Genomic DNA, 57671 nt, shown 5'->3' with positions numbered 1-57671 from the left:
GAATTACAATGCACCTTTAGGAGTGATTTGTATTGAAAAAGCCAGATCTTGTTATGCAATTTATTGAAAATACCCTTTCTAGCGAAATGATCCGTCAGTCGATTGAACAGCATGAAACTCCGGGCATCCATGCAGCACACATTCAAAAGGATTTAGGCATCGTACGAAATAACGCCAGTACAATTTTAAACCAGCTTTGGAAAGAAAAGCGTTTGATCAAGATTAACAGCCGTCCTGTTACTTTTCTTACACCGGCATGTATAAAAAAGATCATGCAACAACCTTCGTTAGATGAATTAAAATCCACGTTTACGCTTTCCGAGCTAAAAGAAATTTTAGACACTGCAAAACAAAAAGAAACTGCCCTAGATCCATTTCTACAACTATTAGGAAATCATAGCAGTTTGCTGAATCAAATTGCACAGGCAAAAGCCGCCATCGTCTATCCCCCAAAAGGATTACATACGCTGATTTTAGGTGAAAGCGGCGTTGGTAAAACAACCTTCGCGGCAGCCATGCATGCTTATGGTCTTGCAACACAGCATAAAACAGCAGCAGACTATCCTTTTGTCACTTTTAATTGTGCAGACTATTTCAACAATCCGCATCTCTTGTTGTCCCAATTATTCGGGCACATCAAACATGCTTTTACAGGTGCAGAGCAAGATAAAGTTGGTCTGGTAGAAAAGGCAAATGGCGGCATTTTATTTTTGGATGAAATCCATCGCCTGCCGCCCGATGGGCAGGAAATGTTGTTTTATCTCATGGATAAAGGTGAATACAATCGACTGGGAGAAATCGGTGCAAAACGAACCAGTCATCTGCTCATCATTGCAGCAACTACTGAAAAACCAAATGACACCTTACTGTCTACATTTATTCGCCGCATTCCTGTTACCATTACTTTGCCAACTTTTACGGAGCGGCCGATCAGTGAAAAAATTGAAATTATTGACCATTTTTTCTATTGCGAAGCAATCAATCTAAATAAGCAAATTACCCTTGCGCCGGAAGTGCTAAAAGCTTTGGCTATTTATAATTTTAAAGTAGGAAATATCGGTCAGTTGCGATCTGAGATAAAACTATTATGTGCAAAAGCTTTTTTACAGCATATCCAGAATAATCAGGCGCTCCTGATTGAATTTCCTATGCTCGCAAAAGAAATTCGTGAGGGTTTATTTGATTATGCAAAGTTAGATAATAGCATAAAAAATTATCTAACTATGTTTTCAGAGCCTGTGCTGATCTCGCCAAACAAAGAACATGCGTATTATCCATTTGAAATAAAAAATGATATTTATGAATTTATCGTCAATCAGTTGGACGTTTTAAAAACACAGGGACTTAACAGCGCAGCCATCCATGAAGCATTAAAAAATGATATTAATCATTATTTCAGCACCATCATGAAGCATTTCCATACGACCCGCGCTAATATTACGTTGCTTTACAAATTAGTACCAAAAGAAATCGTCGATCACACCACCCAACTTATCGAATTTGCACAGCATCATTTAGCAACAAAATTTCATCCTAATTTCATTTTCGGGTTATCATTTCATATCCAGGCCCTGTTGAAACGCGTTGCCGAAGAAAATTTGATACAAAATCAACATCTAGCCAAGATTAAACGCGAAAATCCTAAGGAATTTCAAGTTGCGAAAGAGCTTGTCAAAAAGATCAGCGATCATTTCAAGGTATGCATTCCAGAAGATGAAAAAGGATTCCTTGCCCTTCTACTGGCACATAACAAACTCGAATCTCCCAGTGACGTTAAAATTGGAATACTCGTCATTTGTCATGGCGATACAACTGCATCTAGTATTGCAAATGTTGCCAACGAACTCTTGAATACAAACTGGGTGAAAGCAATTGATATGCCGCTTACAGCAACCATCAATGAAACTTATCTCAAAGTGCGCAGTGCAGCTCTTGCAATTCATCGTGGCAATGGCATTCTTCTGCTCGCAGACATGGGCTCACTGCTAACCTTCGGCGAAAAGCTTATGGAAGATACAGGCATAAAAACAAAGACGCTGGAAGCAGTCTCCACACCACTTGTTCTTGAAGTGCTTCGCAATGTCTTATATAAAGCAGATGATCTGGACACGCTGTATCAAACATTAACCGTTCAAACTATCATCAGCCCACCGCCTGTAAAAAATAAGACCAGTGCTATTTTATCCGTTTGCGTCACCGGTCAGGGTTCTAGCTTGATGGCGAAAAATATTCTCGAAAATGTTTTAAAAGCCAATCAACGAGACCTCGTAGAAATTGTCACCGTAAATTATCTCGAAGCAAAGAAAAAGCTGCAGCAAATCAATCAGCAATATCATGTCATCGCTGTGGTCGGCAATATCAATCCCGATCTCGGTTTGCCTTATTTCCCAATTAGCCAATTACTTGATAAAACACTGCAAAAAAAGTTCTTACACCTAATTGATAGTAATCAAAGCTCTGTCGATTCGACTTTTCAACCAGCAAAAGACATCTATGAAACAGCTAAAACTATGCTTGAGCAATATGTAAAATATATCAACCCTAAATTTGCAGTTATGCATATAAAAAAATTTATTACGCAGATTGATTATACCCCCGCCAATGAAGATTTAGTTCTTGATCTAATCGTTCATATGGGTTGTATGCTGGATCGCTGCATTCATAAAGATGCCATTGTATTTGAAAATATGCATGCATTTAAAAAAGATCACCGGCAGGATTTCGATTGCATCCGCAGAGCAATTGATGTAATGGCACAAGAATACGATATTCATATCAATGATGATGAAGTATGCTATATCATCAAAAGTATACAACGCAAAGTCTAAAGATAATAAAAATGGGAATTAAATATCACAAATCGTCAAATATTTAATTTTTCATGTAACATCTCAATATAAATTTGCTATATTTTTAAATATATTTTCATTTTATGTAAAATAATTAGTAATTTTGTCCTTTTTTCTGTAATAAGAAGGAAAAAGAGGGAGGATTCTATCATAGAATGCAGAACTATGAAAAAATGGGCAGAATTTAAACAAAAGTCGTACTTTGCTTTTTGTGTCTTTTTCTAACAAACAGAGGGAGTTTATGAAGAGACATAGAAAGTAAATGCACAAAAATTATTTGTCAGGAGATGTTATTATGAATCAAGTAAAATCAGTTTGTCGAGTATCTATTTTAGTTGTTTGTTTATTATTTTCTACGCTTATTGTAAATGCCCAGCCTCAGAATTCTTTATACCAAGTATCCACAATAAATGCTTTACTGCAAGGTGTTTATGACGGAGAAGCTACCGTCAAAGATGTCAAAAAACATGGTGGATTTGGAATTGGTACCTTTGAAAGACTAGATGGTGAAATGGTCGCTTTAGATGGTAAATACTATCAGGTAAAATCAACAGGTGAAGTCATTGAGGTAGCAGATCAAGTAAAAATACCTTTTGCAACCGTTATGGACTTTCAACCTGAACAATTTGGTGAAATCAGTAATGTAAAAACGTTTGCTGAATTGGAACAGGCTTTAGATTCCATTATTAAAGATAAAAACTATATTTATGCAATTCGTATTGACGGAACTTTTACTGGTAAAACACGCAGTATTCCGGGAAAAACAAAACCATATCCTACATTAACGGATGCAGCAAAAACACAATCCGTTTTTGATATTCAAAATACACAAGGGACAATCGTTGGTTTCTTGTGTCCTCAGTATGTAAATGGTATTAACGTACCAGGATATCATTTACACTTTTTAGCTGCTGATCATAAATCAGGTGGTCACATTTTAAATGGCGGTGTAATCAATGGTAAAGTGCAAATTGCCCGTATTACCGACTTTAGAATGGTATTGCCTAGCAGCGATGCATTCCAGCAAGCTTCTCTAAACAATGATTATAGCGAAGAACTAGCAAAAGTAGAACAATCTAAATAATCGTAACGATCCAGGAGGTTTCGGGATGAAAAGTTTGCGCATGCAACTATTGGTACCAATCATCAGCACTATTGCAGTGATATTGCTTTGTATTATGGCAATATCATACTGGAATACATCGAAAATACTCAAAACAAATTTAGAAGAACGTTTTCAAATCCAAGCGCAAGAATTAGCAAATGCTTTCGATATTAGAATGCAGCGCGAAAAAACGATTATGGATTCTTTAGGTAAGCAAGGCACTGCACAATTTGCTAACTTATTAGCGGATCAGCAGCAACAATTCGCTTTTACCAAGCATCAGCATGATAATTATACCCAATGGAATCCGGTAAGCTTTTTGCCTGATTTAACCGGCAAGAACGTTGCTACCAATGCCGGAAAATTGGTAGATGCTTCTTCTTTAAGTTATGTAAAGCGCATACCTGAAGGAAAGACATTTTTAGACAATCCAATTACCTCCGTAACAACAGGAAAAACAATTGTAGTGGGTGCTGCGCCAATCTCCATAGATAATCGCGTAGTCGGTGCAGTTGTTGGCGGTATTCCACTAGAAAAATTCACCGAAGGTTTTAGTGATACAAAAATCGGTGAAGCTGGCTATTGCATGTTAATTGCACCTGATGGAATGATCGTAAGTCATCCTAAAGCAGATCTCATTATGAAAAGTAGTATTAAAGATTTGGGAAATCAGGAGTTATTACAGGCTTTAGAAAGCATCAAACAAGGAAATAAAGGTTATACGATTACTACAATCGATGGTGTCGAATCAATTGTAGCTTTTGTTCCGACACATGATAAATGGGGCGTTTTCACGATCGCACCAACTTCTCAAGAATTCGCACCTGTGACACAGCTTACTTGGATGTTTGTCGTCTTATTTTTGATTGGTTTAGGCATTGCGGCCTTTGTCGTCAATTTGATTTCTAAACGTATTGTACAGCCAATCAAAGAAATGTCACAATATGCCAGTGCAATTGCCGACGGCGATTTGACCAAGGCAACCTTAGAAAGAATTGACAGCTCTCGCTATCAATCGAAGGATGAAGTCGGTATTTTACGGCTGGCAATGATTCAAATGCGAGAAAAGCTTTGGTCTCTTATTGGACAAGTCAGCGAATCTGCTGATCATACGGCAACATCTTCATTACAGTTAAAAGAAAGTGCTAACCAATCCGCCCAGACAGCAACACAAGTTGCCGAAGCAGTTACCAAAGTTGCTGATGAAACGATGCGCGGACAAACAACGATTCGCAATGTCAACTCTGCAGTAAATGTTTTCATGCAGGAAATCGGCGCAATGAAGAACAATACAGAAGAAGCCAGCGAATCAGCCAATCTTGCGGTAGAAAGTACGACAAAAGGTACAGAAAAAGCGCAAGCAGCTAGAATTCAGATGGAAAATATCACAAGCAGTGCAAAAAATGTAAGTGATACTGTTACAAAGTTATCTGAACAAACAACTAAAATTAGTGAAATTGTGAATATGATAGCTGGAATTGCCGCACAAACCAATCTTTTAGCATTGAATGCTGCAATTGAAGCAGCGCGTGCGGGTGAACAAGGAAAAGGCTTTGCGGTTGTTGCCGAAGAAGTACGTAAATTGGCAGAGCAATCTCAAAATTCAACAAGTCAGATCACTACGCTAATTGAGGAAATAAACCAATCCGTATCAGGTGCTGTTTCCGCAGTTGATCAGGCTTCCAGCGAAGTCACGTTTGGGATGCAGCATGTAAATGAAGCTGAAGACCAATTCTTGAACATCGCACAGTTAATTCAAAAAGTACAACAAAAAACTGCACAAGTATTAGCAAACGTTGATACACTCTTTGCAAATGGCCATACGATAGAATCTTCCTCAAGCGAAATTCATCATGTTATGGATGAGACTGTCGCCCATACGCAAACCGTGTCTGCTGCAACAGAAGAACAATCCGCAGCGATGCAACAAATCGCCGCATCAAGTGATGATTTGGCACGTTTGGCAAATGAATTACAATCAAGCCTAGGTAAATTTCGTATTTAAAGAATCGTATCATAGTCAGACATAAAAAAAGCGCGATAGGGGAAATTCCCCTATCGCGCTTTTTAATTCATTTTTAATCCAAATGTTCTCTTTCAATTTCGTAGTATTCAATATGTTGGCACATCACGGCCTCTACCTTGCCAATGGTTCTGTCATCTTTCATAATATGTACTTCAAAATATTCATCACTGGATGCAAAAATTTCATCTTGTCCATTTTTATTACGCATCTCATTTTTGATGCTAACATGGGGCTTATGAACAAATTTCCATGTAATATGATCTTTGACTCTATCATCCGAAATAGAAAAAACCGCTTTATATTGCGTAATTAATTTTCCTTGTTTCATTCCTTTTCTCCTCAAGTTCATTTTCTTTTTTCACAGTGTTTTATAATATTTTCATACCACGCATAGGGTGCAGAGATATTGTTGTTTATTCCAGTACCAAGGGCTACATCTGAGCGGTTTTTTCCGTGAAAATCAGTTCCTCCCGTTGGCAGCATAGTATATTTACGAATTAAATATGCTGCAAACTCCTGATCTTCCAGACTGTAGTTCGGGTAACAGCCTTCCATTCCATCTAAACCGAGAGCAAGCAGCTCCTGCATCGCTGTTTCCTGTTCGTCTCTCGTCAGTCCGCTTAATCCAATTCTTTTGTGATAATGTGCAAGGGAAGTCACACCACCGGCAACTTTAATCGCGGCAATGCCTTCCTCAGCAGTGATATTTAAATCCAAGCCTGAAAAAGCTTGATTGATATAATTATCCCAAATTTTTTGTACATCTTCAAATAGATTGAGCGAAACAAAATAACGCATAATCGCATACCGATCCAGTTGATCACTGGTTGTAAAATTCTTTTTGAGCATTTCCATGTCGATATCAATGCCCTCTTTACGAATTCTTTCTACCGCTTCAGCAATGCCCGTCTCCTTCAGCATACGAATCTTCTTATAAATTCTTTGAAATTCCCAATGTGTGCAATCAAATCCCAATGCGACAATATGCAGCTTGCGTCCTTTATATTGAACGCTCATTTCCATCCCCGGCAAAAAATCAATTTCGACTTCTTTCGCTGCTTCTTCCGCCGCTTGAATACCTGCAATTGTATCATGATCCGTCAATGCGATTGCAGCAATCCCAGTCTCATGTGCCAATTGAATCAATTCTCGTGGCGTACAGCTGCCATCGGATATATTAGAATGTGTATGCAAATCAATTATTTTCATCAAACATCCACCTTGCTAAATAAATATAAACTTCATTCGTCCAGAGTTATTGCTCTCTAAATCTTTGTTCAAGATTTGCAAAAATCAAGTACGCTCGTTTTTATAAACTACACAGTTTTTCTACAGAAAATCATGGATAAAAAATTCTAATTAATTCTTATTATAAATTCTTTATAAATAAATTACAAATTTATCGGAAAATTAATTCAACTTAACTTTTGTTTGAAAGAAATTATAAACAGCTTGTGCGGATGGTACATTCATGCCTGCTATAGCGGCCAGCTCTTCGACACTGGCTGTTTTTATTTTATCTAATGTACCGAAATGATCCCAAAGTGCTTTACGGCGTTTTGGCCCAATTCCTACAACATGATCAAGTACAGAGACCATATTTCTTTTACTCCGTAGTTTGCGATGATATGTAATTGCAAAACGATGCGCCTCATCACGGATGCGTTGAATCAAATATAAGGCTTGACTATGCCGTGGTAAAATCACTGGCTCACTTTCACCTTCTGTAAAAATATACTCAAACTGTTTTGCCAGTCCGACAACTGGCACCTTGCTGTGCCCCACACCGCGAATAATTTCCAGCGCCGAGCTTAGCTGCCCCTTACCACCGTCGATAATAATCAAATCCGGTAAATCATCTGCTGTTATATCACCATAACGACGTCCAACCACTTCACGCATAGATTTAAAATCATCGGGTTTTCCTTCCGCAGATTGAATTTTATAGCGTCGATAGTCTTCTTTTTTTGGAATACCGCCCTCAAAGACAACCATAGAGGCGACGGTTTCTGATCCCTGCGTATGCGAAATATCAAAGCACTCCATCCGCGTTGGCGGTTTACCTAACTGCAGATATTTGCCTAATTCTATAACTGCGCCTTCGGTTTGTGCATTTGCAGCTTTTAACTTGGCGGCTTGTTCTTCTAAAACAATCGCAGCATTCCCAACTGCCATCTGCACGATATCGTGTTTTGTTCCGCGTTTCGGTGTTTCCACCGCAACTTTTGCGGTCTTAATTTCACTCAACCATGCACTAAGAAGGTCTTGTTCCCCCAACTCCATTGGTAATAAGATTTCTCTAGGTATGAAAGTCGTTTGGTTATAGTATTGCTTTAAAAATGCCGTTAATACAGCTTCATCACTTTCTCCCTCACTACCGGTAAGTAAGAAATGATCTCTGCCTACCATTTTCCCACTGCGAATAAAGAATACCTGCATGCATACACCAAGCCCTGAGCGCGCCATACCGATTGCATCTTGATCTCCTGAACCTGTTACGATATTTTGTTTTTCCGTAATTTTTTTTACTGCTAACAATTGATCGCGCAATTTTGCTGCACGTTCAAATTCAAAATTTTCAGCAGCAATTTCCATCCGTTTTGTTAAATCCTTTTCCACAGCTTCACTGCGTCCTTCTAAAAATAAACAAACACTTTGAATCATTGCATCATATTCTTTTTCATCGACTTTACCAGCACAGGGTGCCAAACAGCGTTTAATATGATATTCAAGGCAAGGACGTTTTGCATCTAAATGCCTGCAGCTGCGGAGCGGAAACAATTTTCTTAATAGCTTTATACTTTCATGCACCGCACTCACATTGGTATACGGACCGAAATATTTTGCACCATCTTTTTGCACACGCCGCGTTACAAATACACGCGGAAACTTTTCGTTGGTTGTAACTTTTACATAAGGATATGTTTTGTCATCGCGCAAACTGATATTATATTTCGGACGATATTTTTTTATCAAATTACATTCTAAAATAAGCGCTTCAATTTCAGACCCCGTAATAATATATTCAAAATCTTCAATTCTAGCGACCATTGCTTGTACTTTTGCTGAATGGTTGCGACTACTTTGAAAATAGGAACGTACCCGATTTTTTAAAATAATTGCTTTACCGACGTAAATTATTTTTCCCTGTGCATTTTTCATCAAATACACACCGGGCTTGTCTGGCAAAAGTTGTAATTTTTCTGTTGTTTTTTCTGTCAACTTTTTCACCTACAATAAATATTTAATATAACTAACTATTATACCTAAATTTAACCCAATAAATTTCAGAATTATTTTATATATTTAAGATTGTGTATACATTCACAAATTATATTGTTTTCTATAATATAATCTACTATAATAATCTCATAATATATTATAATGTAACATAAAATAATATATTACAAAAGGATTAAAAATCTTTCATACATTTGGGGGTAATTTACGATGTTCAAACGCCTTCTTATCGCAAACCGTGGCGAAATTGCAGTGCGTATTATCCGCGCTTGTCAAGAATTGGGGATTGAAACAGTTGCCGTTTATTCCGATGTTGACGCACATGCAATTCATGTACAACTAGCAGATCTATCTTATAACATCGGTCCTGCGGATGCAATGCAAAGTTATCTAAATATGGATGCTATCATTGAAGCAGCAAGAGCCACAAAAGCAGAGGCAATCCATCCAGGTTATGGATTTTTGTCAGAAAATGCAGACTTTGCTGCAAAAGTAACGAACGCTGGTTTAGTCTGGGTTGGTCCGCTTGCCGAGACAATCCGCCAAGTAGGTGATAAAGATGCGGCACGTGAAGCTATGCTCGCAGCTGGCATCCCCATGACGAAAGGCAGTAAACCTTTAAAAACAAATGAAGAAGCTGCAGGAATTGCAAAAGAAATCGGTTATCCGGTCATTATAAAACCCGTATCCGGCGGCGGCGGAAAATCCATGTTTGTCATTTGTAATGAAGAAGAGTTAAATAACGTTTTACAAATTGTCGATGTGACGAAAACATCTTTTTACTTTGAGCATTATGTTGAAAGCGCTCGTCATATTGAAGTGCAAATCATGGCCGACAACTACGGTACAATCATCCATCTGGGCGAACGCGAATGTTCGCTGCAACGTCGCAATCAAAAAATCTTAGAAGAAGCGCCATCTACAGCTTTAACCACCGACATGCGCAACAAAGTTGGCGCCCTTGCAATTAAAGCTGCGAAAAGTATCCACTATACCAATATTGGTACAGTAGAATTTTTGATGGATGTAAAAACTGGTCGCTTTTTCTTTATGGAAATCAATCCGCGCATTCAGGTTGAACACGGAATTACCGAAGCAATCACTGGAATTGACTTAGTACGCCGTCAAATTCGAATTGCTGCTGGTGAACCCTTAAATAAAAGCCAAGAAGACATTCAATTTATTGGTCATGCCATTGAGTGCCGCATTAACGCGGAAGATCCTGAAAATAATTTTCTGCCTTCCCCTGGATTAATTGAGTTTTATCATGAACCAGGTGGTCCAAGAATCCGCGTTGACAGTGGTGCTTCTGCTGGTCTTGCAATCGAGCCATATTACGATTCGCTTATGGCGAAAGTAATTGCGCATGGTCGTACACGCGGCGACGCCATTAAAATCATGCAAAGAGCGCTAAATGAATTCAAAGTGGAAGGCGTAAAAACGACGATCGCACTTCATCAGAGAATTTTAGAAGACCCTTGTTTCCGCACCGGTAACATTGATACGCAGTTTATCAAAAAACGCTTACCGGCGTATGAACAAACACCATTGAAACCAAAACTTAAAAATCAAAAAGCGCTCGCTGATTATATTAATAATTGTCTCTATTACGCTTGAGTCATTTACAGAATGCATAAAATCGAATATAATGGACATATACTAAATAAACCAAAAACGATCTGCGCAAACAGATCGTTCCGGTCGAGTAGGTGTTGATTACCTGCAAAGTTCAATTAGCGCGGCAATCGCTAACATGAATTTAGCAGAAACTATGAGTCTAAACCATTTAGTTTCCATCTGCATGGTATCACCTCCTATTCTGTTTTAAGGACGCAGTCAACGCTGCGTCCTTAATTATTATAGCTTAAATAATAGCCAAGAACAACGACGCAATAAATTAGGGGTAAGCAAAATCAATGCTTACCCCTATATTTATTGCGTCTCTTTATATTTTATTCTATACCAATCATAACAGAAGTCGCCTTAATAATTGCATAGGCTTCTTTACCAACTTTTAAATCCAAATCTTTTACCGCATTCATAGATACAGTTGCCGTGACTACATCGCCACTGGCAATTTTAATCCCAACAATTGCATTGACTGCACCTTCTTGAATGGAGACCACGGTGCCTTTCAACTGATTTCTTGCACTGATTTTCATTTTTTTGCCTCATTTCTTTATAAATTTTTACTTCGTATCATTCCATCATAAATTTAGCGAAGTAATGAAATCGCGTAAATCATAGTATTGTAATTTATCTTTATAACTATTCTTCACAACTGCAGCACCAAAATAAAAATATGTATGCGTAATCAAATGCTTCGGTTAAAAAGTGATTATTGCAATTTGAAACCATATTTTTCGAAAACCTTACCAACTTCAGGTTTTGACAAATATGCTAAAAACGCCTTTGCTTGTTCGATATTCTTGCTGGATTTTATTGCAGCAGCCGGATAAATTACCGGTTTGTGACTTCCTTCCGGTGCTTCAGCTACAACTGTGACGTTTTGCGAAGTAGCAGCATCTGTTGCATAAACAATCCCACAATCCACTTCTCCTGATTCTACCCAAGTCAAAACCTGACGTACATCAGAACCGTATGCCGCCTTCGCCTTTACTTGATCTAAGGTCTTTAGAGAAGTAAATACTTCTTCAGAATATTGTCCAACGGGTACACCTTTTGGCTCACCAAGCGCAATACGTTTTACCTTATCCGTAGCAACATCGTCAAAATTCGCTACGCCAGCTTTATTATCTTTCGGTGTAATTAAAACAACTTTGTTAATCAATAAATCTTTTTTCGTACCATCTGCTAGCAATCCGCCTTTTTCTAAAGCATTCATCTGCTTTTGCGCTGCTGAGAGAAATATATCGGATGGCGCGCCTTGTTCAATTGCAGTCTGCAATGCGCCACTCGCACCAAAACTAAACGTTAATTTGACATTAGGATTTTCTTTTTCATACATTTGTGCGATTTCTTTCATTACATCAGTCAAGCTAGCCGCTGCCGAAACAAAAATCTCCACCTGTTCAGGTGCTTGTGCTGTTTCTTTCTTTTCTGGCGTGTTGCCGCATCCAGCCACGAATACTGTAAACATCAACACGAGTGAACATAACCCCATCATTAATTTTTGTTTGCTCATCAAACCACTCCTTATAATGTACAATAATACATACAATGTAGAATAATACATATTTTGTATTGTTACGTATCATTCTACATTATAATATATTTTTTTGCAATTATTATATCTTTGTTCATATTATTACATATCATTCTGCACTTTCAGTTTATTTGTTACTGATTCAGCGGCGACACTCGCACTTGCTAAATCCATGGAAAGATCATACAGTTGTTGTGCCGTATAGATAAACTTTACGAAATCACAATTACCGGTTCGTTCACCAATCCCGCCAAGTGTAGTATCAATAAATTTTGCACCGGCTTTGGCCGCTGCAATTGAATTTGCAACCGCCATTCCCAAATCATTATGCGCATGAAATTCGATATTTATCCCCGTAGTTTCAATGATTGCTTTTACTTTTTCTGCAGTGCGAAACGGCGTCAATATCCCAACGGTATCCGCAAAACGAAGATAAAGAACTTCGTAGCTTTTTAAGCAGCCTGCAAGCTCTAACAAAAAATTCAGATCAGCTCTCGAAGCATCTTCAAAGCCAACTGTTACCTGATAACCATGCGCCCTGGCGAAATCAACGCATGCACGCATATTTTCTTTCAACCAAATTTTATCTTTTTGAAGTTTTTCATAAATTTGTGCATCTGATACCGGAACACTAATATGAATGATGTCAGGCTGACAATCAAAGGAATGTCTTATATCCTGCTTATTGATTCGATTCCAAGTGGAAATCAATGAATTTTTACAAAGTGCTTTTATTTCTATAATCGTTTCTTTCTCTATACCGCCCATTGCTGGAATTCCCGCTTCAATCTGATAAACCTGTGCTGCATCTAAAAGCTTTGCAATTTCTATTTTATCCTGTTTCGAAAACGCTACGCCGGGGCTTTGTTCACCATCTCGCAAGGTGGTATCCACGATATAACGAGACTCTTTCACAATTGCACCGCCTTCACCAATTCAACAAATTCTTCGTCTGTTAAACTGTTTTGCTTTTCAATACTCTTTTGTTTGATCGCCAGCAGTAACATCTCCGGGTCCATCGTTCGTTCATTCATCTGCAATTCTTTCAGTTTTGCTAAAACAGCTTTTTTCCCCGAATGTTTTCCCATGATAACTTTCCGGCGATTACCGACAAGTTCCGGCGGATAAGGTTCATAAATCTCAGGATTTTTCACAATGCCGTCAACATGAATACCGGCTTCTACGTAAAAAATTTCTTCACCAATAATCGCTTTGTTTTTCGCGACCTTTTCTCCCGTAATCCGTTCAAATAAATTTCTCAATCGTTTAAAGCAGTCAATATTGCTTTTAAGTTCTTTCTGTTGCTCCAGATGCAAGGCAATGAGAACTTCCTCCAAACTTGCTTGATTGCCAATCCCAGTAAAGCTCGCAACGAGGTGTTTACCGCCTAGCCGGCACCATTCTACCGCCAAAGCCGTTGCGCAGAAGAAATCATTTTGCGGGCAGACTTCAAAATTCGCCTTTGTTTCCAAAATCCCCTTAAACTCAGTGGCAACATCTTTCCAGAGTCGATCTGCAAAACCGATCATGCGCATGCTTCGAATACAGTCGTCATTATATCCAATCTCCTGATCATGTTTAAAATGAATTGCATAGGAGACATTTCCAATCTTCCCAAAGCAAGGTGCTGGAAAAATATACCCGGCAAACCCTTGATATTTTTTTAAGTCACATAGATGATCTACCTTTAATAAATAATTTTCAAAGTGCGGCAGTGGTGACAATGCAACAAGTTTTTCATAGACCTGTATAGACATTTCAATATAAGTTGTCGGTAAAATTAATAACAGCTCTAACAATTCGTGTAAATCCTCTGACGTTGCCTCGTATGCATCAAGACAAGCCAATGTATTATCTGTAATACAGATCATTTCCCCCACCTCGCTACATGCTTTTTATTGATTGGCTGCCTTTTTCACTGCATCTTCAATACGATCGTACGTAACAACAATTCCGATTCCCATTTCTTTTAACCGTTTAGACGGTGAATCACCAATACGCAGCGTAAGAACACTATGACAATCCTTCACAGCCGTTAAAATGCTTTCCATTTTACTTGACTTCTCCTCACAATTTTCTACACCGGTACAATATTTTTCAACGTTGCGCCGTTCGACAAACTGCGCAGTACTTCCATCACTTTCATAGATATAGAACTCATTTACCTGCCCAAAATGCTGATCTACTAGCATCCCGCTTTTCGTCGCAACGGCAAACCGTTTTAAGGCTAAATCTTTAACTCCGTTCTTACTAGAATCCGTACAACTGCGATATTCGATAGAAACATCATTACCAAGTATCCCGATTGCATCGGCACGACATTGCTTGCAATGATACATCTGCTTAAGATGTACTTCACAGCGCTTGCGCATCGCCATGATTTCTTTATTACTCACAAGCGGCATCGTTTCAAAGGCACTGCCCTGCACAGGAATTAGCTGCATAATATTACTGATTTCACAGCCAATTTCTTTTACTTTTTTTATGACATCTTCAATGTGTGCTTCATTGACCCCCTTTAACATCACTGTATTTACCTTACAAATAATGCCGCGCTTCGTTAAATACTGCAATCCGCTCAATTGATTGCCAATTAAAATCCCCGCTGCACTTTCACCTGTATAGCGAATCCCCATATATTCCACATACCGATAGATCTGTGCTCCAACTTTTGGATCAATTGCATTTAGCGTGACAGTAACATGTGTCACACCTAAATCAATCAAATCTTGTGCATAAAGCGGCAGCATCAAACCATTCGTCGATAAACAAAAAGTTACTTCCGGATCGTATGCTTTAATCAGTTTTAACGTTTCTTTCGTCTCTGTAAAATTTGCCAAAGAATCTCCGGGACCGGCAATGCCAACAACTTTTAAATTCGGCATTTTTTCTTTTACCATCACATATTTTTGGAAGGCTTCCTCCGGTGTAAGAATTTCCGTCGTTACACCGGGACGGCTTTCATTTGGGCAATCATATTTTCTTACACAATAATTACATTGCACATTGCATTTTGGTGCAATCGGTAAATGAATTCTCGCATATTGACCAGCGCCGCAATTATAACAAGGATGTGTTGCCGTCTTTTCCGCAATCGTTTGCGAAGATGGGAGGGAAACTACCGCACCAGTAGATGCTTTCTGTTTTTTATCACTGCCCATATAATATTTCTCATAAAGTTCTTCACGAAAAGAGCGCTCTTTTGCTCCCAATAGAGTATTTGCAACACGATCCAGTAAACTTAACGATCCGGCATACCCAATCATTTGTATGCGTTGCCCGCCCACGCGATCATGGATCGGAAATGCACAACGTACAAGGTCAATCGAATGTTTCTCTGAAATTCTCCGTGCATCGGAATTACCAATCATCACATTTGCTTTTAAATTTAATGTTAATTGCTCAATCGTTTCAAAATCGGCATCGTCAACCATTGCATAGTTTTCGACAAATAACCCATCGGCAACTTTCTTGATCTGTGCTTCAATTTTTTCTTGAAATTTTGTGCAAGCAGCACCAGTCGCACTCACCACTGGGACAATACCATTTTCACAGCACAGATTGATGATCGCTTTGACGAAATCAGGTTCACCAAACACCGTTGCTCTGCCAAGCGCATTGTATTTATGAGAATCTACCATCGCATCAAGATAACGACCACGTTCCTTGGCTAACTCTGTGGAAATGACCCCACCCAATTCCACAATTTGCTTAATAAAAGTATCGGTCGCCTGTAATCCTACCGGCAAATCCATTCTTTTATAAGGGACACCATAGTGATCCGCTAGATATTTTGCCGGAGAAATATCATCGCTGACAAAGGTAGATAATTCTATTGTAAATTTAGCTCCGGCCATTTGGCTAATTTCTTCTAGCGAGGTGCCTTCACTTGGCAATCTATGATATACATCAACATGGACGCCGTCTAGATTTTCTGATAAATCCGGCAGTAGAATATACGAAACACCTAAGCCGTCTAGTAGTTGTTTTAGATAGCGCGTATCCGCTGGTGAAATCAGCCCCGTAATGATGTTAATTTTATTATTTTTTTTCGTATCCATTTCTACATTTGCAACAATTGCTTGTAAGGCTTTAAAAAACCCTTCATATTGTGTACCAGCATAGCCGGCTGTTGAAACTGGAATAATCTTTACCTTACAGTCAGGATGTGCCGTATAAAAATTTTTAATAATCGCCTTGATATCTTCACCGGTGGTTTCTGCCAAACACGTGGTAGATACGCCGATCACCTCGGGATTATATAAACGGATGAGATTTTCTAACCCTTTCATCAGATTGCTTGCGCCGCCAAATACAGTACCTTCTTCCGTTAATGAGGAGGAAGCGATATCAACTGGTTCATTATAATGCGTTGCCATGTGGCGACGTATATAGGTACTACAGCCTTGTGATCCGTGTAAAATCGACATACATTTTTTTATGCCATATAACGCAGTAACCGCTCCCATCGGCGTACACATTTTGCAAGGATTTACATTCAAATTTGTAAAATTCACTCCCATTGAAACCAGCCTCCTCTTTTCCCTCTTTCTTATAATAACTGCCAAACCGGACTGTTGATGGTTAGATTAATTTCTTTGGTAAAATTGATTACCCCTTCATAACCGGCTAAAGCGTGTTTGCGTTCATGATTGTGATCGCAAAAGGCAATGCCTAGTTTATAAGCAAGCGGCCGCTCTTTGACTCCGCCAACTAAAATATTTGCACCTTTTTCTTTCATGAAAGTTTCTAGTTCAGCCGGATTGGCATCATCTAAAATTACGGTATGTTCATTCACTAAACTTTGAATAACCGCATACTCTTCTTTTTTACCGGTCTGTGTTCCAACGACGACGGTTTCAATGCCCATTTCATTAAACTGCCGAATCAGTGAAATGGCTTTAACCCCACCGCCAACATAAATCGCTGCTTTTTTACCGAGAAGATTACGGCGATATTTTGTTAAAAAGTCTTGCAGTTTTGCCGCTTCTACTTCAGTAAAGGCTTGGGCCTTACGAATGACCTCTGCATCACCAATGGCATAGGCAACCCGCATTAGGGAATTGGTCGTATCCTCTACGCCGAAAAAGCTTACCTTTAAAAAAGGTATGGCTAGTTCTTCTTCCATGCGATTGGCTAAATAGGTACTTGACCCTGCACATTGCACAATATTTAACTCCGCAGTGGAGGCTTTGATCAAGGTATCATAAGAAGCATCCCCAGTGATCGTTGAAATAACATCGACACCGATTTTTTTAAAATAATTTTTAATAATCCACATTTCTCCGGCTAGGTTAAAGTCCCCTAAAATATTAATTCCTTTTTTAGGTTGTTCTGGTTTGGCATGTGGCTTTATCACTTGCATTAAAGCATCACAAGCCATTTTATATCCAAGTGTTTTGGTGCCGGAAAAGCCGGGTGCTTTGACAGGAACCACACAAATATTGTACTTTTGCGAAGCCTGCTTACAGACAGCTTCGATATCATCACCAATAACGCCCACAATACAGGTCGCATAGACGAACATTAATTTAGGTGAATGCTTGGTTACGATTTCATCAATGGCAGCGGTTAATCTTTTTTCACCGCCAAAAATAACATCTCTTTCTCTTAAATCCGTTGAAAAACTATTGCGATACAAATCGCTGCCACTAGAAAGGCTGCCGCGAATATCCCAAGTATAACTTGCACAGCCAATTGGCCCATGAACAATATGGTAGGCATCGGTAATCGGATTCAACACTACGCGCGCACCACAATATACACAAGCACGTTGACTCACAGCCCCCGATACACTTTCTTTTTCACAGGTAATACTTTTTCCATCTCCATTACAACAAAAATCTTTTACCATAATGGATTGTTTTCTCTCCTCAAGTATCCTTGCTTCCATAGCTAGCCCTCCTTTAAAAACAAAATAAGCAAAATAGACCCTTGAACAAATGAAATACATCTTTGTATCAAGAGTCTATTTTGCTTTCTTTACTTATTGTACCTCACATTTTTTTACATTACAAGTTCCAGATCTTCATCTGCACAATCACGATCTTGGCGATCCATTAACGCATTGCTAATCAATTCAACCAAACGAATCGCTCCTTTATAACCGACAATCGGCATATAAGAATGGACATAACGGTCAAGGATTGGAAAACCAGCCCGAACAAAAGGAATATCCTCCGCTTTTGCAATCTGTTTTCCATAGGAACTGCCAATCAATAAATCTACCGGCTCATTTTTGATCCATTGATGAAGTTCAAATAAATCTCCCGCCGCTTTTGCTTTACAATCCGTCACACCAAATTTCTCAAATAAAGCATTGGCTTTTTTCGTGAAACTTTCAAATGGCGTACCTGTAAGCACATATTTAGGAATCATACCCATTTCCAATACCAAAGTTGTAATACCAAGTACAGTATCAGGATCACCATAGATTGCTACGGTTTTCTTATCATAATGTGCATGGGAATCCAACATAATATCAACCAGTTGCCCCCGTTCCTCTTCTAAGGCGTATGGTACTTCGGTCTTAGCGAAATGTGACAATGCAGTTACATAAGCATCGGTTGCTTCAATCCCAATCGGAAGTGGTAAACACGAAAAATCAACTTCGCATTTGCGTTTTAACTCCATTGCTGGTTCCATACTGGTAAGTTCACCGAGTGCCAATATTTTTTTACAATCACCTAGGCCAATGATTTCAGGAATCGTTGTACCACCTTTCGGATACATTTCATAGTTGCCTGTCATCGGTGCATCCATAACGCCACTGGTGTCAGGGAACATTATGAAATCAGCCCCCATTAATTTCGCAATTTTTTTCATTTCACGCATATCGCCAGGATTGGTGAAACCAGGGAAAATACCAATCTTACCATTGTCTTCACCTGTATTTTTTGCTAAATATTTGATGAAACCACACATCATATTGAAATAACCACTGATATGTGACCCGGCATAACTTGGTGTATTGCTATGCAGTACGATTTTTCCTTCTGGTATTTCCATCTGTTGAATATAGGTGTTAAGGTCATCACCAATCGTTTCACTCAGACAAGTGGTGTGAATCGCAATAATATCAGGATTATAAATATCGAAAACATTTTTAACCGCTGTTTTTACATTACTGCCACCGCCAAATACTGAAGTTCCTTCGGTGAAAGAACTCGAGGAAGCAATTGCCGGCTCTTTAAAATGTCTGGACAAAAACATGCGATGAAAGGATACACAACCTTGTGACCCATGGCTATGCGGCATACATTTATGCACACCAAGTGCCGCATAGACTGCACCAACCGGTTGACAAGTTTTGCAAGGATTAATTCTAAGCCCTTTACGTTCAATGATTTCTTTTGGCGTCAAGTCTAGCATTACTCCTCACCCCCGATCTTTCCTTCTAGTGTTGGAACTGTGCGCCATGGTGGAGTTACATAATTCCACACTGGTGTGGAAACGCCCATCGTCGTATCTCTAGCGAAATTAACTGCTCCTTTAAAACCGGCATAAGGGCCGCTATAATCATAAGAATGCAATTGCCTGGATACAACGCCTATTTTTTGAATCACGTATTTATCTTTAATGCCTGAATAAAAAATATCAGGTCTGAATAATTCGATTAACTGCTCAGTTTCATAATGATTAAAGTCATCGACTACCACTGTACCATTGCCCATATCTTTAATCATCCCAGCATACGCTTCTAAATCAATGGTCTTAGACAATTGCTCGAATTTTTCCTTGCTGAGTAGTAAACGGAAATGTTTTTCATCTGGTGTAACCGTCATTTCCTCGATATTTTTACTATCCGCATCTGTTTTGATGGTTGGAATCACTTCCCGCCCTTCATAATCATCGCGATGGGCAAATTCGTAACCGGCTACCACCGTCTCTACGCCTAGGTCAGCAAGTAAGTTTTGATAGTGATGAGAACGCGATCCCCCGCAGAATAAACCAGCTTTTTTCCCTTGTAATCTTGATTTATAATAGGCCATATCATCCGCAATATTTGCAAGTTCATCGGCGATCACAGCTTCTGTCCGCGCGGTCAAATCCGCATCATCAAAATACGCTGCCATTTCACGTAAGGAACGAACGGTTTCATCGACGCCGATAAAGTTAACCTTGATCCAATCAATGCCATACTTCGTTTTCATCATTTCTGCAATATAGTTGATGGAACGATGGCATTGCACTAAATTTAAGTTTGCTGTATGCGCATTTTTTATTTCTTCATAACTGCCATCACCGGTAAATACCGAAATCACTTCGTAGCCAATTCTTTTCAAAATACGAGAAGTTTCCCAACCATCGCCACCAATATTATATTCTCCTAAAACATTCACGGAAAACTTTTTCGTTGGCACTGCATCTCCAGTACCAATTACATATTTCATTAAGCTATTATTGGCGATATGATGACCACCGGATTGACTGACCCCTTTATAACCTTCACAGCTGTAAGCAACGCATTGTATTTTATATGTTTCTTCTGTCCAAGTCGCTACCGCATTAATATCATCACCGATTAAGCCAACTGGGCAAGTGGAGCAAATCATAATACACGATGGTTTGAAAAGCGCAATTGCTTCAGTAATTGCCTGTTTTAATTTTTTTTCACCACCAAATACAATATCTGGCTCTTGCATATCAGTGGAAAAACTATATTCAATAAAGTTTCTACCATCATCGTCAGCTTTTGCTTTACTACGACGCGTTCCCCAAGTATAAAAACCACAACCAATTGGGCCATGCGTGATCGTCACAACATCTTTTAAGGGGCCCAAAACAACACCTTTACAGCCAGCATAACAACAACCGCGATTCGTCATAACCCCTGGTATTGCTCGGCTATTGGCTGCGATGCTTTGAGGATTCACAGCATCATCCAGCTCAACGATATGATCTTTGCGGTTTTTAAAAACCCGCGCAGAATACTTATCTAAAATTTTCGTCCTTTTATCCACAGCCATTACCTCCTATCTGTCAAATCGCTTTCTCTTAGGCGACATTCTCCTGTTCTAATATTATAGCCTTCTATCACTGGCATAACGAAAATTCTACCATCACCAGGCTTGCCTGTCTGATTTACTTTTATAATCGTTTTCACTGCCAAATCTACTTGCTGATCATCTACAATGAGCGTAAAAGCACGTTTCGGCACAAGCCGTGTACCTTCCGATAAATGTTCACCAATCGAATCGGCAGGTACAGAACCAGCATTCTCCATGATGACTTCAATTGCTTCTGTCGCAAGTGGTTTTTTGCCACGGCCCACAGCTTTTGAAAAGTTAAACGCCGGATAACCAGCTTTTGCAAGCGCCTGCTTGGTCGGGTTTACCATATTCATCCGTATAAAAGCCATAATTTCTCTCATTTTATAGCCACCCCTTCCCTTATAAGCCCGCTTTGCCTGAACTGATCGTATATGCCTCCAGTACTGGACTCACGAAAATACGTCCATCACCGAAATTACCTTCACCGGTCTTCGCGTTTTTCAAAATAATTTTGATGATATCGTCTTTATCTTCATCATCGGCAAAGATAATTAATAGCTCTTTCGGCAATTCATCATAATGTACCTCGCCGACAACAATCCCTTTTTGACGACCACGGCCATACACTTCTTCTTTGGTTACCCCCGAATATCCAGCATCAGAAAGCTCCGATAATACAAGGTTAGATTTCTCCGGTCTAACAATTGCTCTAATCATGATCATGATAGTAAACTCCTCTCAACATTGCTCTTTTGCTTACATTTGCTATTTAGCTTCAAATATCCATCAATCCATGTTCCATAAGCAATTCTTCCAAACGTTCTTGCGTCAATGGTTTGGGAATAACAAACATTTTATTTTCATCAATTTTTTTCGCAAGTGTTCTATATTCATCTGCCTGGCCGCATGCAGGATCAAATTCAATGACTGTTTTTTTATGAATTTCAGCTCTTTGCACCATGTTGTCACGTGGTACAAAATGAATCATTTGTGAACCAAGCTCTTTAGCGAATGCTTCCACTAGTTCAGCTTCACCGTCCACTTTACGACTGTTACAAATGATACCACCCAAGCGTACCCCGCCTGTTTGTGCATATTTGGTAATCCCTTTTGATATATTGTTCGCTGCATATAACGCCATCATTTCACCTGATGCAACAATATAAATTTCTTTTGCCTTCCCCTCACGGATTGGCATTGCAAACCCACCACATACAACATCACCAAGTACATCATAAAAAACATAATCAAGATCTTCTTCATATGCCCCAAGGCGTTCTAATAAATTAATGGATGTGATGATACCACGACCGGCGCAGCCAACGCCTGGTTCCGGGCCACCGGATTCTACACATTTAATGCCGGAAAAACCTGGTTTTAATACAAGATCTAGTTCTACGTCGTCGCCTTCTTCTCTTAATGTGTCAAGCACCGTTTGTTGTGCTAATCCGCCTAAAATTAAGCGAGTTGAGTCTGCTTTAGGATCACAACCAACAATCATGATTTTTTTGCCCATTGTACCAAGACCAGCATTTAAATTTTGTGTTGTCGTAGATTTACCAATTCCACCTTTACCATAAATAGCTACTTGTCTCATAAGAAAACCCTCCATCTCATTTCACTTAATTTTTATTTAAAGTATGATCATCACCAACTTGCCTTGGAAATGATTTATACTTTATCCCCTAGAAATCAAAAAACAGTCTTAATTATAGCAAACGCTCATAATTAAGACTGTCTCTGTCTTAGTACTACCTTATTAATTTTTTAAATAATATTTTTAAAAAACTTAAAATATTTTTGTTTAAATTGTTTATACGGTAACTATAATTTAAAACTTTCTCTCTGTCAACAGCCATTTTCATGTAATTTTTTTTTAATTATCGCAATATTCTGACCTGAAAACGATTTGATTTTTAAATTTAAGCGATTTTATTTTTGGCTTTAAAATTTTTTGTTTCTTATTAAAACACTTTTGTTTTCGACAAAAATATACATCTTGCACTTTCATAAAAATTTTGTATACATTTTTAATTATTGACTTTTTATATACACATCGTTATAGTATTTAAATTATATAAACTTTAATTTACAAAGAAAGGGCGTGATCGATATGGCAGAGAAAATTGCTGTAACCTTCAAAGGACAAACGGACCTTGCTAAGTTAAGCGAAGCAAATACGCTTATCGTCTTTGAAAAACGAAAGAATGATTGGATCGCGAGAAAACAAATACCTTATCAAATTGATTTATCAACCAATCTGCAAGACATCAGAAATCAAGTACGCAATTTAATTACTAAATTAGATGATTGTAAGATCATTGTCAGCCAGTCTATTACTGGCCTTGCATACAATGTTTTTGATCGTATGGGCTTTCATATATTTGAAATACCTAGTTTTCAAACAACCATTTTAAATGAAATTCTTATGGATATCAATAACAATACAGAGAATATCAAGCGAGATGAAGCGATACCAACCACGCCTATTGAGACTGTTGATGGTATTTATTTTTTAGATCTCATTCAATTGCAAGAAAATCGCCCTGATATTTCATCCAAAAAAGCTTTACAATCATTTTTACACAATATTCCATTTGTAAAATTAGACGTACTCTGTTCACACCTTCCCCCTTGGCTAGAAACGTTTGAATACACAAACCAATTTGATATTATCAGAAAAAAGCGTGGCGCAGCGATACTTGTAACAATTACAAAAAAAATCTGTAAATAGTGAGGATGATCAACGATGGACATTGCAACAAATTATGGTACACTTCTGGATTGCACCCGTGAAGAATATCACCCCAATGGGATCTTAGCAGGCTGCATCCTCCAAGAAAAAAACATTGTGAAAACAACGGTTGGCGATTTGGTGCCGCAATATCATTATGATGACTTACGACGTAAATATATCAATTCCCTAACCTTTTATGAATCGGGGGATTTAAAAAGCATTTCCCTCGAAGTGAGCACTCAAATCCAAACGCCAATTGGTAAATTTCCCGCTGAATTCCTCACCTTTTATCCCACCGGTGCAATCAAGAGATTGTTTCCCCTCAATGGCAAACTCAGTGGTTACTGGTCGGAAAACCAAGAAAATGAGCTGACAATGCCCTTTGATTTCGATTTTAAATTTGCAAAATTCACTGCCAAGATTATCAGCTTATATTTTTATGAAACAGGGAAGCTATGTAGTTTAACCTTACATCCAAGCGAGGTAATAGACCTTACTACGCCCGTTGGTACGATCGCTGTAAAAACCGGTTTTTCTTTGGATCAGCACGGCAATCTAACTTCCGTGGAACCTGCTAGCCCAACACCAATTGCAACGCCCATTGGCAAAGTCCATGCTTTCGATCCACAAAGCATTGGCATCCACGCGGATCGCAATTCTCTCCAATTTAATGAAACTGGAGATATCGCATCCATAAAAACCATCGATCAATTTACCATTACAACAAAAGAAACCATTGATTTTATCAAACCTATTGAAAAAATCAAACCTCTAGATGATCATGATACCATCCGCTTGCCCCTTACCTTAACTTTTACGGATACTGATGTTATGATTACGAACTCTACAGAGCATCGTTATCCGCTCTCTGATAGCAAAGTTACGATCATGCCAACGAAGTGCACTTCCAGTAATTGCGATAGTTGTGGACAATGCACATAAAAAAACAGCAACAATACCAAACAACGATTATGCAAATGTTAACTGAAATAAGTAAAATAAAGGCTCTATAATAAATGTTGTGGTTTTGATGAAAATCAAAACTACAACATTTATTTTTTTGCATACAAAAAGACATGGGAGATTTCTAGTAAAATATTAATTGACCAAAACTAACATCTAGGAGAAATCGCCATGTCCAATATGAATTTTATCACATCTATTATGCATTTACCAGAAAACAGTTTAAAACTCATCGATGATCATACTTTTTTACTCACCTTACCTGTAAAATCCCATGCCTGCCCTCATTGTCAGACACAAACTTTAAAAATTCATGACTATAGACATCAGCCTGTTAAAACTTTGTTGCTCTCAAATACAGAGTTCCTCCTTGTCTATCGCAGACGCAGGTACAGATGTTCCTCTTGCGGGAAAGCTTTTTCTGAACAGAATTCTCTTCTTTCCAAATACCAGCGAATGTCTCGTGAACTTATTGCTAAAATACTTCAAGAACATGGGTTTTTGGTTACTTCTACCGATATTGCTCACCGATATAAACTTTCAATCTCTACGGTACAGCGTTTGTTTAAATCGGTTTCTCCCGCTTCATCTAATCTTTCCTCATCTATCTCGATTGATGAGTTTAAAGGCAATGCTGGCGCAAAATTTCAGGTCGTCATAAACGATCTGAATAACTACACTTGCTTAAATATTATTGAAGATCGTTCTCCGGATATCCTTTATGCAAAGATCCTTGCCTATCCTTTAGCCGAGCGCTTAAAAGTTAAGCATGTGAGTATAGATTTAAGTTCATCCTTTAGAAAAATGGCCAAAGAATGCTTTCCGAATGCCAAAATTGCAGCAGATAAATTTCATGCGGTACGAATGGCAAATGACGCTTTAAATACCATTCGAAAGCAGGTGCAAAGCAACCTTCCAGAAAATCAGCGAAGGTATTTTAAACGTGCTAGATATCTTATGCTCACTAGAGAAAAGAATCTTTCTAACGATGAAGACCGTGCAGCTTTGCAAGTCATGCTGAATTACTCAGAGGATTTATCTGCTGCCTACGCAATGAAAGAAGTTTATTTTGATCTTCTTGACAGCAAAGACAGCAAGCAATTTATACAAAAGCTGAAAGGATTTCAAGCAGCCGTAGAAAAGCAAAATTTGAAACCCTTTCAAACTTTATGGAATACAACGATTCAGTGGAAAACGGAAATCCTACATGCAATAGCAACCGGCTATAACAATGGCTTTACAGAAGGATGCAATACGACAATAAAGAACCTAAAAAGAATATGTTACAGCTACAGAAATTTTGATAACTTTAAACGGCGCATTATCTATTTATTAAACAATCCGGAAAGAAGAAAAGTGCGAAAGAAACGAATTTTTACAGAAATCTGCATATAAAAAGACAGGATGGATTTTTCCATCCTGTCTAAACCACAACATTTGACAAAGAGCCAAAATAAAGTGGTATAAACAGCTATAAATAGCCGTTTATACCACTTTAATATTTGACCCCATCTGCCAGCTGATAGGGTTAATTTATCTTATTCTACATCCAATTTTTCTTCAAGCAATGGCTTCAAAAACTGACCTGTATAAGATTCTGGCACAGCAGCGATATCTTCTGGTGTCCCTTTTGCAACAATGGTACCACCTCTGAATCCACCCTCTGGGCCAAGATCAATCACATAATCTGCAGTCTTGATTACGTCTAAATTATGCTCGATCACAACGACTGTATCCCCACATTCAACAAGACGTTTCAACACTTCCAATAATTTATGAATATCTGCCGTATGCAAACCCGTTGTCGGTTCATCAAGAATATACAGCGTTTTACCAGTGCTGCGCCGTGCTAGTTCCGTTGCAAGTTTGACGCGCTGTGCTTCACCGCCGGAAAGCGTCGTAGCTGGTTGTCCTAATTTTATATAGCCAAGTCCAACATCTTGTAAGATTTGTAATTTACGCTGTAATCTCGGAATATTTTTAAAGAATTCTGCTGCATCATCAATTACCATATTGAGTACATCGGAAATTGACTTTCCTTTATAATGTACTTCTAACGTTTCACGATTATAGCGGGCACTTTTACAAACTTCACAGGGAACGTAAACATCCGGCAAAAAGTGCATTTCAATTTTGATAATACCGTCTCCATGACAAGCTTCACACCGCCCACCCTTTACATTGAAGCTAAAACGCCCAGGCTTATATCCACGCATTTTCGCTTCATTGGTTTGACTGAACACTTCACGAATATGATCAAATAACCCTGTATAGGTGGCAGGATTCGAACGTGGTGTTCTGCCAATCGGGGACTGATCAATATCAATAATTTTATCAATATATTCTATGCCGCGAATTTCTTTATACGATCCTGCTTTACCACGTCCTTGATAAAGTTTGCTCGCCAGCCCTTTATATAAAATTTCATTGACCAAAGTAGATTTTCCTGAACCGGAGACCCCTGTTACCGCAGTAAATAATCCAATGGGAAATTTCACATTGATATTTTTTAAATTATTTTCCTTAGCGCCAATGACTTCAAGCCACTTACCATTCGTCTTTTTACGCTCTTTCGGCACAGGAATATATTTCTTTCGACTTAAATATTGCCCGGTAATAGAACAAGAATTTGCTTTAATTTCCTCTACCGTACCTTGTGCGACAACATGTCCCCCACCTGCACCTGCAACCGGACCTATGTCAATAATATGATCCGCAGCATACATGGTATCTTCATCATGTTCTACCACAATCAACGTATTGCCAACATCACGTAAATGTTTTAAAGTCGCTAATAAACGATTGTTATCGCGTTGGTGCAGCCCAATGCTCGGCTCATCCAGAATATAAAGCACTCCCACAAGGCCTGATCCAATTTGAGTAGCAAGTCGAATTCGCTGCGCTTCCCCACCGGATAAGGTTCCTGCAGCCCGATCCAAAGTCAGATAGTCTAATCCAACATCCAATAAAAAGCCAAGTCTAGCATGAATTTCTTTCAAAATTTGTGCTGCAATCATTGTTTCTCTTGCATTCAATTCTAAATTCGCAAAAAAATCTTTACATGCAGCGATCGTTAAACAAGTAACTTCATGAATATTTTTCCCGCCAATTTGAATCGCCAGCGTTTCTGGTTTTAAACGTGCGCCATTACAAACCGGACATGTCTTACTGCTCATATAACTCTCATATTCTTCTTTTTGCATATCTGAGTGAGATTCGCTATAACGCCGATTGAGCATTGGCATCACGCCTTCAAATTGCGAATTATATTCCTTGTATTCGCCATACATATTTTCATAATGGTATTTAAATTTTTCCTCACCAGAACCATATAAAATAATTTCTTTCACTGGCTCATCTAGATCATCCCAAGAGCTGTCTAAAGAATAACCATATTTTACAAGAACAGCATCAAGCTGACACATTGCATAAGAATTTATGTTTTTTGATAACGGTGCAAATAATCCATCTATAAAACTTTTATTTGTATCCGGCATCACCAGATCAAGATCAAACTCCATATTATTCCCCAGCCCGCTGCAAGCCGGACAAGCTCCGAACGGACTGTTAAAAGAAAACATGCGCGGTGCAATTTCAGGCAGACTAATCCCGCAATCTACGCAAGCAAAGTTTTGACTAAACATCAATTCCTCGCCATCAATAATTTGCACTAACACTACACCTTCGCCTAACGTCAAAGCAGTTTCTAATGAATCTGCCAACCGTTGACCAATCCCTTCACGAAGTACCAGCCGATCTATCACGACTTCAATTGTATGTTTTTTATTTTTTTCTAATTTAATTTCATCATTTACATCTTGTATTTGCCCATCAATTCGTACTCTGACATAGCCATTTTTACGGATAGAATCCAATATTTTTTGGTGCTCACCTTTCTTTCCACGCACCACTTGTGCCATTACCATAATCTTTGTCGATTCTGGCTGCAATAACAATTGATCGACCATCTGATCAACGGTTTGCTGTGAAATCATTTTACCACATTTTGGACAATGCGGACGACCAGCACGCGCAAACATCAGACGAAGATAATCATAAATTTCCGTAACAGTTCCTACTGTAGAACGAGGGTTGCGGCTCGTTGTCTTTTGGTCAATAGAAATCGCGGGAGATAAGCCTTCGATATAATCTACATCAGGTTTATCCATTTGCCCCAAAAACTGCCGCGCATATGCAGAAAGTGACTCCACATACCGTCTCTGCCCTTCAGCATAAATCGTATCAAACGCCAAAGAAGATTTTCCTGAACCACTTAAACCCGTTACAACCACCAATTGATCACGCGGAATTTCTATATCAATATTTTTTAAGTTGTGCTCTCTGGCACCTTTTACGACAATTTTATCTTTCACTGCAAATTCCTTTCCCTGCATCTCATATAACGATTTTATCTATTATTTAAAATCATTTCTTCTTGCGGTTTGATTTTTTCGTTGTCATTTTTGCTGGTAAACTCATTTTTAATTCGACAATCATATCCCGCAAATTAGCGGCACGTTCAAATTCTAACTTGCGTGAAGCCTCGCGCATTTCTTTTTCCAGCGTAGTCATCAATTCTTGCTTTTCCTGATCAGACATATTGATATTCGATTTTGTTTTATACTCGACTGCGCCTTCTGCAACTTTCGTTGTTTGAATCAAATCCTTGATACGTTTTTGCACAGTACGCGGTGTAATTCCATGTGCTTCATTATACGCTCTTTGCACTTCACGGCGACGATCCGTTTCCCCTATCGCCCGCTTCATCGAATCTGTCATATGATCGGCGTACATGATAACTCTGCCTTGTACATTACGTGCCGCCCGTCCAATCGTCTGAATCAGGGAAGTATCCGAACGCAGAAAGCCCTCTTTATCAGCATCCAAAATCGCCACCAAAGAAACTTCCGGCAAATCCAATCCTTCACGCAATAAATTAATTCCAATCAGTACATCAAATACCCCTGCACGCAAATCACGAATAATTTCTGCCCGTTCCATCGTAACAATATCGGAATGCAGATAACGAACTTTAATCCCCATTTCTTTTAAATACTCTGTTAAATTCTCCGCCATTTTTTTAGTCAAGGTCGTAACTAACACGCGTTCTTTTAACAAAATTCGTTTTTTTATTTCACTTAATAGATCATCCATCTGCCCTTTCAAGGGACGTATATCGATTTCCGGATCCAAGAGCCCTGTTGGTCTGATGATCTGTTCTACAACTTGATTTGCCTGTTCCATCTCATATTTAGCCGGCGTTGCCGAAACGTAAATAATCTGGTTGATACATTTTACAAATTCCTCAAATTTAAACGGTCTGTTATCAAAAGCAGACGGCAAACGAAACCCATTCGCCACTAGAGATTCCTTCCGTGAGCGATCCCCTGCATACATTGCCCTGATCTGTGGTAAAGTTACATGCGATTCATCGATCACAATCAGAAAATCATCGGGAAAATAATTCACCAAGGTAAATGGTGCTTCTCCTGTCTCTCTTTTTGTCAAATGTTTTGAATAGTTTTCAATACCTGAGCAATATCCCATCTCCAGCATCATTTCAATATCATAGCGCGTTCGCTGTTCTAGTCGCTGTGCTTCTACCAATTTTTGATTTGCTTTTAAATACTGGAGTCTTTCTTCTAATTCCGCCTCGATCGCAGTTACTGCTTCCAGCATTTTTTCTCTTGATGTTACATAGTGAGATGCCGGATAGACCGTAATGTGCTTGCGCTCACCATAGATTTCTCCCGTTAATACATCAATTTCCAAGATGCGTTCAATCTCATCACCAAACAACTCCACACGAATTGCCCGTTCATTATAACCGGCCGGAAAAATTTCGACAACATCACCACGTACACGAAATTTTCCGCGCGTAAAATTTATATCATTTCGTTCATATTGAATGCTGACCAACTTACGTAAAATCGCATCACGATCATAAATCTGTCCCTGTCTGATTGATAAGACCAATCCATGATAATCCTCCGGTGATCCTAACCCGTAAATACAAGAAACACTCGCAACAATAATTACATCGCGACGTTCAAATAAAGAACAAGTCGCCGAGTGGCGTAATTTATCGATTTCATCATTAATGGATGCATCTTTCTCAATATACGTATCCGTATGCGCAATATACGCTTCCGGTTGATAATAATCATAATAACTCACAAAATATTCCACTGCATTATTCGGAAAAAATTCTTTAAACTCACTGGCAAGCTGTGCTGCAAGCGTTTTATTATGTGCAATAACCAAAGTAGGTTTCTGTACACGTTCAATTGTTTTTGCAATCGTAAAAGTTTTACCGGTTCCCGTGGCACCGAGTAAAACCTGTGCTTCTTGTCCATTTTCTATACCACCTACAAGCGCTTCAATCGCCTTCGGCTGATCACCAGTCGGTTCAAATTCCGATACGACTTTAAACGGTACACCGCCATCTTGATACACAGTCTGTAATTTTGGGACATTCGCCATAAAAACACCTCACCAAGCAAAAAGACTTTTCACATCTCTATTTAAACTTAATTATAAAGAATCATTATTCTTAAAATTATAGCACAAACATATGTACGAAACAAATGGATTATTTTATTATCATATCCAAAATCTATAAATAACTAAACATGGCTACCGCACTAAGACTTTACTTATATTCTTCGTATAGGATGAGAATAGATGTCCTTTTGCCATAGCCGCAAAAGGACCAAAAAGGCTAGGCCCTAAGCCTCCAAAATACTTGAAAAAATAGTGGCTTGCTAAAATCCTTAACTCGCTTCGCTCAGACAAACGGATTTTTTTACGCAAACCACTATTTTTTCATCCTTCGGAACGTATTTTTCCGGAAAAGGCCGGGAGAACGAAAACAAAGCAAAAACTGCCGCACCAAAGTGCGACAGTCTTCTGACACAACAAAGCACATCCTATTCACCGAAGTGAATAGGATGTGCTAAAATCCGTGCCACTTATAAACTAGCACGAAGATAGGCTGCCGGTTGGCAAGAAGTACTCAGATGCTAGGCACAGTAAGGGGTTGCGAAGGAGTCGTACTTACCGTACGTCGACGAGCAGCCCCTTACTGTAACGACGCAGATGAGTTCTTATCGCCAGCCCGCAGCCTATCTGTCCCTAGTAATTTTATTGCAGCTTGCCCTTCACAATCTCTATCGCCTTTTCCAACTGATTATCCGTTGTACCATTTGGTTCCACAACAACATCGGGTTCGATACCAATCCCATCAATTGAGCGATCATTTGGCGTATAATATTTAGCAATGGTCAATTTTAATGCATCGCCGCCATACATTGGCATTACGATTTGCACCGATCCTTTACCGTAGGATTTTGTGCCAACAATCGTACCGGACTGTGTATCTTGAATTGCACCGGATACAATTTCAGAAGCACTTGCACTACCGCCATTTACCAAAACTGCTGCCGGATACTTAACTGCATCCAATTTTGTTGCACTCAGAACTTCTCTTGTTCCATCACGTTTTATCGTAGAAACAACTGTCCCTTTTGGAATGAAATAATTAGCAACCTCTACACTCGTATTGAGCAATCCCCCTGGATTGTCACGTAAATCTAAAACGATTGCTTTCATCCCTTGTTCTTCTAATTCTTTATATGCTTTATCGACGTCCTTGCCGGTATGTTCACTAAAGGTAGAAATTCGAATGTAGCCAACTCCACCATCTAGCATTTTACTTGCGACTGTCTTAATTTCAATATTCGAACGCGTTAACACATAATCTTTTTCTTCTTCGCCCTCACGTTGAATTGTTAACGTGATTTCTGTGCCAATTTCACCGCGAATTTTATTTGCAGCTTGATCCACGGCAAGCTCTTTCGTATCTTCCCCATTAATTTTTACAATTTTATCGCCACTCTTAATACCAGCTGTAAAACTCGGTGTGCCTTCAATTGGAGCAACAACGGTAAGCACTTTGTCTTTTACCCCCATTACAATTCCGACACCGCCAAATGATCCTTCCGTATGACTCATTAATTCTTTATACATTTGCGGATCTAAGTAAATCGAATGTGGATCCTCTAGGGAAGCCATCATTCCGGAAATCGCACCTGTAATTAATTTATTTTCACTTACTTCATTTACAAACTGGCTGTCAATAAATCTTAACGCATGTAAAAAGCGAACGGTATTGGAAACTTTAAATTGATTCAGCCCCAATACGTAATAAACACCTGAAAGTGTCGCAAACATCGTCAATAAGACTAGGAATATAGATCCTAATATCAGCTTTTTTTTACTCATTTCCCCACCTCTATTCACTGCTATAAAAAGCAACAGAATGTTATTTTTCCCCTTAACATCCTGTTGCTTTCTATAATTTTATTTTCCGCTTATCGTCTACATTGCTATAACGTATGCGAAAAACGCCATATTTATACTAACGTAAATAATTATACGGGCTCACCGGAGAACCATTTTCCCGTACTTCAAAATGAACATGTGGCCCTGTTGAATAGCCAGTCGATCCACAATAGGCAATTACCTGGCCTTGTGAAACACTTTGTCCTTCACTAACAGCTAAGCTTTCATTATGCCCATACAATGAAGATACACTATTTCCATGATCAATAATCACTGCATTTCCATATCCACTAATCCATCCAGCATAAATAACCACTCCACCATCCGCTGCATGAACTGGCATCCCATAATCTCCGCCGATATCAATTCCACTATGATATTTAGACGTTCCAAAAATCGGATGTGTGCGCCAACCATATTCAGACGTAATCGGCCCATCAATCGGCCAAATCATAGAGCCGGTCGATTTACCACTGCCTTGTCCACCACTGATCGGATAACGACTCTGACGAATCATTTGCTCTACCTGCTTTGAAGCCTCTAATAATTCTTGATAAGCACGTTCAGCCGTATCACGATCATTGACCGCTTGATCTAGGACTTTTTCTTTTTTCTCTTTACTGGCTTCAACTAGTTTTCTTTTTTCTTCTGCGGCTTTCTCAAGTTCTTTCAAAGTCGCTTGATCGCGTTCCAGTTCGGCTTTTTTATCTAAAATCAAAGCACGTTCACTTTGAATCTTTGTAATCAAGTCATAATCATGTTTAATGACACGCTTTAATAAATCCATCCGCGTCATAAAGTCATTGAAATCTTTTGCCCCAAATAATACATCGACATAGCTGATTTGACCATTTTCATAAATGTCACGAATTCGTTTATTTAAAATCTTCATCCGCTTCGCCAAATCTTTTTCTGCTTTTGCTAAAATTTCTTTATTTTCCTCAATTTTTTCTTCTGTATCATTGAGTTGCTTCTTCACTGCCTTATATTCATCGGTTGCAGTTTGTAAATCCTGCTGCAAGACTCTAAGTTGTTCAGACACGCTGTCCACTTGCTTTTTTGCATCGTCGACTTTACCTTTTTGGTCTGACATCTGTGTTTGTATTTCATTCAATTTATTGTCAAGAGAATTCGCAAAAACGGTTAAGGAAAAAGAACCAACGAAACATAGCAGGGTTAAAGTAGTACAATAACGTTTTAAATTTTTCATTAAAACCTCTCCTTATACTTTCATAAACCGTTTCAACGAAATCGTACTTCCCAAGGCACCAATTGCAGTACCAACAACAATCATCAAAATACTGATCCGATCCAAAAACGGCTGTTCCGGAATTAAAGGCAAAAATGTCAGTGTTTCGTAGATTCTAGCTACAACCGCGCCATAAGAATTACGCAGTACCATTGTCGCTACAATTGAACCAACAAATCCCAACACCATGCCTTCCATAAGGAAAGGCCAGCGAATAAACCAATCCGTCGCCCCCACATATTTCATAATGCCAATCTCTTTCCGTCTCGCAAATACGGTTAAACGAATCGTATTGGAAATAATAAATATTGTCGCGAAGGCTAAAAACACAATAATCACGAACCCAAAAATTCGAATCATCTTTGTTAATTCAAACAATTGATCAATCACTTCTTGTCCAAATTTTGCATTCTCGACACCCTCATATGTATTGATTGCATCTGCCGCAGCTTTTACATGCTCAGGAGAGTTTAATTTAACTTCAAAGGCATTTGGCAGTGGATTTACCTCACCCAATGCAGTCAGCAATCCCTGCTGATCACCTAGACGCTGTTTAAACCTTTCCATGGCTTCTTTCTTCGTAACAAATTGAACTTCTTCCACACCGGAAATCTTTTGAATCTTCTCACCAATGGCTTCCATTTTCTCATCACTTAAATCATCATGCAAATATACATTAATTTGCACCTGCGATTCAAGCGCTGTCGCCATATTATTCAGGTTCAATACCATGATTAAAAACAATCCTAAAATCAGTAAAGACACTGCAACTGTACTAATCGATGCAAAGGTCATCCAATTGTTGCGTTTTAAAGAAATAAATACTTCCCGAATAAAATATTCCCAAGTTCTAATCTTCATAGCCGTATGCTCCCTTCACTTCGTCGCGAACAATACAGCCATCTTCAATCGCAATTACCCTTTTTTGCATTGTATCGACGATCGTTTTATCATGCGTTGCCATAACGATTGTCGTACCTGATTTATTTACCCGTTCAAAAATTTTCATGATGTCCCAAGACGTCTCCGGATCTAAGTTACCAGTCGGTTCATCGGCAATTACAACCATCGGATTATTCACAATCGCCCGCGCGATCGCTACCCGCTGCTGCTCACCACCCGATAACTGAGACGGTAAACTTTTAAGTTTATCACGTAAACCAACAAGATCGAGCACACTGTTTACACGTTTTTGCATCTCACGACGCGGTGCTTCAATTACCTGCATTGCAAACGCAACATTTTCATATACCGTTTTATCCGGCAAAAGACGATAATCCTGAAACACGATTCCCAATCCACGTCTTAAATACGGTACTTCTTCCTCTTTCATGGTCATCACATTACGACCGTTTACGATCAACTGCCCTTTCGATGGTAATACCTCACGAAACAACATTTTTATAAAAGTAGATTTACCAGCACCACTCGAACCAACAAGAAAAACAAACTCTCCTTTTTCAATATCAATATTAATATTGTTCAGTGCCAGTGAACCATTTTCGTATACTTTCGAAATTTCACTCATATGTATCAACGGTGACAAGACCCCCTTAACTCAAAAAAATACAAAATCCCTCATAACGTTATATCTTTAGACATTTTTATTAAAAAACCTTTTTTTGCAATCATAAAATTTACAGAAAAACCATTCTATCATAGTAATTCCCATATATACAAAGTCGCAATCCCTAAAACTGCAATTAATCCTATATACCAGCTAAAGACCATCCATCTTTTTTTTCGGCTGATCTGATAATAAGTTTCCGTATAGTTTGTACGATTGATCTTCCATACCCTCGATAAAGAAAAAAGAAATATGATGAAAATTAACATATTATAGGTATAAAAAAATAATAAACCAATCATCATCGTACCCAGCCACCAAAAATGCGGTGAAATGGCAACGACGATTTTCCCTCCGTCTAAAGGCTCACTTGGAATCAAATTAAACAAATTTAAAATGCAGGCAATATAAGCCAAAGTCAGCCACAGTTTTTGATCCGTCCAAAAATAACAAGCAATGCAAACCAGCGCGCTGAGTGCTCCCATTGCCGGACCTCCGATCGCAATATTTGCAGTCATTTTCGCATTGACCGGCTGCCTTTTTAAATGCACCATTGCACCCAAAAACGGGATGAAAATAGGCGGAGACGTACGAAGCCCCACGACTTTTGCCGCAATGATATGTCCGAACTCATGCGCAAAGAGCAATAAAACAAATCCGATAGCAAAGTACACATCAAACGGCAGTGCATAGCACAAAACAGAAATAAAAATGGAAATAAACATGGTCACTGTCGTATGCAATTTTAGCAATGCGACTGCTGCCATGCACAAAACCATAAGGCGCTTACAAAAATTTTTCGCAAAAAAAATCATAAGAATCTCCTTTTAACGAAAATTTTACAACAAAAAAGTGGTTCACTACATGCCTATGCATCTAGGAACCACTTTATCCGTCCAAAGCGTCTATACTTTTTTCTTCTCATAACTACTAAAACCTTCACCAAAAACCTCATGTGCATCGTTTACAATGATAAAGGCTTTTTTATCATGGTGCATAATCAGTTCTTTTAACGTCGTTACTTGACTCGTATCCACAACACAAAGGAGCATTTCGCGACTTTGTCCCGTATAGCCGCCACGGCCTTGTAAATAAGTAACACCGCGATCAATCTCTTGAAAAATTTTATCTGCCAATTCTTCCGGCTGCTCCGCCATAATCAAAAATGATTTGCTCGTCGCCGGACCTTCCTGTACCAAGTCAACAATCTGCGAAGTCACAAAAATTGAAATCGTCGCATAAAGCGCCAGTTCAGGACTATGAAAAACAATGCCTGCGAAAGCAACTACACAAGCATCTGCTACAAGCAATGCCTGCCCTACACTAATGCGGAAAAGTTTATTTAAAATTGCCGCAAGCAAAGCAGTCCCCGCGGTATTGCCTTTAAACCGAAATACCAAGCCCATACCGACGCCAGACATCACCCCGCCATAAAGACAATTGAGCAAAATATCATCGGTAACAACTGGCGTAAAAGGCTGCGTAAGATCAATAAAAACAGATAACATAGCCGCGCCATACAATGTATTCATGCCATAACGCGCGCCCAAAATTTTTAATCCGAATATGAAAATCGGTATGTTGATTACCAACATAATCATTCCAACGGGAAAATCAAATAAATAATGCAGAACAGTCGCTAATCCACTTACGCCGCCGGCAGCAATCTTATGCGGAATCAAGAATAAATTCATTGCTACCGCAGCAATCAAGATCCCCAAAGTCATGCCCACATACTGTCTGATCTTCTTCACACATTTCACCTCGTAGATTTACACTTAGAAATCAGTGCAATTGCAAGCTCTGCATTCTGAAATGCCGCATTACGCAATTCACCGATAAACAATCCCTGCTTTTCTGGCGAATTATTTTTCTCCTGCCATTTTTCCCGGACACGATCCATGAGTTTATCAACAGTAATATTCTCTAAATTTCCAACGACATCTTGTCCAATTGACGTTAAAAAACGATCAATTTTAGGATCATAAGACATTCCAAGCATCGGTACACCCATTACGCCGGCAAATATAAGTGCATGTAAACGAACTCCAATTAATAAATCCAAATTTCCAACGATAGATAATAATTCGCTCGTTGTATATTCATCATCGAGTACCGCTGCTGAAAATTTCGTTCGGCTCACAATCTTTTTCGCTGTCATCACATCTTCTGGATATTGCATCGGAATAAAGACAACACGTGCATCAAGCTCATTTGTTATATTGTCCGTAACCGCGGCCAATATATCTTTGTAGTGTTCCCATTCACGCCATTCACGAACTGAGATACCTACCAAAGGCTTGGCCCCTTCAAGTTGATGCTGTCGCAAAATGCTTCTGCCAATTTGTTTGTCCACTGGATGAATTGCCAAAACGGGGTCGGCAGTTACATGAATTTTCGGTTTATCAATCGAAAGATCTACCAGTTCCCGCAAAGAACCATGGTCACGAACCGTGATTAAATCCACCCGATTTCCAATATACTGCATTGCTTTCCGCGCGAAACGTCCGCAAATCGGGCCAATGCCTTGTGCATAGAGCATCACTGGCGTTCCCATTTTCTTCGCCAAAAATAATATACTCATATAATAATATAGGCTTCTGCCGCTCGTGACATCCTGCAATAGACTGCCACCGCCGCTAATCAATACATCACTGTTTTTTAAAGCTTTACCAATTTCATAATAATTTAACCAATAAACCGAATTTACGCCATGTCTATGCTTAGTATCTTCAGGATTTGCAGAAATAACCGTAATATTTACACTTGAATCTAAATCCGATAATACTTCTATCATAGCGGCTAGCATGGCTTCATCTCCAGCATTTTTGAAGCCATAGTAACCCGAAACTACAATATTACTCATTTTTTGCTGTATCCCTCCCTATATAGGAAGACAGATTGTAGAGCAAATGTGCTGCAACCATAGCAATCATTCCAACACCGGCGCCAAGGACTAAACCACCCACACCGCGCATAAATGACATAAAGATTGGTGTACGTAAATGACAAAAAGTCTCAACTAGGGAGCCCTGCCCGATGGTTGCTACAATTACTAAAATGAAAAATAAGACCCTCGGCCATTTTTTATACAGCGACATTACCGCAAGCATAAATGCCGGATGCCCAATCAACAATTCTTTAGAACGAGGTCTTGCATACAAGGCTTGTTCTAAAAAAGCTCTAAACTTTAATTCTGCTCCTGATACCGGTACCCCCGCCGTGTGACCAGATCGTCCGATGAAAATCAGCAAAGCAAGTGCAGCGCAACCGAAACCTATCAAAGATTTTATATAAATCGGGGTATTTAAAATCTTTTTGAGCTGCAAATAAAAACTCCCTGCGTATTCTTTACCTTCAAACAAATTAAACCGTGCTAAAAAAGCAATGCTCACTAAAATAATTGGCAATATAAATGTTAATTTTACACCGCGGAAAATATTGACTTCCAATAGATATTCGACATCAGCAAGTACCGATCCGACATACGCTGCGCCGATAAAAGCTAAAGCTCCAGTCGTCAACAATAGTCCCGCTCCGGTAAACATGATGCGCAGCATCGATGCATTTTCATTAAACGTACTGTTACGCCAACGATCCAACTGCCAAATCATCGCCAGTGCCGGGAACAGATTTGCGCTGGCAAGTGCAACCATGCTTCGTACAAAATTTCCATGTCCCATGATAATAGGTGTTACCAAAATCAATGACATCCCTGCCATGAGCATATATTGATAACGTTCCTTAAATGGATATACCAAGGACATATATAATACACCGGCTGCAACTGCACCAAGTGTAATTAGAACGAGTAAAAATCTACTCGGATAATATTGCTCATACGTACCTGCTTTTCCTATCGTGAACCCTTTCTCCTCCAACGCTTTTTTTGTATCAGAAAAATAGGTTAAGTTGGTTTCTAAAAGATTCATTGTACCTTCTGGCTTTTCATACGTCCGCAACAAATTAATCCGAATGTTCCGTTCTTGGTCAGTCATCACCCAACGTTCAACAGCCTCTGCAACTTTCATTTTCGGCTGCTCATCCTTAGGTATAGAATAAACACGCGCGGCTTTATACTCCGTACGCTTCGCCAATTCCATTAAACCCTCTTGTTTAAAAAACTGCAACTGTAATGGATGTTCAATCATGCCAAGCGTATAGCCACGGTCTTTAAAAAGCTCTGCTGTAACAGCCACTTTCTTCGGTGCACCAAGAATTTCTTCTCCAGAAAAGATAACATCGGACACATCAAACCCTTCGATCCGAGCAAACACCGCTTGGATATCATCTTCCCTGACCTTCGTATAATTACTTGGTCTGGCTACAACATAAAAACCAGCTTCGTTTACTGCCTTCATTTCATCCGTCGGCATGCCTAAATTCCATTTCAACGCTTTTTCATAATTGGCCTTTACCGCCAAAACCTCATGCGTCCCCACCTGCAAAGAAACAACACGCGCAGCCCCAAGTCTGCGAATCAAATCCTCTTTCACTTCGGCAAAAACCTGCGGCTGAATGCTCCCGATATAGATCTGATCTGCACTCACCGTACCATTTTCGACATAACTGCGCCAGTCAGGATTGCTTAACATACCATTGTTATAACTCTTAATAAGGTCTGCCCCAGCGGTTGTTGTAACTTTTCCGTTTTCCGTTAACTTTTTCAACGTAGTTTCATACACCGCAAGAGATGTAATCCCTGCTTTTTTAGCCTGCTCTAATACCGTCTGCGCTGGCACGCCTTCAATTTGCGCGAGTTCTATCAGGCCTTCATAATCGATGGCCATTTCTACTGTCGTATTATTTTCTTCTACTCTATGCCGATAAATCCCCACTGACAAAGCAGCTACCAGACCAATTGCAATAAATCCAAGCAGCCATTGGTTATATTTGAATTTCTTCAATATCTTCTCCACCTTACAACCGAAATTAATTTGACTATTATTTTAACGATGTGAATCGGCATAAACGACCGCTTTACCTTCTTCTAAAGTAACATTTTTTACGGTTACATCAAACGGTAATTTTTTCAAGTCTACCAGCGTAAGATCGGTAACTAATGTTCCGCCAAATTTCCCCACCATACTATTGTCTATCTGAAAATGCTCTGCATGGAATACAATTTTTTGATCTGTCGTAATGATATTACCCTCTAAAATAATTTTTGCATTAATGAAACCACCCATTGAAAAAGCTCCCGTCGCAGTTACTTTTCCCGGTGTAATGCTTACTTTCGCATTTTTTATCCCCTTTACGGATTGGTTCATCGCCCTTGCCAGTTCATCCTCTAAAACAATTGCTTTTATTGTAACATCCTCTACTGATTTCATCGTAAGATTACGATTCTGTATTAACTTTGCCATATCAACTTGCGCATTCTGCAAAGTTACATCAAATTCATCAAATACGACTTGATCTGTTTTCGCATTCTTAACTTTCACCGTAATCGCATCAAAATTACCAGCTAACATCATGAGGGCTGGAGACTTTTCCACTTTAGCATTTACTTGATCAGCACTTGTCACATTTTTCATTGCCGTGGCAACTACATCTGAGATTGCCGATGGCAGCAAAAACTCACTGAAAACCAGTAACAATATGAGGGCCCCGCCAATCATGATAAAGCGTTTTGCCATACTTCCGCCTCCAATAACATCGTTATAATCGTCATGATACGAATACCAAATAAAGGAACAGGCACACGTAAAAAGGAAAACGTGTACCTATGAACTTTAATTCGTAATCAATCTCAAGTAAGCTTCAATGAACATATCAAGTTCACCATCCATAACCGCCTGCGTATTACCAGTTTCCGCATTGGTCCGGTGATCCTTAACCATATTGTAAGGATGAAATACATAAGAACGAATCTGACTTCCCCATTCAATCGCTTGATATTCACCGGCAATTTCAGCTTTGGCATCCGCTTTCTTTTGCTGCTCAAGCTCAAATAATTTAGCTCTAAGCAATTTCATACACTGTTCACGATTTTGGATTTGTGACCGTTGATTCTGACATTGCACGACAATTCCCGTTGGAATATGCGTCATACGAACTGCAGAATCGGTTTTATTAATATGCTGACCGCCCGCACCGCTGGCACGATATGTATCCACACGTAAATCTACCGGGTTAATATCGATTTCAACATTATCATCAATTTCCGGCATGACATCGCAGGCAGAAAAAGACGTATGCCGACGTGCATTCGCATCGAAAGGTGAAATACGTACAAGACGATGCACACCTTTTTCCGCTTTTAAATAACCATATGCATGATGCCCAGAAATCATGATCGTAGCACTTTTTACTCCAGCTTCATCGCCAGGCAGCAAATCCATCGTTTCCACTTTAAAATTCTTCCGCTCCGCCCAACGTACATACATACGCAGCAACATTTGCGTCCAATCCTGTGCTTCCGTTCCACCGGCACCTGCATGCAAGGTTAAAATTGCATTATTTGTATCGTATTCACCCGACAACATGAGTTCAAGTTCAAGTTCCTCAATTTGTTTCTGCATCGATTGTAAAGCTTCATTTACATCGTCATAGACACTCTCATCTTGATCTTCTGTTCCCATTTCCCAAAGGATCTCCATATCTTCATACACTGCATTCAATGCATTGTATTTGACAACACCATCTTTTACCGCAGCTAATTCTTGCATCGTAAGCTGTGCTTTTTCCGGATCGTCCCAAAAACTTGGTTCTCCCATTTTATATTCAAGTTCCGCTATTTTCTCCTCTTTGCCAGCAATGTCAAAGTGAAGTCCCCATTTCGTCCAGCTTCTTTTTAATCTCAACAATCGGTACTTTTAAATCTTCCAAAAGCATGTTCTCAACTCCTAAAGGCTATTTAAAAATAAAGGATCAACTTTATTTTTCTCTGCCACAACATTTTTTATATTTCTTACCTGAACCACATGGACATAGATCATTTCGTCCTGTTGTATCGTGATTTACATGCGGCTGCTGCTTTACTTCTTCTTCAGCATCCGCTTCCACTTCACCACGTGTTTCTTTCGCATGTGCAAGATGATCTTCCGGGCGTTGCTGCTCGGTCACGATATTCACCCTAAACATTAATTTTGCAATGTCTTCTTGAATCGTTTCTATCATAGCCTGGAACATATCATAGGCTTCCACTTTATACTCAACCAATGGGTTGCGCTGACCATATGCCCGTAAATTAATACCTTCACGCAGCATATCCATATGATCCAAATGTTCCATCCATTTACTGTCTACGACTTTCAGCATAACGACTTTTTCCAATTCGCGCATACTGTCTTCACCAAAGACAGTTTCACGATCGCTATACGCATCTTCTGCTACTTTCCGAAGTTCTGCTTTTAATTCATCACGGCTCATTTCTTCCAGCTGCTCTTTCACCAAGCGACCTTCCGGTGCGAAAATCTCATTGCAAGCTGTAATTAAGCTGTCTAAATCCCATTCTTCCGGATATAGTTTTTCATTGGCATACGCATCCATATCCAATTCAATAATCTTATAAATCATATGCATAATGTTTTCTTTTAAGTTCTCACCCATCAAAATTTGACGGCGTTGTCCATAGATAACCTCACGCTGTTGATTCATTACATCATCGTATTCAAGAACATGTTTACGAATATCAAAGTTACGCGCTTCGACTTTCTTTTGTGCCTGTTCAATCGAGCGTGTAATTAATTTATGCTCAATCGGTTCATCTTCTTCCATACCAAGTTTATCCATGATGGCTGCAATATTATCAGAACCAAATAAACGCATCAATTCATCTTCCAAAGACAAATAAAAGCGTGAAGATCCCGGATCACCTTGACGACCAGCACGACCACGCAGCTGATTATCAATTCGACGGCTTTCGTGACGTTCCGTACCGATGATATGGAGTCCACCGATTTCGGTCACACCTTCGCCAAGTACGATATCTGTACCACGACCGGCCATATTCGTAGCAATCGTAACTGCACCAAGCTGACCAGCACCGGAAATAATCTGTGCTTCCATTTCGTGATATTTCGCATTCAATACATTGTGCGGTATGCTGCTTTTCTTAAGTACCTTACTTAATTCCTCGGATTGTGCAATCGAGGTCGTACCAACCAAAACGGGCTGTCCCTTACGATGTGCCTCTATGATTGCATTGACTACCGCTTTATATTTCGCTTTTTTTGTCTTGTAAATGACATCGGGGTAATCCGTCCGTGCAATATCCCGATTGGTCGGAACCACAATGACCGGCAGACTATAAATTTTTATAAATTCATCTTCTTCCGTTTTTGCAGTACCAGTCATTCCGCATAACTTATCATACATTCTAAAATAATTTTGGAAGGTAATGGATGCTAAGGTCTGACTCTCACGCTCAATCTTTACGCCTTCTTTTGCTTCAATCGCTTGATGAAGACCATCGGAATAACGACGTCCAAACATTAAACGTCCAGTAAATTCATCAACGATGACAACTTCACCGTCGCGCACCACATAATCGCGATCTCGCTTCATCAACGCTTTGGCCCGAAGTGCCTGCGTAAAGCAATGCGACATCTCAATATTTTCACTATCATATAAATTTGCCACATGCAATGCTTTTTCTACTTTTGCGACCGCTTCCTCTTTTGGTGAAACAGCCTTTGCTTTTTCATCAATTGTGTAGTCGACTTCTTCTACTAACCCTTTTACAGCCTCAGCCATAATTTTATACATGTCGGTAGATTTATCACCAGGTCCAGAAATAATAAGCGGCGTCCGCGCTTCATCGACCAAAATACTATCTACTTCATCGACAATCGCAAAATTCAGCTCACGCTGTACCATTTGATCTTGATAAATAACCATATTATCACGCAGGTAGTCAAACCCATACTCATTATTCGTACCAAACGTAATATCACAAGCATATGCCTGTTTACGATCCGGAAAATCCAAGCCATGCGCGATAAGGCCAACAGATAGGCCTAAAAAGCGATATAATTTCCCCATCCATTCACTATCACGCTTTGCCAGATAATCATTCACTGTGATCACATGTACGCCTTTGCCTGTCAAAGCGTTTAAATATGTAGGCAATGTACCAACTAAAGTTTTACCTTCACCAGTACGCATCTCCGCAATCTTACCTTCATGCAGGCAGATACCACCAATCATTTGCACATCAAAATGACGCATGCCAAGCACACGTTTTGAAGCCTCACGGACTACAGCAAAAGCTTCCGGTAGAATAGCATCTAGAGTTTCCCCTTCTTCCACTCTGCGTTTAAATTGATTTGTTTTTCCACATAATGAAGCATCACTCAAGCCTTGCAAATCTGCTTCCAAACTATTGATCTTTTCAACAATCTGACGCATACGCTTTATTTCTTTTTCATTATCATCGCCAAAAAATTTCTTTATAAAACCGAACAAACAGTATCACTCCTCGAGTTGGCACATATATACACGTGCATTTTTAGGGCTATCTTAAAATTTTATCAAAGTATCCGAAATAAGTCAAAAGATAGCAGTAAATTTATCTCATATTTTATAAATTATTATTTATATTATATACCACTTTTTATACGATAAGCCTCAGTATTTATCATATACTGAGGCTTATCATATAAAATATTTTATTTATGCAAATTTTTTACGCTTATTACACTAACTCTTTTGCCTTTGTTTCCGGTAATAAGAAGATTGCCATAGCGCCTAATAAAAAGAATAACGCTGTAATCGTCAAAGAACCGCCCAATCCATGAATTGTCGCTGCATAACCGATCACCGTAGGCGCCAGTGCACTGGCCATTCGTCCAACATTATACGTGAATCCTACGCCCGCACCGCGCGCTCTAGTTGGATAAAGTTCGGAAATCATTGCACCAAAAGCACTAAAGTAGCCTGAGCCAAAAAATCCAACAAACGGGCCTAATAAAATAAGCATCGCGGCATCCCGTGTATTTCCATACACATATACAAGAATTGCTGATAAAACCAAATAAGCAGCAAACGTAGGTCTTCTTCCAAATTTATCGGAAATAAATCCGAAACTTATATAACCAAAAAAAGCACCTAACATTGTCGGAATCATCCATGCAGAAGATTTTGCAACACTTAATCCGGCACCACCTTTTTCAATCGGTGTACTTAAAAATCCAGGCAGCCATGAGAATAAGCCCCAATAAGCGAATAAAACACAAGATCCAACAAGCGAAACCAATATCGTATATTTGATTAAATCCGGTTTAAAGATCTGAATCAAGCTATTTTGTTTTTTCTCATCCTTCTTTTGTTCTTCAACCCAAATTTCCGGTTCTTTTACATAAGAACGAATCCAAACCGTAGCCAGCGCTGGTAAAATGCCGATAAAAAACAATACACGCCAACCCCATATAGGTAAAATAAAGGTAGCAGCAAGCGCAGCTAGAATATAGCCAATCGCCCAGCCTGATTGCATAAACCCAATCGCTTTTCCCCTGTGTTCAGGCGGCCATGACTCAGCTACGATCAATGCACCGGTGCCCCATTCACCGCCCATCCCGATACCTAGAAGTATTCTCGCGATTGCTAGCTGTACCATATTTTGTGCCAATCCACTAAGACCAGAACAAATAGAAAAGATAAAAATTGTAAGCATCAGTGATTTTTTACGACCAATCTTATCGGCAATAATTCCAAATAAGATACCGCCAATTGCAGAAGAAAATAATGTAACCGATGTCAAAAATCCTGCGGAAGTTGTTGTAAGCCCCCATTCATTCAAAATTGTAGTTAATGCGAAAACATACAACATGACGTCAAATCCATCTAGTCCCCACCCCGCCATTCCAGCTGCCAATGTCATCCACTGATTCCGATTAATTTCTTTCCACCAATATTTTTCTCCCGTTTTCACTACACTTTCCATCACATTTTCCCCCATAACTCAAATAAAAAATGCCTTAATACACCTCTATGCAATCAATTCATAGAACCATACTAAAGCATCTTTGCTTTTTACTATAAAATTATAAACAGTCATCTTGTCTCCGATTTCCAACAGTCCCTAACCGACGAGAAGACTTTTTAGTATTATACAATCCGGACGAAGAAAACGCAACAGATTTCAAAGTATTATTTTATAAAACAATCTCCTCATCCATAAAAATTTATGAATGAGGAGATATCGTCTCAATTATAGACCGGGTTCAATCAAACCGTAATGACCATCCTTACGACGATATACTACGTTTACCTCTTCTGTATCAGAATCTCTGAATACAAAGAAATCATGATTAATCAAGTTCATTTGCATGATTGCTTCTTGAATATCCATTGGCTTTACTGCAAATCGTTTTGTTTTCACGACCGGATATTCTTCCAAATCATCAATGCTATTATTTTTTTCTTGCGCTGAATGATTCGCGTTTACTGCTTCAAACTTAAAGCTTCCTGCACGAAGTCTTTTTGCGATCTTCGTTTTATGTTTTTCTATTTGTTTCTCTAGTTTTTCAACAACGAGATCGATCGAAGCATACATATCTTTTGTAGACTCCTCGCCCCTCAGTAAGATACCATTAACAGGTAATGTAACTTCTACGCTATGACGAACTTTTGTGACCGTAAGCAGCACAGTAATTTCACCAACGGAATCAAAGTATTTTGTAACTTTACCTACTCTTTTTTCCACATATTCCTTCAGTGCTGGAGTTATTTCAATATTTTTACCTCTAATAGTGAATGTTGCCATAATGCATCATCCCCTTTCTGTATCCTATATTTATATATATTCTCCACTTAAGGAAAAACTCCTACTTGGAAGAACAAATTTTCAGAAACTTTACAGATAATCTACTAAATTGTCGAATTTTATGTATAAAATATAAAAACCCGACTTCAAAGAAGTCGGGCATTAACGTCTTTATCTTTATTAAGCTGTTTTTGTAACGTTAGAAGCTTGTGGACCACGAGCGCCTTCAACGATTTCAAATTCAACGCCTTGACCCTCAGCTAAAGTCTTAAAGCCTTCATCTTGGATAGCTGAAAAATGTACGAATACATCTCCACCGTCTTCTCTTTCAATAAATCCGTAACCTTTTTCCGCGCTAAACCATTTAACTTTACCAATCATTCTGAAATTCCTCCTAGAAATAAACTGGACACCACTTTGGCGACCACGCTTTTTATTATATAGTTGTTGGTTATATTTGTCAACATAAAAAGCAAGTTTTATCGTTATTTTTATAAAAAAATTTTATAAAAATATTACTCGTATTTATTGTCAAATAAACATCTAACTTGTCGAAAAACTAAATTATTCCGCTTATAAGCTACGCTGAAGCTAGATTGCTTATAATATTTTAGATAAAAATACTTTTGTACGTTCTTCTTTTGCTTCTTCAAAAATTGCCTTTGGTGATCCCTGTTCAACAATTTTTCCTTCATCCACAAATAGAACACGATCCCCAACTTCACGCGCAAATCCCATCTCATGTGTAACAACAACCATGGTCATGCCTTCTTTAGCTAAAGTTTTCATTACTTCCAGCACTTCATTGACCATTTCAGGGTCTAATGCAGAGGTCGGTTCATCAAACAGCATAATCTTCGGTTTCATTGCCAGGGCGCGCGCAATCGCCACCCGTTGCTGCTGACCACCGGATAACTGCGCCGGATATGCGTTTGCTTTATCTGACAATCCAACTTTACGAAGCAGCTCCATTGCCGTTTTAACGGCTTCCTCTTTACTCATTTTACGAACTTTCATCGGTGCAAGTGTGATATTTTCAAGCACCGTCATGTGACCAAACAAATTAAAGCGTTGAAATACCATACCGACTTCTTCACGTACTTTATTAATATTTGCTTCACCACTTAACGGAATCTGATCCACAACAATTTCACCCGAAGTAGGTTTTTCAAGATAATTTATGCAACGAAGCAGCGTAGATTTTCCAGAGCCGCTCGGACCAATAATAACGACAACTTCTTTTTCCTGAATCGTTACATCAATGCCCTTTAATACATTTATTTTTCCAAAAGATTTATATAAGTTCTTAATATCGATCATCAATTTTATACCTCCGCTCCAAATAAGCGACAAAACGAGAAATCGTAAGAGTCATTAAAAGATAGATAAATGCTACGGTAATCCAAATTTCAAGGGAACCATAAGTACGTGCAATAATCAACTGTCCACGCCGCGTAAGTTCCTCAAATCCGATGACTGAAACCAAAGATGAATCCTTCAGCATCGCAATAAATTCATTTCCTAGCGGCGGAATAATCCGTTTGAAGGCTTGTGGTACAATAATATATCGCATTGTTTGTGACCAGCTCATGCCAAGCGACCGTCCTGCTTCCATTTGCCCTTGATCAATTGATTCGATTCCCGCCCGAAAAATTTCCGCAATATAAGCGCCGCTATTAATACTACATGCAGTAATCGCGGCAATAAACGGATCCACCCGCATTCCCGTTAACATCGGCAGCGCAAAATAGATAATAAAGATTTGCACTAAAAGCGGAGTTCCACGTATAAAATCCACATAGATTGCTGCTAAAACTCTGATTGGCCAAAGCGTGGCAAGCCGCGCAATCCCCGCAAATAAACCAATCACTAAACCCGAACCAACACTCAAAGCAGTAATCTGAATCGTAACCAGAGCACCCTCTAACAATAGTGGCAGTGCATTGGCTACTAAAGAAACATCAAAATCCATAAAAAGCTCATCCTAACCATTTATAATTAATTACACTTTCCGTATAAACATACTATATTAATTATATTTCACTTATAAATATTCGTCAATGCCACTTTTACTGTCCTTTTTATGCTTTTCCATGAAAAAAACTGCCCCCTTATAAGTTTGATTTAGGTCAAACTTAGGCTCTTTGTCAAATGTTGTGGTTTAGACAGGATGGAAAAATCCATCCTGTCTTTTTATATGCAGATTTCTGTAAAAATTCGTTTCTTTCGCACTTTTCTTCTTTCCGGATTGTTTAATAAATAGATAATGCGCCGTTTAAAGTTATCAAAATTTCTGTAGCTGTAACATATTCTTTTTAGGTTCTTTATTGTCGTATTGCATCCTTCTGTAAAGCCATTGTTATAGCCGGTTGCTATTGCATGTAGGATTTCCGTTTTCCACTGAATCGTTGTATTCCATAAAGTTTGAAAGGGTTTCAAATTTTGCTTTTCTACGGCTGCTTGAAATCCTTTCAGCTTTTGTATAAATTGCTTGCTGTCTTTGCTGTCAAGAAGATCAAAATAAACTTCTTTCATTGCGTAGGCAGCAGATAAATCCTCTGAGTAATTCAGCATGACTTGCAAAGCTGCACGGTCTTCATCGTTAGAAAGATTCTTTTCTCTAGTGAGCATAAGATATCTAGCACGTTTAAAATACCTTCGCTGATTTTCTGGAAGGTTGCTTTGCACCTGCTTTCGAATGGTATTTAAAGCGTCATTTGCCATTCGTACCGCATGAAATTTATCTGCTGCAATTTTGGCATTCGGAAAGCATTCTTTGGCCATTTTTCTAAAGGATGAACTTAAATCTATACTCACATGCTTAACTTTTAAGCGCTCGGCTAAAGGATAGGCAAGGATCTTTGCATAAAGGATATCCGGAGAACGATCTTCAATAATATTTAAGCAAGTGTAGTTATTCAGATCGTTTATGACGACCTGAAATTTTGCGCCAGCATTGCCTTTAAACTCATCAATCGAGATAGATGAGGAAAGATTAGATGAAGCGGGAGAAACCGATTTAAACAAACGCTGTACCGTAGAGATTGAAAGTTTATATCGGTGAGCAATATCGGTAGAAGTAACCAAAAACCCATGTTCTTGAAGTATTTTAGCAATAAGTTCACGAGACATTCGCTGGTATTTGGAAAGAAGAGAATTCTGTTCAGAAAAAGCTTTCCCGCAAGAGGAACATCTGTACCTGCGTCTGCGATAGACAAGGAGGAACTCTGTATTTGAGAGCAACAAAGTTTTAACAGGCTGATGTCTATAGTCATGAATTTTTAAAGTTTGTGTCTGACAATGAGGGCAGGCATGGGATTTTACAGGTAAGGTGAGTAAAAAAGTATGATCATCGATGAGTTTTAAACTGTTTTCTGGTAAATGCATAATAGATGTGATAAAATTCATATTGGACATGGCGATTTCTCCTAGATGTTAGTTTTGGTCAATTAATATTTTACTAGAAATCTCCCATGTCTTTTTGTATGCAAAAAAATAAATGTTGTAGTTTTGATTTTCATCAAAACCACAACATTTATTATAGAGCCCAAACTTATAAGGGGGCAGTATACCTTTTAAAAATAAACTATCCTATTTTTTTGCCCCAAACCATTTTGTATAAATTTTATCGTATTCACCGTTTTCTTTTAATTTATCAAGTGCCGCATCAATTTGTTTCGCAAGTTCTTGATTTTTTTTACTTACAGCAATCCCATAATCTTCAGCAGTCAAGATTTCGCTAAGTACTTTCGCTTCTTTACTACCGCCTTGCGCTAAATAATAGTCATTAACTGGTCTATCGTTTACGACTGCTTCTACCCCACCGATTTTCAATTCCATAAAAGTATCCGCAGAGCTATTAAATTCTTTTACTTTTGCATCTTTTATTTTTTTCGCTTCCATCGCACCAGTTGTACCGATTTGTACCGCGATAGATTTGCCTTCCAAATCTTTAAATGATTGAATATCTTGATTATCTGTTTTAACTGCGATTGTCAAACCAGATTGGTAATATGGTTTAGAAAATTGAACTTTATTCGCACGTTCCTCTGTAATCGTCATCCCACTGATAATCACATCAATATTGCCTGCTTCCATTGCTGGAATTAAGCCATCAAAATTAATATTTTGAATTTTTACTTCATAACCCATTTCCTTACCAACAGCTCTGATTAAATCCATATCAAAACCAACATATTCTTTACCATTTACATCTTGAAACTCAAATGGCGCAAAATCAGCATTACAACCAACGCGTAATACTTTTTCCGCAGCCCCCTGGCCTTCTTTCGCCTGTTCTTTTTGTCCGCCGCAACCTACAACAAAAGCAGATAAAATAAATATACCTGCCACTAGCAAACTCATAATCTTTTTAGACATAGAAAAACCTCCAAAAGATAAATTTATATAAATGAAACCATGCTTATTTTATACAGTAAACACTAAAGCCCGGATAAATCCGGGCCGGCAAATATATACACTATCGTATATAATTATTTATTAGCGTTGAAACAATCGCGGCAATATACCGGACGATCGTTACGTGGTTGGAAAGGTACTTGTGTAGTTACGCCACAGCTAGCGCAAACAACTTCGAACATTTCACGTTGTGGTCTAGCTTCGCCACCATCACGGTTACGACGTCTAGAATCGCGACAATCGCGGCAACGTACAGGTTCGTTTTCGAAACCTTTCTCAGCGTAGAATTCTTGTTCTCCTGCACTAAAAATAAAATCTTTCCCACAATCTTTACATTGAAGAGTTTTGTCTTCGAAAGCCATTAAAAAAATCCCCTCACCTTTTGAGTTTTAAGACTCTGCTCAGCCGACCTGGTTTTTGACCCCACACTCGCCTGCTGGAAGTTTCGCTAATAGAAACTATTCCCTCACTACTACCTCTCTCGGATGTCAACATCAATTATGTACAAGACTCCGGCAGGACTTACCTCTAAGCTGCACCATGATCAGAATTACTTTTGAATTCCTTACGTGGATCGTTTTGCCTGCAACTGGCATCGACTTCCAACCACGGACCTAAGCAATAAGTTCTTAACTCTAAGTATAAATTTCCACAGCCAAAAAAGCAAGAAAATTTTATCAATATTACATCTTTGGGGCAGAAAAAATAGAGCTTAACATAATTAAGCTCTTTATATACTGATATCTACATTCGCGCCAAGATTCGGATCTACTGCGGCTGAGGCATCCTCCATCAGTTCTGCTAAAGCATTGCCCTGACTGCTAGCTTGATCCATCGCCATTTTCATCACTGAAATTCCTAGATCCTGTTGAAACCTCGTTTGACTCATCGCAACTGATAATGCTGCTATATCCACCAAAACACCTCCGTATTGAGCGAACGCTAAACTTCGATTACTTATTATTATACAAATAATCCTTCTTTTTATCAACAAAATTATGGTAAATAACGCAGTATTTCTTTTATTTCTACAAACTTAACACTTTATTAACATATTATTAACAAAACTACGTTTTTCCAATGCAAGATATTTTAATGCTTCATAAACATTTATCCACCTATTTATCCACAACTGTGGATAAATTCTTTTTCGATGTTCATAAATGCACTGCGTACTATTTATTATTTTGATTCTTTTCTTGCATAACCCGTTATTTGATCTGTTAAATTTCTTACAAGCGGCATGATCTCAACCGCAATGATTTCACCAGCTCGTAAGCGTTGCTTTGATTTCGCTAACTGCCTTGCTTTATTACATTTTTTCAACAACCTTGCAACAACCTCTCTCTCATCCTCTTCTTTTTCAAATGCGATCTCCATGTTTTTTAAGGCAAGTGCAATATCCGCAAATATTTGCAGAACAATCTCTGCCCCATCATCCCGCATTAAATGTCCGTGAATATAAGTAAATCCCTCTTCAACTGTAGATAATAAAACATGCACTTCTCTAAAAAGATTTTCATCCTGCAATCGATTTTTTTTCTTTTGCAAAACCTTTTTATAAAGCTGCTCAACCTTAGCAATATAACGTTTTTCATCCATTAGAGGAGATTTTAACATGCGCTCTCGTAAATTTTTATGTAAATTCAGCAGCTTATATTTGGTATTTGCCAATGAAATTGCTTTTTTTATATACTCGTCTGTGCTCTCTGCCAGACATTCCTCTAATCCAATATTTTTCAAAATACTATAACCAAATCTAGCACTATGTCGCTTTCCTGCTAAAACGATAACCGGAACTCCCATATAAAGTGCATCACAAGTAGTAATTCCTCCTTGATAGGGCCAAGTATCGAGCATCATATCCACATCTCGATAATCGTTCATATCATCACTTTGCAAGGAACGAAGCTCTACCTTTGCCAGATCAAAGCCAAGCCTTTTTAAACGAAACCGCGTCTCTTGACAACCATAGCCACTGCCAAAAATTCTGCTTTTAAGGAGTAAATGCGCATTCGGAACTGCGGCAATAATAGACTGCCATAAACCTAAAAATTCATCCGTAACATGCGTAAAATGATGAAAACAACCGAACGTCACATAACCGTTTCTGAGAACTGGTGCCTCCTTATAATCGGGCAGTTCCGTTCCTGCCTTATAACAAAAATGCGACTGCGAAATTCGCAAGGGTTCCTCCATAAAATACTCCTGACTGTCCTGCTCTGGATTACAGTATTTATCTGTTAATAAATATTCAACTGTTTTTAACCCTGTTGTATAAAAATAACCGATACTGCTCATTTGGATGCCTGCTGGTTTTTTTGCTAAAATCTGCAGACAATGACTCGCCGTATGACTTGATAAGTCTACCAAAATATCAAGTTTATCCTTTTGAATCCCTCGCACAGCAAGCTCTGCACTCACGCCCGCCATATTACGCCAAATGATATTAGGATTGCATTCCTCTTTCAACTCCGTTGAAAAATGACTGGTATAGCAAAATACATTGAATTCTCTATCATGAAAAGCTGTCAACAATGGATAACTCATACAAGCTATTTCCTGTTGCTTAAAATCCGGTAAAATATACCCTACATTGATTTTACTTTCTCCACCTTTTACTTTATTCATATTTTTCACTCACAAAATTTTCATATTTTATGCCTCATTATACAATATTCTGACAGCTTTAGCGATAGGCAAAAAAATACAGCTTGTCGAAATCAAGCTGTATTTTTGTAAAATATTTCATTATAATGAAAATACAGGCTAGCTGGAACTAGCCTGCAAAACTGAATATGGAGGTGATACCATGCAGCTGGAAACTAAATCCTTTAAACTCATAGTTTCTGCTAAATTCATTGTAGCACTCGCAATGCTCATTGAACTTTGCAGGTAACAACACACCATCTTCACCGAAACGGCCTGTTAACGCAGGGCGTTTTTGGTTTATTTAGTATATGTCTATTATATGCTATTTTATACCTGTTGTAAATGGAGTAACTAACAAGATTCCTGAATCCTCCTAGTTAAATCTACAATAGCAATATCTTTTCCCACAATTTGATTTAAGTATTGTAATGCCAATTCTTTTTCTCCCAAATAAAAAAGTACAAAACTTAAATTTTTCAAACTTCTGTCCTTTTCAGCATCCATTTGAATTGCCTTTACAAGAACAGCTAAGGCTTTATCTAGATGATTTTCCATATAAAAACTCACAGCGATCTCATTTAGAACTTCTACTTTTTTCACATCATTCGCAGCATGTCTTGCAATTTCACTCAATACATTCTCTAGATCTTCTGCTTGAAATTTTTTCACTAACCTATCATCTAACCCACTTATAAAGACTTCATCTATCAAATCAGACAAAGTTTCTTTTTCTTCCTGCTGCTTCTCTAACCCTTTTAATAAATTTTGCAAATTACTTAAACTAGTTTTTGTGATTTGTTGTTGTGTTTCTACTGTTTTTTCTTGTACAAGCGAAGCTGCTTTTGTCTCGGTTTTATGCTTTTCTTGAATGTAATTATAAATATTTTTGTACTTATCTACAGCCTCGAATTCGTAATCAGCAATATGAATTTCTTCAAGCAATGTTTCTACTTCTCCTCTTATTTCTACAAAACTATTTTTCAAAAGTTTTTCTAGCGCCGAAAAAAGCTCAGACATACGATTCCCTTTTGCATAAATTCTAGCCAATAACAAATATGCCTGCGCATGTTTACTATCGAAAGACAATACTTTCTTACTCCATATTTCCGCTCTTTCAAAATCTTCAGTTATGTAGAAAATTTCCGCCAAATCATACATAACTTCCGTACCATAGTATTCCAATGTGAAGATTTCACTGATTGCAATCATTGCCTCTTCATAGTTTTCTTCTGCTTTATACTGCAATACTTGTTCTTTTAGCTCTTTGACCTTATTCATATCTATTTGTTTCGTTTTAGTATTGTTTACAACTTGATGATTTTGTTTATTCGTTTTATTCTTTTTTTTAATTTTCATTACTATTACCTCATCCAATATGTATTTCTGTAAAATGCATGTTTTTAATTTTAACGCAACCTTAGTTTACTTATCCCCTAAATTTCAACGATATTGGTACTACTTTGCTGCATGCAATACTTTTCAATTTGCATAACTGAAAATTTCTGCATATCTTCACCATTACGGTACGCATTAAACCAGTCAATAATATACTCTAGGCTATCGTCCATACTTAGAGTTGGCTGCCACTTTAATTTCATATTTGCTTTAGAGCAATCCAACTTTAGATAATTTGCTTCATGTAAATTATCTAGTTTCTGTACCGCATATGTAGCATTAAGTTTTGTACATATCTTTTCAACTACATCACCAACACAAAGTACGGAATGAGCATATGGGCCAAAATTCCAGCTTTCCGCCCAATCATTTCCCTCTTCATATAACTTTTCCGTTAACATCATATAACCTCTTAAAGGATCTAATACATGCTGCCACGGACGAATCGCCTGTGGATTACGAATTATAATCTTTTCCTTCTTTTCAATTGCCCGTAAGCAATCTGGAATTAAACGATCTTTTGCCCAATCGCCCCCCCCAATTACATTTCCTGCCCGAACTGTAGCAACAGCGATTCCCGTTTCTCTCAAAAACGACTGCCGATACGCTGCCGTTACAATTTCAGCACATGCTTTACTACTAGAATATGGGTCATATCCTCCTAAAGCTTCATCTTCACGGTATCCCCAGTACCATTCTTTATTTTCATAACATTTATCGGTAGTTACTATAAGTACTGCTTTTATATTTTTGCATTGTCGTACACTTTCCAAAACATTTGCCGTCCCAACGACATTTGTTTGATAGGTCTGCAATGGATCTATGTAGGAATCACGCACTAAAGCTTGTGCAGCCATATGAATCACGATATCAGGATTTGCATACTTCATTTTCTTACAAAGATCTTGAAAATCACAAATATCTCCAAGCTTAGACTCCATCAAATTACCTAATTTCGCAATCTTAAATAAACTTGGATCTGTGGGTGATTCCAATGAATACCCCGTTACATTTGCACCCAATTTCTTCAAGCATAAACTAAGCCAAGCACCCTTAAACCCTGTATGACCAGTCAAAAAAACTTTTTTTCCTTGCCAAAAATCTTTGTTCAGCACTTTCTTTCACCAACTTTTTATATTTTCTTTCTATAGCTTATCATATTATTACAAATACAGGAATAAAGAATTATTTTGTCGAATATTAAATAAAATAATTTTATCAAAGGAGTATTTACTTATGAAAGTTGTCATTCTAGCT

Annotated in this window: 47 protein-coding genes (1 of these 47 only partly in view); 8 read left to right on the top strand and 39 right to left on the bottom strand. The window is 38.6% G+C overall.

Annotated elements, in window-relative coordinates; genetic code table 11:
* Nucleotides 1-32 precede the first annotated feature (32 nt).
* The 3 genes from BN6559_RS14250 to BN6559_RS14240 all read left to right on the top strand — a co-directional run bounded on the left by BN6559_RS14250 (nt 33) and on the right by BN6559_RS14240 (nt 5959).
* Entirely contained in the window at nt 33-2828 is a 2796-nt protein-coding gene (locus tag BN6559_RS14250) for a sigma 54-interacting transcriptional regulator (RefSeq protein WP_110955345.1), read from the top strand.
* Nucleotides 2829-3144: 316 nt separating this feature from the next.
* Nucleotides 3145-3933 (top strand): acetolactate decarboxylase, encoded by a 789-nt coding sequence (budA, locus tag BN6559_RS14245; protein WP_110955344.1) that lies wholly within the window; start codon nt 3145-3147, stop codon nt 3931-3933.
* A 25-nt stretch (nt 3934-3958) separates the two neighbouring features.
* On the top strand, nt 3959-5959 hold the full coding sequence (locus BN6559_RS14240; RefSeq protein WP_110955343.1) for a methyl-accepting chemotaxis protein: 2001 nt from the start codon (nt 3959-3961) through the stop codon (nt 5957-5959).
* A 73-nt stretch (nt 5960-6032) separates the two neighbouring features.
* Here BN6559_RS14240 and BN6559_RS14235 read toward each other — a convergent pair whose 3' ends face one another.
* From BN6559_RS14235 to uvrC, 3 genes are all read right to left on the bottom strand, one after another.
* On the bottom strand, nt 6033-6308 hold the full coding sequence (locus BN6559_RS14235) for a hypothetical protein (protein WP_110955342.1): 276 nt from the start codon (nt 6306-6308) through the stop codon (nt 6033-6035).
* Between the two features lie 17 nt (nt 6309-6325).
* A complete protein-coding gene (locus tag BN6559_RS14230; RefSeq protein WP_199884019.1) occupies nt 6326-7189 on the bottom strand; it encodes a PHP domain-containing protein in 864 nt (287 codons plus the stop codon).
* A gap of 201 nt (nt 7190-7390) precedes the next feature.
* Complete coding sequence (gene uvrC / locus BN6559_RS14225; protein ID WP_110955341.1) at nt 7391-9202, bottom strand: excinuclease ABC subunit UvrC; 1812 nt, start codon at nt 9200-9202, stop codon at nt 7391-7393.
* A 228-nt stretch (nt 9203-9430) separates the two neighbouring features.
* Between uvrC and BN6559_RS14220 the strand changes: the two genes are divergently transcribed.
* Nucleotides 9431-10837 carry an acetyl-CoA carboxylase biotin carboxylase subunit gene (locus BN6559_RS14220; protein WP_110955340.1) on the top strand — a complete coding sequence of 469 codons (1407 nt, stop codon included), beginning with the start codon at nt 9431-9433 and terminating at the stop codon, nt 10835-10837.
* A gap of 335 nt (nt 10838-11172) precedes the next feature.
* On the opposite strand, the gene BN6559_RS14215 is transcribed toward BN6559_RS14220, so the two are convergent.
* The 11 genes from BN6559_RS14215 to nifH form a co-directional block, all read right to left on the bottom strand.
* Complete coding sequence (locus BN6559_RS14215) at nt 11173-11382, bottom strand: TOBE domain-containing protein (RefSeq protein ID WP_110955339.1); 210 nt, start codon at nt 11380-11382, stop codon at nt 11173-11175.
* Between the two features lie 176 nt (nt 11383-11558).
* Nucleotides 11559-12365, bottom strand: a complete 807-nt coding sequence (gene modA / locus BN6559_RS14210; RefSeq protein ID WP_199884018.1) for a molybdate ABC transporter substrate-binding protein — start codon at nt 12363-12365, stop codon at nt 11559-11561.
* A 123-nt stretch (nt 12366-12488) separates the two neighbouring features.
* Complete coding sequence (locus BN6559_RS14205; RefSeq protein WP_110955338.1) at nt 12489-13301, bottom strand: beta/alpha barrel domain-containing protein; 813 nt, start codon at nt 13299-13301, stop codon at nt 12489-12491.
* Nucleotides 13298-14257, bottom strand: a complete 960-nt coding sequence (locus tag BN6559_RS14200) for a homocitrate synthase/isopropylmalate synthase family protein (RefSeq protein WP_110955337.1) — start codon at nt 14255-14257, stop codon at nt 13298-13300. The genes BN6559_RS14205 and BN6559_RS14200 overlap by 4 nt, the downstream gene beginning before the upstream one ends.
* 24 nt (nt 14258-14281) lie before the next feature.
* The gene (gene nifB / locus BN6559_RS14195) at nt 14282-16909 is read right to left on the bottom strand and encodes a nitrogenase cofactor biosynthesis protein NifB (protein WP_110955336.1); all 2628 of its coding nucleotides are present in this window, start codon (nt 16907-16909) and stop codon (nt 14282-14284) included.
* A 29-nt stretch (nt 16910-16938) separates the two neighbouring features.
* Complete coding sequence (nifE, locus tag BN6559_RS14190) at nt 16939-18279, bottom strand: nitrogenase iron-molybdenum cofactor biosynthesis protein NifE (RefSeq protein ID WP_110955335.1); 1341 nt, start codon at nt 18277-18279, stop codon at nt 16939-16941.
* A 113-nt stretch (nt 18280-18392) separates the two neighbouring features.
* Nucleotides 18393-19757 carry a nitrogenase component 1 gene (locus BN6559_RS14185; RefSeq protein ID WP_110955334.1) on the bottom strand — a complete coding sequence of 455 codons (1365 nt, stop codon included), beginning with the start codon at nt 19755-19757 and terminating at the stop codon, nt 18393-18395.
* Nucleotides 19757-21355, bottom strand: coding sequence for a nitrogenase molybdenum-iron protein alpha chain (gene nifD, locus BN6559_RS14180; RefSeq protein WP_456060775.1), 1599 nt, complete (start codon nt 21353-21355; stop codon nt 19757-19759). Before nifD ends, BN6559_RS14185 begins: the two co-directional genes overlap by 1 nt.
* Nucleotides 21355-21759, bottom strand: a complete 405-nt coding sequence (locus BN6559_RS14175; RefSeq protein ID WP_110955333.1) for a P-II family nitrogen regulator — start codon at nt 21757-21759, stop codon at nt 21355-21357. The genes nifD and BN6559_RS14175 overlap by 1 nt, the downstream gene beginning before the upstream one ends.
* Nucleotides 21760-21778: 19 nt before the next feature.
* Complete coding sequence (locus BN6559_RS14170; RefSeq protein ID WP_110955332.1) at nt 21779-22102, bottom strand: P-II family nitrogen regulator; 324 nt, start codon at nt 22100-22102, stop codon at nt 21779-21781.
* A gap of 52 nt (nt 22103-22154) precedes the next feature.
* Nucleotides 22155-22976 carry a nitrogenase iron protein gene (nifH, locus tag BN6559_RS14165; RefSeq protein WP_110955331.1) on the bottom strand — a complete coding sequence of 274 codons (822 nt, stop codon included), beginning with the start codon at nt 22974-22976 and terminating at the stop codon, nt 22155-22157.
* Nucleotides 22977-23492: 516 nt separating this feature from the next.
* Between nifH and BN6559_RS14160 the strand changes: the two genes are divergently transcribed.
* The 3 genes from BN6559_RS14160 (at nt 23493) to BN6559_RS14150 (ending at nt 26474) form a co-directional block, all read left to right on the top strand.
* Nucleotides 23493-24113, top strand: a complete 621-nt coding sequence (locus tag BN6559_RS14160) for a Fe-only nitrogenase accessory AnfO family protein (protein WP_110955330.1) — start codon at nt 23493-23495, stop codon at nt 24111-24113.
* A gap of 15 nt (nt 24114-24128) precedes the next feature.
* Nucleotides 24129-25058, top strand: coding sequence for a hypothetical protein (locus BN6559_RS14155; protein WP_110955329.1), 930 nt, complete (start codon nt 24129-24131; stop codon nt 25056-25058).
* 192 nt (nt 25059-25250) lie between these two features.
* Complete coding sequence (locus BN6559_RS14150; protein ID WP_110952828.1) at nt 25251-26474, top strand: ISL3 family transposase; 1224 nt, start codon at nt 25251-25253, stop codon at nt 26472-26474.
* Nucleotides 26475-26617: 143 nt separating this feature from the next.
* Here the strand turns inward: BN6559_RS14150 and uvrA are convergent, their stop codons facing one another.
* The 25 genes from uvrA to rfbG all read right to left on the bottom strand — a co-directional run bounded on the left by uvrA (nt 26618) and on the right by rfbG (nt 57529).
* The gene (gene uvrA / locus BN6559_RS14145; protein ID WP_110955328.1) at nt 26618-29452 is read right to left on the bottom strand and encodes an excinuclease ABC subunit UvrA; all 2835 of its coding nucleotides are present in this window, start codon (nt 29450-29452) and stop codon (nt 26618-26620) included.
* A gap of 52 nt (nt 29453-29504) precedes the next feature.
* Nucleotides 29505-31562 (bottom strand): excinuclease ABC subunit UvrB, encoded by a 2058-nt coding sequence (gene uvrB, locus BN6559_RS14140; protein WP_110955327.1) that lies wholly within the window; start codon nt 31560-31562, stop codon nt 29505-29507.
* A gap of 660 nt (nt 31563-32222) precedes the next feature.
* Complete coding sequence (locus tag BN6559_RS14135) at nt 32223-33362, bottom strand: S41 family peptidase (protein ID WP_110955326.1); 1140 nt, start codon at nt 33360-33362, stop codon at nt 32223-32225.
* Between the two features lie 136 nt (nt 33363-33498).
* The gene (locus BN6559_RS14130) at nt 33499-34632 is read right to left on the bottom strand and encodes a murein hydrolase activator EnvC family protein (RefSeq protein ID WP_110955325.1); all 1134 of its coding nucleotides are present in this window, start codon (nt 34630-34632) and stop codon (nt 33499-33501) included.
* 12 nt (nt 34633-34644) lie between these two features.
* A complete protein-coding gene (gene ftsX, locus BN6559_RS14125; protein WP_110955324.1) occupies nt 34645-35532 on the bottom strand; it encodes a permease-like cell division protein FtsX in 888 nt (295 codons plus the stop codon).
* A complete protein-coding gene (gene ftsE / locus BN6559_RS14120) occupies nt 35522-36199 on the bottom strand; it encodes a cell division ATP-binding protein FtsE (RefSeq protein ID WP_234407932.1) in 678 nt (225 codons plus the stop codon). The genes ftsX and ftsE overlap by 11 nt, the downstream gene beginning before the upstream one ends.
* A 128-nt stretch (nt 36200-36327) precedes the next feature.
* On the bottom strand, nt 36328-37053 hold the full coding sequence (locus tag BN6559_RS14115) for a site-2 protease family protein (RefSeq protein WP_199884017.1): 726 nt from the start codon (nt 37051-37053) through the stop codon (nt 36328-36330).
* A 90-nt stretch (nt 37054-37143) separates the two neighbouring features.
* Nucleotides 37144-37992, bottom strand: coding sequence for a YitT family protein (locus BN6559_RS14110; RefSeq protein WP_110955322.1), 849 nt, complete (start codon nt 37990-37992; stop codon nt 37144-37146).
* A 5-nt stretch (nt 37993-37997) separates the two neighbouring features.
* Nucleotides 37998-39104 (bottom strand): polysaccharide pyruvyl transferase CsaB, encoded by a 1107-nt coding sequence (csaB, locus tag BN6559_RS14105; RefSeq protein WP_110955321.1) that lies wholly within the window; start codon nt 39102-39104, stop codon nt 37998-38000.
* Nucleotides 39097-41145: a DUF5693 family protein gene (locus BN6559_RS14100; RefSeq protein ID WP_110955320.1), complete on the bottom strand. Its 2049-nt coding sequence runs from the start codon at nt 41143-41145 to the stop codon at nt 39097-39099. Before BN6559_RS14100 ends, csaB begins: the two co-directional genes overlap by 8 nt.
* Nucleotides 41146-41187: 42 nt before the next feature.
* A complete protein-coding gene (locus BN6559_RS14095) occupies nt 41188-41877 on the bottom strand; it encodes an LmeA family phospholipid-binding protein (RefSeq protein WP_110955319.1) in 690 nt (229 codons plus the stop codon).
* A gap of 96 nt (nt 41878-41973) precedes the next feature.
* Nucleotides 41974-43075, bottom strand: a protein-coding gene (prfB, locus tag BN6559_RS14090) for a peptide chain release factor 2 (protein WP_234407847.1) whose coding sequence is annotated in 2 segments (ribosomal slippage) — nt 41974-43002 and nt 43004-43075 — 1101 coding nt in all. Because the reading frame shifts where the segments join, the coding sequence is not laid out codon by codon here.
* 42 nt (nt 43076-43117) lie between these two features.
* Entirely contained in the window at nt 43118-45649 is a 2532-nt protein-coding gene (secA, locus tag BN6559_RS14085; protein ID WP_110955317.1) for a preprotein translocase subunit SecA, read from the bottom strand.
* A 229-nt stretch (nt 45650-45878) separates the two neighbouring features.
* Nucleotides 45879-47126, bottom strand: coding sequence for an MFS transporter (locus BN6559_RS14080; protein ID WP_110955316.1), 1248 nt, complete (start codon nt 47124-47126; stop codon nt 45879-45881).
* A 267-nt stretch (nt 47127-47393) separates the two neighbouring features.
* Complete coding sequence (gene hpf / locus BN6559_RS14075) at nt 47394-47948, bottom strand: ribosome hibernation-promoting factor, HPF/YfiA family (RefSeq protein WP_110955315.1); 555 nt, start codon at nt 47946-47948, stop codon at nt 47394-47396.
* A 180-nt stretch (nt 47949-48128) separates the two neighbouring features.
* Nucleotides 48129-48329 (bottom strand): cold shock domain-containing protein, encoded by a 201-nt coding sequence (locus BN6559_RS14070; protein WP_110955314.1) that lies wholly within the window; start codon nt 48327-48329, stop codon nt 48129-48131.
* 219 nt (nt 48330-48548) lie between these two features.
* Nucleotides 48549-49268, bottom strand: a complete 720-nt coding sequence (locus tag BN6559_RS14065) for an amino acid ABC transporter ATP-binding protein (protein WP_110955313.1) — start codon at nt 49266-49268, stop codon at nt 48549-48551.
* The gene (locus BN6559_RS14060) at nt 49255-49920 is read right to left on the bottom strand and encodes an amino acid ABC transporter permease (protein WP_110955312.1); all 666 of its coding nucleotides are present in this window, start codon (nt 49918-49920) and stop codon (nt 49255-49257) included. The genes BN6559_RS14065 and BN6559_RS14060 overlap by 14 nt, the downstream gene beginning before the upstream one ends.
* A gap of 221 nt (nt 49921-50141) precedes the next feature.
* Entirely contained in the window at nt 50142-51365 is a 1224-nt protein-coding gene (locus BN6559_RS14055) for an ISL3 family transposase (protein WP_110952828.1), read from the bottom strand.
* 174 nt (nt 51366-51539) lie between these two features.
* Entirely contained in the window at nt 51540-52328 is a 789-nt protein-coding gene (locus tag BN6559_RS14050) for a basic amino acid ABC transporter substrate-binding protein (protein WP_110955311.1), read from the bottom strand.
* Between the two features lie 113 nt (nt 52329-52441).
* Nucleotides 52442-52729: a zinc-ribbon domain containing protein gene (locus BN6559_RS14045; RefSeq protein ID WP_110955310.1), complete on the bottom strand. Its 288-nt coding sequence runs from the start codon at nt 52727-52729 to the stop codon at nt 52442-52444.
* 368 nt (nt 52730-53097) lie between these two features.
* Nucleotides 53098-53283 carry a YjfB family protein gene (locus tag BN6559_RS14040; protein WP_199884016.1) on the bottom strand — a complete coding sequence of 62 codons (186 nt, stop codon included), beginning with the start codon at nt 53281-53283 and terminating at the stop codon, nt 53098-53100.
* A gap of 266 nt (nt 53284-53549) precedes the next feature.
* Nucleotides 53550-54998 carry an O-linked N-acetylglucosamine transferase, SPINDLY family protein gene (locus tag BN6559_RS14035; protein WP_110955309.1) on the bottom strand — a complete coding sequence of 483 codons (1449 nt, stop codon included), beginning with the start codon at nt 54996-54998 and terminating at the stop codon, nt 53550-53552.
* A 372-nt stretch (nt 54999-55370) separates the two neighbouring features.
* Entirely contained in the window at nt 55371-56375 is a 1005-nt protein-coding gene (locus BN6559_RS14030) for a tetratricopeptide repeat protein (RefSeq protein WP_110955308.1), read from the bottom strand.
* A gap of 77 nt (nt 56376-56452) precedes the next feature.
* Entirely contained in the window at nt 56453-57529 is a 1077-nt protein-coding gene (gene rfbG / locus BN6559_RS14025; protein ID WP_110955307.1) for a CDP-glucose 4,6-dehydratase, read from the bottom strand.
* A 121-nt stretch (nt 57530-57650) separates the two neighbouring features.
* Here rfbG and rfbF point away from each other — a divergent pair, with 121 nt between their 5' ends.
* Nucleotides 57651-57671: the start of a glucose-1-phosphate cytidylyltransferase gene (gene rfbF / locus BN6559_RS14020; RefSeq protein WP_110955306.1), read on the top strand. It continues 756 nt past the right edge of the window; only the first 21 of its 777 coding nucleotides appear in the window; it begins with the start codon at nt 57651-57653; its stop codon lies off the right edge, out of view.

Origin of the sequence: Massilibacillus massiliensis (assembly GCF_900086705.1) — a bacterium.
GTDB lineage: Bacteria > Bacillota > Negativicutes > FLKF01 > FLKF01 > Massilibacillus > Massilibacillus massiliensis.
The sequence above is the reverse complement of the archived record's forward strand: the minus strand, read 5'-3'. Positions and strand labels throughout refer to the sequence as shown.

Excerpts from the sequence above, each read along its gene's own strand:
- budA (WP_110955344.1), top strand. The coding sequence starts at position 3,145 with ATGAATCAAGTAAAATCAGTTTGTCGAGTATCTATTTTAGTTGTTTGT.
- BN6559_RS14240 (WP_110955343.1), top strand. The coding sequence starts at position 3,959 with ATGAAAAGTTTGCGCATGCAACTATTGGTACCAATCATCAGCACTATT.
- BN6559_RS14235 (WP_110955342.1), bottom strand. The coding sequence starts at position 6,308 with ATGAAACAAGGAAAATTAATTACGCAATATAAAGCGGTTTTTTCTATT.
- BN6559_RS14230 (WP_199884019.1), bottom strand. The coding sequence starts at position 7,189 with ATGAAAATAATTGATTTGCATACACATTCTAATATATCCGATGGCAGC.
- BN6559_RS14220 (WP_110955340.1), top strand. The coding sequence starts at position 9,431 with ATGTTCAAACGCCTTCTTATCGCAAACCGTGGCGAAATTGCAGTGCGT.
- BN6559_RS14215 (WP_110955339.1), bottom strand. The coding sequence starts at position 11,382 with ATGAAAATCAGTGCAAGAAATCAGTTGAAAGGCACCGTGGTCTCCATT.
- modA (WP_199884018.1), bottom strand. The coding sequence starts at position 12,365 with ATGAGCAAACAAAAATTAATGATGGGGTTATGTTCACTCGTGTTGATG.
- BN6559_RS14200 (WP_110955337.1), bottom strand. The coding sequence starts at position 14,257 with ATGATCTGTATTACAGATAATACATTGGCTTGTCTTGATGCATACGAG.
- nifB (WP_110955336.1), bottom strand. The coding sequence starts at position 16,909 with ATGGGAGTGAATTTTACAAATTTGAATGTAAATCCTTGCAAAATGTGT.
- nifE (WP_110955335.1), bottom strand. The coding sequence starts at position 18,279 with ATGGAAGCAAGGATACTTGAGGAGAGAAAACAATCCATTATGGTAAAA.
- BN6559_RS14185 (WP_110955334.1), bottom strand. The coding sequence starts at position 19,757 with ATGCTAGACTTGACGCCAAAAGAAATCATTGAACGTAAAGGGCTTAGA.
- nifD (WP_456060775.1), bottom strand. The coding sequence starts at position 21,355 with ATGGCTGTGGATAAAAGGACGAAAATTTTAGATAAGTATTCTGCGCGG.
- BN6559_RS14175 (WP_110955333.1), bottom strand. The coding sequence starts at position 21,759 with ATGAGAGAAATTATGGCTTTTATACGGATGAATATGGTAAACCCGACC.
- BN6559_RS14170 (WP_110955332.1), bottom strand. The coding sequence starts at position 22,102 with ATGATCATGATTAGAGCAATTGTTAGACCGGAGAAATCTAACCTTGTA.
- nifH (WP_110955331.1), bottom strand. The coding sequence starts at position 22,976 with ATGAGACAAGTAGCTATTTATGGTAAAGGTGGAATTGGTAAATCTACG.
- BN6559_RS14160 (WP_110955330.1), top strand. The coding sequence starts at position 23,493 with ATGGCAGAGAAAATTGCTGTAACCTTCAAAGGACAAACGGACCTTGCT.
- BN6559_RS14155 (WP_110955329.1), top strand. The coding sequence starts at position 24,129 with ATGGACATTGCAACAAATTATGGTACACTTCTGGATTGCACCCGTGAA.
- BN6559_RS14150 (WP_110952828.1), top strand. The coding sequence starts at position 25,251 with ATGTCCAATATGAATTTTATCACATCTATTATGCATTTACCAGAAAAC.
- uvrB (WP_110955327.1), bottom strand. The coding sequence starts at position 31,562 with ATGGCGAATGTCCCAAAATTACAGACTGTGTATCAAGATGGCGGTGTA.
- BN6559_RS14135 (WP_110955326.1), bottom strand. The coding sequence starts at position 33,362 with ATGAGTAAAAAAAAGCTGATATTAGGATCTATATTCCTAGTCTTATTG.
- BN6559_RS14130 (WP_110955325.1), bottom strand. The coding sequence starts at position 34,632 with ATGAAAAATTTAAAACGTTATTGTACTACTTTAACCCTGCTATGTTTC.
- ftsX (WP_110955324.1), bottom strand. The coding sequence starts at position 35,532 with ATGAAGATTAGAACTTGGGAATATTTTATTCGGGAAGTATTTATTTCT.
- ftsE (WP_234407932.1), bottom strand. The coding sequence starts at position 36,199 with ATGAGTGAAATTTCGAAAGTATACGAAAATGGTTCACTGGCACTGAAC.
- BN6559_RS14115 (WP_199884017.1), bottom strand. The coding sequence starts at position 37,053 with ATGATTTTTTTTGCGAAAAATTTTTGTAAGCGCCTTATGGTTTTGTGC.
- csaB (WP_110955321.1), bottom strand. The coding sequence starts at position 39,104 with ATGAGTAATATTGTAGTTTCGGGTTACTATGGCTTCAAAAATGCTGGA.
- BN6559_RS14095 (WP_110955319.1), bottom strand. The coding sequence starts at position 41,877 with ATGGCAAAACGCTTTATCATGATTGGCGGGGCCCTCATATTGTTACTG.
- BN6559_RS14080 (WP_110955316.1), bottom strand. The coding sequence starts at position 47,126 with ATGGAAAGTGTAGTGAAAACGGGAGAAAAATATTGGTGGAAAGAAATT.
- hpf (WP_110955315.1), bottom strand. The coding sequence starts at position 47,948 with ATGGCAACATTCACTATTAGAGGTAAAAATATTGAAATAACTCCAGCA.
- BN6559_RS14070 (WP_110955314.1), bottom strand. The coding sequence starts at position 48,329 with ATGATTGGTAAAGTTAAATGGTTTAGCGCGGAAAAAGGTTACGGATTT.
- BN6559_RS14065 (WP_110955313.1), bottom strand. The coding sequence starts at position 49,268 with ATGATCGATATTAAGAACTTATATAAATCTTTTGGAAAAATAAATGTA.
- BN6559_RS14060 (WP_110955312.1), bottom strand. The coding sequence starts at position 49,920 with ATGGATTTTGATGTTTCTTTAGTAGCCAATGCACTGCCACTATTGTTA.
- BN6559_RS14055 (WP_110952828.1), bottom strand. The coding sequence starts at position 51,365 with ATGTCCAATATGAATTTTATCACATCTATTATGCATTTACCAGAAAAC.
- BN6559_RS14050 (WP_110955311.1), bottom strand. The coding sequence starts at position 52,328 with ATGTCTAAAAAGATTATGAGTTTGCTAGTGGCAGGTATATTTATTTTA.
- BN6559_RS14045 (WP_110955310.1), bottom strand. The coding sequence starts at position 52,729 with ATGGCTTTCGAAGACAAAACTCTTCAATGTAAAGATTGTGGGAAAGAT.
- BN6559_RS14035 (WP_110955309.1), bottom strand. The coding sequence starts at position 54,998 with ATGAATAAAGTAAAAGGTGGAGAAAGTAAAATCAATGTAGGGTATATT.
- BN6559_RS14030 (WP_110955308.1), bottom strand. The coding sequence starts at position 56,375 with ATGAAAATTAAAAAAAAGAATAAAACGAATAAACAAAATCATCAAGTT.